This window comes from Pseudomonas sp. DW-iso17, assembly GCF_058725345.1.
The window spans coordinates 1-54,715 of record NZ_JBZXEA010000018.1; the positions used below are offsets into that span (position 1 = coordinate 1).

Genomic DNA, 54,715 nt, shown 5'->3' on the forward strand with positions numbered 1-54,715 from the left:
TTCCGAAACCCCAATTGCGAAAGCAGTTGGGGTTTTGTTTTGGGCGCTCGAAAAGAACGCCAACTTCCAAAGCCTGCACAGCGTTCCATTGACGCCTTTTGTACAGATACCCCAATACCAGTCGAACCTTGCGTGTTATCAAGGTTCACAGGTGGTGCGCCGTGTATTTATCTCCACGGTTATGTACCTCACAGACACCCACGTATCGTCTGAGCTGTGAAACAAAATAATCCCCGGAAACAGACCCTACCGTCTGTCCGGACTCAACCGCCCCGGACTATCATGCTGATAGCCCTACCCCTCACCGCAAGGAGCCGCTCGGAACGCCGATGCGCCAGATCTGGAAATCTTTTCGAGCCCTTTATTTCGCCTCTTTGATGATGCTGATCGGCTCCGGCCTGCTTAGTACTTATCTGGCTTTGCGTCTGGCAGCAGACAACGTCGACAGCCTGTGGGTGGGTGCGCTGATGGCTGCCAACTATTTTGGCTTGGTGCTGGGCGGCAAGCTCGGGCACCGCTTGATTGCCCGGGTCGGGCATATTCGTGCCTACGCTACCTGCGCCGGGATCGTCGGCGCAGCAGTGCTGGGTCACGGTTTGATTGATTGGCTGCCAGCCTGGATTGTGCTGCGGATGATCGTGGGCCTGGGGATGATGTGCCAGTACATGGTCATCGAGAGTTGGCTCAATGAGCAGGCAGACGCCAAGCAGCGCGGCGTAGTGTTCAGCGGTTACATGATTGCGTCCTACCTTGGGTTGGTGCTGGGCCAATTGATCCTGGTCATGCACCCCCATCTCGGGCTTGAACTGTTGATGCTCGTGGCGCTGTGCTTTGCGCTGTGCCTGGTCCCTGTGGCGATGACCCGACGCATTCACCCGGCCCCACTGCACCCGGCTCCGATGGAGCCGCGCTTCTTTATCAAGCGCGTGCCGCAATCGCTCAGCACCGTGTTGGGCGCTGGGTTGATCGTCGGTTCGTTCTACGGCTTGGCGCCGCTCTACGCCTCTCAGCAGGGCCTGACGACTGAGCAAGTCGGCTTGTTCATGGGTAGCTGCATTTTTGCTGGATTGGTCGTGCAGTGGCCACTGGGCTGGTTGTCGGACCGCTATGACCGCGCGCTGCTGATTCGCTGCTTTGCCTTGTGCCTGGCGATAACGGCCTTACCGTTGGCCATCATGACGCAGGTACCGTTGGAGGTGTTGTTCGTGGCGGGCTTCTTCTGTTCGCTGGTGCAGTTCTGCCTTTACCCCTTGGCGGTGGCCTTTTCCAACGACCATGTGGAAGGCGATCGCCGGGTGTCACTGACGGCCATGTTGCTCGTTACTTACGGGATCGGCGCCAGCGTGGGGCCGCTGTTGGCCGGTGTGGTGATGAAGCTATTCGGCAGCCAGATGCTCTACGCGTTTTTCAGCCTGTGTGCGCTGATCCTGGTGTGGCGCATTCGACCCAAGGCGGTAACCAACCTGCATCAGGTCGACGACGCACCACTGCATCACGTGGCGATGCCCGACAGCATGTCCAGTTCGCCTTTGGTGGCTGCCCTTGACCCGCGGGTGGATGAGCAGGTGGTGCAGGAGCAGATGCAAGTCACTGTTCCTGACCCAGAGCCCGTCCCTGATACCGAGGAGCCAACGAGCGAAGAACCGCACGAGCCACCAGACCCGGACGAACATCCCCATGACTTAAGCAGGGCGCGCCCCTGAACGAAAAAACGGGCAGATCCCATCAGGATCTGCCCGTTTTTTTATCTCAGCGTCTAACGCTTAAAGATCGTCGTCTTTATCGAAGCGCCGAGCTTCTCGCTGCAGTTGGTAGACAAAGCGTTCCACTTGTCGCTGCACCAAACCACTCATGTTGTGAAAGCGCACGCCGGCAAAGGTGGTGTTGATCTTGTCTTCGAAGTGCAGGTAGCGCAGTTCCACGGAAGTGGTCATGCTGCCGAAGGGCAGGGCAGCAATAAAGCGATCATAGACCTGGCCCAACTGCAGACGTTCGGAGATATCGCCTTCAAAGCGCAATTTGCAGCCGGTTGCCGAGATGTCCAGCAGCTTACCGCTGATAGGTGCCTTGAGCTTCTCGCCACCCAACTGAATGTCCACCAGCTGCGCAAGCTTGAGTGCGGCGCGGAAGGCATTGCGTCGTTGATGGTAAACCACTTCGCCGGGCAGGCTGCCGCTATAGATGCGGTGGCCGCCTTTTTCGCTGATGGTCAAGGTGCCGTTGCTTTCCCAGGCAACCCGCACGCCCTCATGGAAACCTTCGATACGGAAGGCTTCGCCATTCTCAAGATAGCGTTCACCGTCACGGGGAATCATTTCGTCCAGTACCAGCGTCTTGCTGTCGCGGTCAATGTCCACCAGGTAGCTCTGGAACCGCTGGCTGCGTTCGTGGAAAGTGATGATCAGCGGGTCATGGCTTTCTTGCAGCATCCGCAACGTGCTGGCGATTTCCAGAGGCGTGGTGAGCACCTTGGGTGGCTGCGGTGCATCTTCCGCATTAAGGGCGTTGAACACGGTTCTTCCATCTCCAGGCAAAATACGACTACACGCAAGAACCGGCATTTTGCCAGTATGTAGCGCGCCTTGGATAGGTCGCGCTGTAAACCGGTGTCAGGCTTGGCTGCGGGTGCTTGGCTTGACCAGGCGTGAGGTGGAGCCTTGGGCGTTATACAGGGCCGGAGGCTCTCCGCCGTGCAGTATGCGCAGCTGATTGGCGGTCGTGGCTTGCTGAAGCTGGATCGACTGACCGTTGAGCAGGTTGGCTTCCTGGCACTGTGCGAGCAAATGATTGAGTTCTTTGCTCTGTGCCAGCAGTTGATCGCCGACTGAAGAGTGGCTGGCCAGTTGTGCCAGGCCATCGTGGTCGGCAGGCAGGCCCAGGCTGATCAGAATCTCGCTGCGCTTCTTTCCGTGCTGTTCGAGCAAGACAATCAGCGACTGTTTGCGCGCCAGGATTTCTTCCAGCAAGGGCATATCCCGGCCGTACAAGGCCAGGGATTCTTCCTTGAGCAGCTCGAGCAATTGTTGCGTCGGCGCCAGATCATCAATGATCAGTTGGAGCAAATGTTCGTCGTGGTGCATGGCTGGCCTTGGGTTTTAAGCGTCCAAAAGCCCTGCGCAGGCCTTTGCCTAGCGCTCGGCTTCGAAGTTGAGCAGCTTGCTGGCTACACGGTTGCTGTCGACTTTATAGCTGCCATCGGCGATAGCCTGTTTCAACTCGGCCACGCGGGCTTTATTGACGACGGGTTGATCGCGCAGCGAGTCAGTGACCTTCTGCAACTGTTGAGCCTCATTGCTCAGGTGTACCGATTCCCCACTCTGGCTGGCGGCGGCCTGCTCTGCTTTGGCAGGCAAGGGCTGCGGCTTGGCTTCTACGCTGTCCTTGGCACCGCCGGTGCGCGTATTGCCGGGCAAGGCCGGGGTGTTATTCAAACGACTGAAATCAATGACCATGTTGAAAAACCTCTGGGTATTTGGACGCTTGCCATGTTTTCGGCCATACCCGGGCAAACTTTAGGCTCGATTGACAATAAACCTGTTCGGCTCAATATCCAGCACACAGTGTAGGAAAAGCTGGCATTTGATTCCAGTCATCTATAGCGCCACCTCGACTTGGCCTGGCGCCGTGACCCGCGCCTTGATCACGCGATTGGAGTTGAGGTTCTTGACACGGATCTGTTCGCTCATGCCGCCGTTGGACAACGCCTCGCCCGGCATCCTGACGTTCAGGCCGCCACTGCTGGCGGAAATCACCACTTGGTCACCCTTGCGAATCACCTCCGCCTGTTCCAGATGAACCAGTGTGAGGACTTGGTCAGTGACCACGGGGCGGGTGAGTTTTTGCCCGACGGCCTGGTCCAGTGACGTCAGGTAGCCCTGGTTGATCAAGCTGATGTCCCTCTCGCGCAGCGCCACATCGTCGTAGCCGATGATGCCGGTGCGCTTCAATGGCCGCGCCACTACCACTACGTCGCGAAACAGCTTGACCTGCGCCGGCACAAATACCGTCCAGGGCGAGGCGCCCTCACAGCGCACCTTCACGGTCACACGGCCGATAGGCTGGGCGGGGCTTTCCAGGGTGGCTGTCAATTCCTTGTCGCACATTGGCATGCGCAAACGTGGGTCCAACTGGTTGACCTGAATTTCATAACGCCCCGGCGTCTGGGTGGTCGCCAGATAATCTTCTACAGTGAACTCAAGAAAGCCTTGGGTGACGCCGATAAGTAGATCAGGCAGGGTAACGTTGTCGGCGCGGGCCGTGACGCCCAGGCCCGAGACAAGCAGCGCCATCGCGGCGCAGAGCAGTCTGCGGTAGCGTGAGCGGCCAGGGTGTCGGGAAACTGTCGTTTTAATATCCATACTCAGTAAATAGCAAAGCTCGTGCCGTTTAGTGTTGGGTACGCGTCGTACCCCTAGGATTTAGGAGTCTGGGCATGGCAGGTGTAATGGATTCAGTAAACCAGCGCACACAGCTGGTAGGGCAGAATCGCCTGGAGTTGTTGCTTTTCCGCCTGGATGGCAATCAGTTGTATGGCATCAACGTGTTTAAAGTGCGTGAAGTGCTGCAATGTCCCAAGTTGACGATCATGCCCAAGTCCAGTCCGGTGGTGTGTGGCGTGGCCAACATCCGGGGCGCGACCATTCCGATTCTTGACCTGGCCATGGCCACGGGGGCAGCGGGTTTGCAAGACCGCCAGAACCCTTTCGTGATCATCACCGAGTACAACACCAAGACCCAGGGTTTCCTGGTGCGCTCGGTGGAGCGCATCGTCAATATGAACTGGGAAGAGATCCATCCGCCGCCCAAGGGCACGGGGCGCGATCACTACCTGACGGCGGTGACGCGGGTCGATAACCAGTTGGTGGAAATCATCGACGTGGAGAAGATCCTCGCCGAAGTGGCCCCCACCTCGGAAACCATCTCCGTCGGGGTGGTGGATGCCGAAACGGCACACAAGGCGGTTTCGCTGCGCGTGTTGACCGTGGACGACTCTTCCGTGGCGCGCAAGCAGGTCACGCGTTGCCTGCAAACCGTCGGGGTGGAGGTGGTGGCCCTAAATGACGGGCGCCAAGCCCTGGATTACCTGCGCAAGCTGGCGGACGAAGGCAAGAAGCCCGAAGAAGAATTCTTGATGATGATCTCTGACATCGAGATGCCGGAAATGGATGGCTACACGCTCACGGCCGAGATACGTAACGATCCACGCATGCAAAAATTGCATATCATCCTGCATACTTCGTTGTCGGGGGTATTCAATCAGGCAATGGTCAAGAAGGTCGGTGCGGATGACTTTCTGGCCAAATTCCGTCCTGATGACCTCGCATCCCGGGTAGTCGACCGGATCAAGGCAGCAGATCACGGCTAGGGGATGTCCCCCGGCGGTCACACGATTTAAGAGGCGGCATCATTGTCTACGGGTAATTTGGATTTCGAACAGTTCCGGGTCTTCCTGGAAAAAGCCTGTGGCATATTGCTCGGTGAAAACAAGCAGTACCTGGTATCCAGCCGTCTCAACAAGCTGATGGAACAGCAGGGCATCAAGTCCCTGGGTGAGTTGGTCCAGCGGATCCAGGGGCAGCCGCGCAGTGGGCTCAAGGAAATGGTGGTCGATGCCATGACCACCAACGAAACCTTATGGTTTCGCGATACCTATCCCTTTGAAGTGCTCAAGAACAAAGTGTTGCCCGAAGCCATCAAGGCCAGCCCGGGCCAGCGCCTGCGTATCTGGTCGGCGGCCTGTTCTTCGGGGCAGGAGCCGTACTCGATCTCGATGTCCATCGATGAGTTCGAGCGGACCAACATGGGCCAGTTGAAAGCCGGCGCGCAAATTGTGGCCACGGACCTGTCCGGCACCATGCTCACCAACTGCAAGACCGGTGAGTACGACAGCCTGGCCCTGGGCCGAGGTTTGTCCCAGGAACGCCTGCAACGCTACTTCGACCCCAAAGGGGCGGGGCGTTGGGCGATCAAGGCGCCGATCAAGAACCGCGTCGAATTTCGCTCGTTCAACTTGCTCGACAGCTACGCCAGCCTGGGCAAGTTCGACATGGTGTTCTGCCGCAACGTGCTGATCTATTTCTCGGCTGAAGTGAAGAAGGACATCCTGTTGCGCATCCACGGCACGCTCAAGCGCGGAGGTTATCTGTTCCTCGGTGCTTCCGAGGCGCTCAATGGGCTGCCGGATCACTTCCAGATGGTGCAATGCAGCCCGGGGATCATCTACCAGGCCAAGTAGCCTGGGGTATGCAATAAAACTGTGGGAGCCGGGCTTGCCCGCGATGGCGTTGTGTCAGTCGATGAATTGGTCGGCAGGTACTCCGCCATCGCAGGCAAGCCAGCTCCCACATTTTTTTCTCGGCAAGCTGGCGTAAAGCGGCAACTGCCCATTGCCGCTTTAATGGCGCTACGCGGAAATCGCTTGCCGCTTTTCTGGCATAGCCGCCGTCGACTCCCCTCCAAACCCTTGATATAGGGGCTCCCGCAAGATTGGCATGCACCTTGCTATAACCCTGCTAACGAACAGCAGGTCAGCCTAAAGGTTTCCGCCATGAGCATCAGCTTCGATAAAGCGCTCGGTATCCACGAACAAGCCCTGGGCTTCCGCGCCCAGCGTGCCGAAGTCCTGGCCAACAATATTGCCAACGCCGACACCCCGAACTACAAGGCTCGGGACCTGGGCTTCTCCGCCGTGCTCGCCGCACAGCAGGACAAGACCAAGAACGGCACCTTCGCCTTGAACATGACCAACAGCCGTCATATCGAAGCGCAAGGCCTGAGCAAGGGTGACGAGTCGCTGCTGTATCGCACGCCGATGCAGCCGTCGATCGACCAGAACACCGTCGACGCCCAGCTGGAGCAATCGAACTACGCCGAAAACTCGGTGAACTTCCAGGCCAGCTTCACCCTGCTCAACAGCAAATTCAAAGGGCTGATGTCAGCCCTGCGTGGAGAGTAAGCCATGTCTCTGTCCAGTGTTTTCAATATTGCCGGCAGTGGCATGAGCGCGCAGACCACGCGTTTGAACACCGTCGCCAGTAACATCGCCAACGCCGAGACCGTCTCGTCGAGCATTGACCAGACGTATCGCGCCCGCCATCCGGTGTTTGCCACCATGTTCCAGGGTGGTCAGGCAAACGGCAGCGATTCGTTGTTCCAGAACCAGGACGCCGCCGGCTCAGGCGTGCAGGTGTTGGGCGTGGTCGAAGACCAGAGCAACCTGGAGGCCCGTTACGAGCCCAACCATCCGGCCGCGAACGAAAAGGGTTACGTCTACTACCCCAACGTCAACGTGGTCGAGGAAATGGCTGACATGATCTCCGCCAGTCGCTCGTTCCAGACCAACGCGGAAATGATGAACACCGCCAAAACCATGATGCAGAAGGTTCTGACCCTGGGTCAGTGATAAGGGGCGCCAAATAATGGCCATCGTTGATACGTCTAACAACACGGCGGTTCAGGACCTTTTCAATTCCAAGGTCAAGACCGCGACGAATAACAGCAGCGTCAGTGACGCTTCCAAGACGGCGACGGGCAACCAGTCGCTGGGCAAGGATGCGTTCCTGCAACTGCTCGTCACTCAACTGAAAAACCAGAACCCGCTGTCGCCTCAGGACAACGGCGCGTTCGTCGCGCAGCTTGCCCAGTTCAGCAGCCTGGAAGGCATCAACACCCTGAATGACTCGGTGAACAACATCTCCAGCAACTTCAGCTCCTCGCAGGCGCTGCAGGCTTCGTCGCTGGTGGGGCGCTCAATCATCATCCAGACCGACAAGGCCATGGTGGATACCAGCAAGAGCATGACCGGTTCGGTGGCAGTGACCTCGGCGGTGGGCAATGTCTCCGTCAAGATCACCGACAAAGACGGCAATGTGGTGCGCACCGTTGACATGGGCGCCCAGAGTGCCGGCACCCAAAGCTTTATCTGGGACGGCAAGAACGACAAGGGCGAGGTCGCCCCAGCTGGCACCTACACCTTCAACGCCACCACCAAGAACGACAAAGGCGACGCAGTGGCCTTGGCCACTTCGCTGCCCGCCACGGTCACCAGTGTGACCCTGAGCAAGACTGGCGGCGAAATGCTGCTCAACCTTGCAGGCGGCATGGGCAGCGTCAAGCTGTCGCAAATTCAGACTATCGGTACATAGAGCCGGCTAAATACGGCAGAAGGAGAGAAACATGTCTTTTAATATCGGCCTTAGCGGCCTCTATGCGGCCAACAAACAACTGGACGTGACCGGCAACAATATCGCCAACGTCGCGACCACTGGCTTCAAGTCATCCCGTGCGGAATTCGCCGATATCTACGCGGCTTCCAAGCTGGGCACCGGCCAGAACAGCATCGGCAACGGTGTGAACCTGGCGGCGGTGTCCCAGCAGTTCACCCAGGGCGATGTCAACGGTAGCGGCGGCATCCTCGACATGGCGATCCAGGGCGGTGGCTTCTTCGTGCAGAAGGGCAGCGACGGTTCGCTGGAGTACACCCGTAGTGGTGCGTTCCGTGCGGACAAGGACGGCTACATCACCAACAACACCGGCACTTCGCGCCTGCAAGGATATGCCGCGGACGATAATGGCAAGATCAGCAAGGGCGGCTTGGTCGATCTGCAACTGAACCTGGCGAATCTGCCGCCCAAGGCATCCACCAAGGTCGACTCCACCAGTAACCTGAATTCCTCGGAGCCGGTGATTGACCAGGCGGCCAAGCCGTTTGACCCGACCAAGACCGAGACCTTCACCACCCAATACAGCACCACCTTGTACGACTCTCAGGGGAACGCGCACCCGATGGTGCAGTACCTGGTGAAAACCGACGGCAACAAGTGGAATGCCTATACCCTGATTGACGGTCGCAACCCTGATGGTTCGGCCCCGACTGGCACCCCTTCGACGCCACCCGTGCCGTCGACATTGACCTTCGATGGCGCTGGCAATCTGACTACTGTCGTCACCAATGGTGTGTCCGACAAGACCCTGACCGTTGCCGGGTGGGTTCCAGGCAAGGTGACTGACGGCGTGTGGAAGGCTAACGGTGCGGATGCCAACCCGGGCGGCATCGCCATCAACATGGCCAACATTACCCAGTACAACTCGGCTACCTACCGTAACCCTCCGGTCACCGACGGCTATGCCACCGGCCAGATCACCGGCCTGAAAATCGACGGCAGCGGCGTCCTGTTCGCCACCTTCAGCAACCAGCAGAGCAAGGCCATCGGCCAGATCTCCCTGGCCAGCTTCAACAACGAGCAGGGCCTGCAGCCAGCCGGTGCGACCACCTGGAAAGAGACCTTCGCCTCGGGCCAGCCTGGTTATGACAACCCGCAAGCCGGCACCCTGGGTTCGATCGTGGCCAACTCCCTGGAGAACTCCAACGTCAACCTGACCAACGAACTGGTGGACCTGATCAAGGCCCAGAGCAACTACCAGGCGAACGCCAAGACCATCTCCACCCAAAGCACCATCATGCAGACCATCATTCAGATGACCTGATACCCCTGCTCAAAAAATACCTGCACACAAAAAGGCCCCTCAATCGAGGGGCTTTTTTGTGCGCGCGCGTTGCTAGTTTACCGCCTGTTTCATCTCGCCTTGCTGCTGGAACGCCCAACGCCCCTTGCGCCACGCACGGGACACGGGCGCATGTCGCCCATGGACCATCGGGAGAGCGGCATGGCGATCTACAAGCAGTGGGAAGGGATGCCAGCAGGCAGCCATTGGTTTGTTCTGAATAACTACAGCGCCGGTCTATACAGACGCAAAAGTCAGTCGGATGAACCCGGGGGAGGCAAGTCCTCTGATGCTGAATCAGTGAGGCAACTGCTCAATGAGTTGAGAGATGCCGAGAAAACATCCAAGAGCCAAACCGTCCAGGACCTTCGTGACAAGTTGAACGAGAAGCGCGAAGAACTGGGTGATGAAAAGTTCAAGGAGATCATGCAGGAGTTGATGGAGAAGGCAGACGTCTCCTGGCTGGAGATGCTGCGGCGCCTGATGAAAGACTGGTTTCCGGAAACGGACGATACATCACCCACACCTTCGCCGCCTTCTCCTGGCCCGTCGCCAGGTGGTGGCGGTGGGGGCGGTGGTGGCAGGCCAAGCCCCGGTAATTTTGGGCCCAGCGAGCCCATGAGTAATCTGCCGATTACGGAAGGCTCCAAGCACTTCAACTACAAGCCTGATCAAAGTAACCCAGGAAAAAAACCGGACAACATCTGGAGTGGATTCAGCCAGGGCCCCGATGGCAATTGCGTCACGGTTTCAGCGATAAAGGGCGCAATGATGAAGTTTGGTCAGAAACCCACTGACGTGTTCAAGGAGGTAAAAGAGACGGCAGACGGTTATCACGTGAAGATGCGCGACGGCTTCGAACTTAATCTATCCAAGGATGAATTAAAGCAGGCGGCCAGGTATGCGCAGTTCAAGGGTGACAATCCGGGCATGCTGACCGATGCCAACTTCATGTTTGCAGCGAGCGCCAAGCGGGCACAGATGGAAGGGAATGGCCTGGACGACAACCCTAGCCAATCAAAAAGAAGCTTCGCCCATGCGATGCAAAGTTTGAACAACGGCGAAATGCCCCGCGAAGCATTGGATCGTCTGGGTTTGAAAGGGCTTTACAGGCAGTCCTCAAGCAGTGAGCTGGCGAGCGGCAAGCTCGGCGTCGTGGCCTACGATCGCCATTCGATGGTGGTCATCGACGGGCGCGTGGAGTTGTGGGGGCGCCGAGGTGGCGCGCCAAAGCAGGGTATTGCGTACGCGTTTCTCTAAGGCAGTCAGCAAAAAGCCCGATAAACCCTATGCAGTCGGGGTCTATCGGGCTTTTTCAATCCAGGGGGACAATATCCCCGGACTGGCTCAGCTTATTGGCAAGCTTCGCAATCCGGCTCGTCAATCGCGCAGGCTTTTGGCACCGGTGCTGGGCCGGCGGGTGCTGCGAGTACCGAGTCATCACCGTGGTTGCCGCTGGACACTGCGTTCAGCTTGCCGGTGTTGATGGTCGACTTCTCGGTGCTGGTCGCAGCCAGGGCACGGAGATAGTAAGTGGTTTTCAGGCCACGGTACCACGCCATGCGGTAGGTCACGTCCAGCTTCTTGCCCGAGGCGCCGGCGATGTACAGGTTCAGGGACTGGGCCTGGTCGATCCACTTCTGACGACGGCTGGCGGCGTCAACGATCCACTTGGTGTCCACTTCGAAAGCGGTCGCGTAGAGTTCTTTGAGTTCTTGCGGGATGCGTTCGATCTGCTGCACGGAACCGTCGTAGTACTTCAGGTCGTTGATCATGACCGAGTCCCACAGGCCACGGGCCTTCAGGTCGCGAACCAGGTACGGGTTGATCACGGTGAATTCGCCCGACAGGTTCGATTTCACATACAGGTTCTGGTAGGTCGGTTCGATCGACTGCGACACGCCAGTGATGTTGGCGATGGTGGCGGTCGGTGCGATGGCCATGATGTTGGAGTTACGAATACCTTTCTGCACACGGGCACGTACCGGCGCCCAGTCCAGGGTTTCGTTCAGGTCAACGTCGATGTACTTCTGGCCACGGGCTTCGATCAGGATCTGTTGCGAATCCAGCGGCAGGATGCCCTTGGACCACAGCGAACCCTGGAACGTCTCGTAGGCGCCACGCTCGTCGGCCAGGTCGCAGGAAGCCTGGATCGCGTAGTAGCTGACCGCTTCCATGGACTTGTCGGCGAATTCGACCGCAGCGTCGGAACCGTAAGGGATGTGCTGCAGGTACAAGGCGTCCTGGAAGCCCATGATGCCCAAGCCAACCGGACGGTGCTTGAAGTTGGAGTTCTGCGCCTGTGGCACCGAGTAGTAGTTGATGTCGATCACGTTATCGAGCATGCGTACGGCGGTGTTGACGGTGCGTGCAAGCTTTACGGTGTCCAGCTTGCCGTTGACGATGTGGTTCGGCAGGTTGATCGAGCCCAGGTTGCAAACGGCGATCTCGTCCTTGTTGGTGTTCAAGGTGATCTCGGTGCACAGGTTCGAGCTGTGCACCACGCCCACGTGCTGCTGCGGGCTGCGCAGGTTGCATGGGTCCTTGAAGGTCAACCATGGGTGGCCGGTTTCGAACAGCATGGACAGCATTTTGCGCCACAGGTCTTTGGCCTGGATGGTCTTGAACAGCTTGACCTTGCCTGGGTACTCGGTGAGGGCTTCGTAGTACTCGTAGCGCTCTTCGAAGGCCTTGCCGGTCAGGTCGTGCAGGTCCGGCACTTCGGATGGCGAGAACAGGGTCCACTTGCCGTCATCGAAGACGCGCTTCATGAACAGGTCAGGGATCCAGTTGGCGGTGTTCATGTCGTGGGTACGACGACGGTCATCACCGGTGTTCTTGCGCAGCTCGATGAACTCTTCAATGTCCATGTGCCAGGTTTCCAGGTAGGCACATACAGCGCCTTTGCGCTTGCCACCCTGGTTCACGGCGACGGCGGTGTCGTTCACCACTTTCAGGAACGGTACGACGCCCTGGGACTTGCCGTTGGTGCCCTTGATGTACGAACCCAGTGCGCGCACCGGTGTCCAGTCGTTGCCCAGGCCACCGGCGAATTTGGACAACATGGCGTTGTCGTGGATCGCGTGGTAGATGCCCGACAGGTCATCCGGCACGGTGGTCAGGTAGCAGCTCGACAGCTGGGGACGCAGGGTACCGGCGTTGAACAGGGTCGGAGTCGACGACATGTAGTCGAAGGACGACAGCAGGTTGTAGAACTCGATCGCGCGGTCTTCCTTGTTCTTCTCTTCGATCGCCAGGCCCATGGCCACGCGCATGAAGAACACTTGCGGCAGTTCGAAGCGGATGCCGTCCTTGTGGATGAAGTAACGGTCGTACAGGGTTTGCAGGCCCAGGTAGGTGAACTGCTGATCGCGCTCGTGGTTGATTGCCTTGCCGAGTTTTTCCAGGTCGAAGGTGGCCAGGATCGGGTTCAGCAATTCGAATTCGATACCTTTGGCGATATAGGCCGGCAGGGCCTTGGCGTACAGGTCGGCCATCTCGTGGTGAGTGGCGCTGTCGGCGACTTTCAGGAAGCCCAGGCCTTCGGCACGCAGGGTGTCCATCAACAGGCGGGCGGTCACGAACGAGTAGTTCGGCTCACGCTCGACCAGGGTACGGGCGGTCATCACCAGGGCGGTGTTGACGTCGGTCAGGGCGACGCCGTCGTACAGGTTCTTCAGGGTTTCGCGCTGGATCAGGTCACCGTCGACTTCTTCCAGACCTTCGCAGGCCTCGGTGATGATGGTGTTCAGGCGGCCCAGGTCCAACGGGGCAAAGCTGCCGTCAGCCAGGGTGATGCGGATCGACGGGTGCGCTTGTACGGCGGCTTCTTCGGCCGGGGAACGTACGGCACGTTCCTTGGCGCGCGAATCACGGTAGATCACGTAGTCGCGGGCCACTTTCTGCTCGCCGGCACGCATCAGGGCCAGTTCGACCTGGTCCTGGATTTCTTCGATGTGGATAGTGCCGCCCGATGGCATGCGACGCTTGAAGGTCGCGGTGACCTGTTCGGTCAGACGGGCAACGGTGTCGTGGATGCGCGACGAAGCGGCAGCGGTGCCGCCTTCAACTGCAAGAAACGCTTTGGTGATGGCGACGGTGATTTTGTCATCGGTATAAGGAACGACAGTGCCGTTACGCTTGATCACACGCAGTTGGCCAGGTGCAGTGGCGGACAGATCCAGATTCGAATCAGCGGCCTGCGGCACGGAGCCCTGCGGGTTCTCGCGAGTTGTGTCGGTTTGCATGAGGGGGTGTCTCCACATTCTATATTTATTTGGGCACCATCACGGTGCCCACCGTTCCGTCCTGAAGCACTTACAGCAGGCCTGGGCCTGGCATAACAACTTCGGGACAGGAGGAAGGGAGCTCATCGCGCCGCTTCCATGCCGAAGTCTTTGGTTCGGGGCCGGGGAGCCCTTAGCCGTATTCCTGGTGGGTGACAGTGGCCCCATTCAAGCCCTGCAACACCCGTACCGTTTTCTGCCAATCGGGCTGGAAAACGGTTGCCATCCGCGTGCGCGGTTTGGGCTTTCAAAAAATGCTTTGGTTCAACCAAGCACGAGCAAGAAAGCGCTTGAGTTTCTTGTCTGATCTGTGTTTGGTCTTTTCGCTGAAAACCCTACATGTAGGGTTTTTTTAGCGCCGAGGTACAAGATAATGCGTTTTCGGGGGCTTAGCAACGCACTACCTGTGGATAACGCTGTGGGTAAAATGTGTATGAATCATGGAACACCCGTGTAGGCCGCATTACTACTGGATTACACCGTTTGTCACCGAATATTCCCGGCTAGAAACTGCCGGCGGGAATTTTGAGGGCGCGAACCCTACCACAAAAAATCGCCATGACCGAATGGATTTCGCGGCTTGTGTTCAAGGGCCGTTGCATGGCTACAATCGGCCTTTGTTATGCCTTCAAAACATGACAAACAGGCTATGCCTGCGGAAGATCAATAGGTGGGAGCTGGCTTGTCTGCGATGGCGGTGTATCGGCCACCAACAGGCGCGCTGACCCACCCTCATCGCAGGCAAGCCAGCTCCACACCGACCGTATTTCACATTCGATTGTGTCGGCCAGAAGAACTTCTTATAAAAACGAGGACAATGCATGGAGCAAGAAGCCTGGCAGATACTGATCGTCGAGGACGACGAGCGACTCGCCGAGTTGACCCGTGAGTACCTGGAAAGCAACGGCCTGCGTGTGTCGGTGGAAAGCGATGGTGCCAAGGCCACGGCGCGCATCATCGCCGAACAGCCCGACCTGGTGATCCTCGACCTGATGCTGCCCGGCGAAGACGGCCTGAGCATCTGCCGCAAGGTGCGCGAGCGTTATGACGGCGTGATCCTGATGCTCACCGCGCGCACCGACGACATGGACCAGGTGCAGGGCTTGGACATGGGCGCCGACGACTATGTGTGCAAGCCCGTGCGCCCGCGTTTGTTGCTGGCACGTATCCAGGCGCTGCTGCGCCGCAGCGAACCGGTGTTGCCCGTTGCAGTGGAAAACCAGCGCCGCCTCCAGTTTGGTCCGTTGGTGGTGGACAATGCCTTGCGCGAAGCCTGGTTGCATGAGGGCAGCATCGAACTGACCAGCGCTGAATTCGACCTGTTGTGGCTGCTGGTTGCAAACGCCGGACGCATTCTGTCCCGCGAAGAAATCTTCATAGCTCTGCGCGGTATTGGTTATGACGGCCAGGATCGCTCCATTGATGTGCGTATCTCGCGCATTCGGCCAAAGATCGGCGACGATCCGATCCACCCACGCCTGATCAAGACCATTCGCAGCAAAGGCTACCTGTTCGTCCCCGAAGCTGCTGCCGATATGCCGCTGTGAACTCGATCTTCCTGCGCATCTACGGCGGCATGTGCGCGGCGCTGATCCTGGTGGCGTTGCTCGGCGCCCTGGCACTGCACCTGCTTAATGACGTGCGCAGCGGCCAGTACCGTGAGCGCCTGGCCCACGGCACTTTTGCGTTGATGGGCGATAACCTGCAGCCCATGAGCGCCATTGAACGACAGCGCGCCTTGGCGGTGTGGGAGCGTTTGCTCGGTATTCCGCTGGAACTGCGCACGTTCACCGATGCGCAATTGGACCTTGGCCAGCGCAACCGCCTGCAACGCGGCCAGGTCCTGGTGGAACAGACCGGGCCTCATGCGGCGCGGGTGCTGCGGTTGGTCAGCGAGCAAGAGCAATTGGTGCTTACCGGCGAAGTGCAGCAGATCAGCGAGCAATTGGCCCGCGCAACCATTTACCTGCTGGCCGACGAACTGGTGCGCTTCCCGGTGGCCGAACAGCCCCAGCGCCTGGCCGACATCAAGCACGCCAAGGGTTTTGGTTTTGAAATGCACTTGACGGCCCTTGACCAGGCCGACATGGACGACGACCAGCGTCGTCGCGTGGCGGAGGGCGATACGGTGATGGCGCTGGGCAAGGGCGGCGATTCGATTCGCGTGTTTGCCGGCATGGTCGGCACCCCGTGGGTACTGGAGATCGGCCCGCTGTACCAGATGAACCCATACCCGGCGCAATGGCTGATCCTGATCACCTTGATTGGCCTGACCCTGATCGGCTTGATCGTCTATTTGCTGGTGCGTCAACTTGAGCGCCGGCTCAAAGGCCTGGAGGCGGCGGCTACGCGTATCGCCAAGGGCAACCTGGAAGTGCGCGTACCCGCTCGCGGTGCAGACTCGGTCGGGCGCCTGGCGGCAGCCTTCAATGGTATGGCCGAGCACTTGCAGCAATTGCTGGCGATTCAGCGCGAACTGGTGCGCGCGGTCTCCCACGAGCTGCGCACACCCGTCGCGCGCCTGCGTTTTGGCCTGGAGATGATCGGTGACGCCGCCACGCCCGAAGCGCGGCGCAAGTACCTGGAGGGTATGGATGGCGATATCCAGGACCTTGATGGCCTGGTGGATGAGATGCTCACTTATGCCCGCTTGGAACAGGGTGCGCCGGAACTGAATTTCCAGCGCGTGGACCTTGATGCATTGCTCGACCAGGTGATTGGCGAATTATCGCCATTGCGCCCCCAGGTCACCGTCACCCGGGGTATTTGCCTGTCATCGGCGCATTGGGATGACGCCTGGGTCGACGCTGAACCGCGCTACCTGCACCGCGCCCTGCAAAACCTGGTGAGCAATGCCATGCGCCACGCCAAAGGCCAAGTGTTGATCAGTTATCAGGTGGGGCAGGTACGCTGCCGCATCGATGTGGAAGACGACGGCCCCGGCGTGCCGGAAAGCGCCTGGGAGCGGATCTTCACGCCGTTCCTGCGCCTGGATGACAGCCGTACCCGCGCCTCTGGCGGGCATGGCCTGGGTTTGTCGATCGTGCGGCGGATTATCTATTGGCACGGCGGGCGGGCGTTGATCAGCAAGAGCAACAACCTGGGCGGGGCGTGCTTCAGCCTGAGCTGGCCCAGGGATCAGGATAAGCCCTGACACCGCTGTCGCAGGCAAGCCAGTTCCCACAGGCGAATGCATTCCCAATGTGGGAGCCGGGCGTGCCCGCGATGGTGGTCTACCAGGCGCTGATAGCCACCAGGCTCAACAACTGCTCCCCTTGCACCACAAACTGCCCTTCCAGCTCTTTGCCAGGGCCCCACTCTTGCGAAAGATCGGTCAGCAACCGCAACCGCACCCTCCCAGCCGCTGACCACTCCAGCACCTCGGCATGCTCGAAATAAAAGCGCTTGTGCACGATCGGATAGAGCGCCTTGAACAGGCTTTCCTTGACCGAAAACGTCAGCGTCACCAGCAAGGCGTGTTGCTCACGGGGCAGGGTGGCCATGCGCTGTAATTCATCGGCCGTCAGGATTTCCCCGGCCAGGCGTTCGGCCCGCTCCAGTGACAGCAGATGCTCCAGGTCCATGCCCAGCCCGCGCCATTGCGCCTTGTGCCCGACAATCGCCGCAGCGTGCCCGGTGCTGTGGGTGATGGAGCCACTGATATGCCCTGGCCAGACCGGGGCGCGGTCTTCGCCGATGGCCGGGACGCAGCGCAGATGATCGAGTCGTTGCAGCGCTTCGCGCGCGCACAGGCGCCCGGCGAGAAATTCCGCCTGGCGCTTGGCGACCGAGCGCTGGATGCTCGCCGGCGGCGGTACATCGCAGCGCTGGAAATCGCCCGGGCTCAATAAAGCCGGGTCGAATCGCGTGCTCAAAAACACCGTGCCCGGCAAGGGAACCGGCAACGGCCAATGATCATCGAGTGGGGTGCAGCAAGCGGGTAGGGGCGTCATGCGCGGTATTTTGCCGAGTTGGCGGGCCAGTGGATAGCCCGGTGCGGTTCAGCTGCGGTTCAGAGCCTGTTCAGGGGGAGTTCAGGGGCGCCTGCGTAGTCTGGACCCCACAGCCCAAACGCGTATGAGGTAACCACCATGACTGCGATCAAAAAGCTGATGTTGGCCTTGACCATGCTTGGCGCCACTGCTGGCGTGCAGGCGTCCGATGGCGCCTTTGCGGCCTTTGGCAGCGAGAAAACCAAGAAATCCAGCAACCTGATCCATCGTGTCAGCTTCGAAGACGCTGGCACTCAGGCTGCGCCGTGGGGCCAGGCCCTGGGCGCTACCCCTGCGCAACCCGACTATCGCAGCGGCTACGCGCACCTGACCGGCCACTACAATGGCATAAAACTGCGCCCCCAAGAGCTGCAGGGCCGCTATGATATCCCCCTGTCGGCTAGTTGAATTGCAGTGGAGAACCTTATGAAATTGCTGGTGGTGGAAGATGAGGCGCTGCTGCGTCATCACCTGTTTACCCGCCTGACCGACAGCGGGCATGTGGTCGAAGCCGTGGCCAATGCCGAAGAAGCCCTGTACCAGACCGGCCAATTCAACCATGACCTGGCGATCATCGACCTTGGCCTGCCCGGCATGGGCGGCCTGGACCTGATTCGCCAGTTGCGCACCCAGACCAAGACCTTCCCGATCCTGATCCTCACCGCCCGCGGCAACTGGCAGGACAAGGTTGAAGGCCTGGCGGCCGGGGCCGACGACTACGTGGTCAAACCGTTCCAGTTCGAAGAGCTGGAGGCGCGCATGAACGCCTTGCTGCGCCGCTCCAGCGGTTTTACCCAGTCGACTATCGTTGCCGGGCCGCTGCTGCTGGACCTCAACCGCAAGCAAGCCTCCCTTGACGAGCAACCCCTGGCGCTGACCGCCTACGAGTATCGGATCCTCGAATACTTGATGCGTCATCATCAGCAAGTGGTCGCCAAAGACCGTTTGATGGAGCAACTGTACCCGGATGACGACGAGCGCGATCCAAACGTGATCGAAGTGCTGGTCGGCCGCCTGCGCCGCAAGCTGGAAGGCCCGGCCGGGTTCAAGCCAATCGATACCGTGCGTGGCCTGGGCTACCTGTTCAATGAGCGCTGCCGTTGATTCGTTCGCTACGTGTGCGCCTGATGCTGGCGGCCGCCACCCTGGCCGTGCTGTTTATGCTCGGCTTGTTGCCGGCCATGCAAGGCGCGTTCAGCCTGGCGCTGCAGGATTCCATCGAACAGCGCCTGGCGTCGGATGTGACCACCCTGATTTCCGCGGCGCGGGTCGACAATAACCGCCTGCTGATGCCGGCGCAGTTGCCCGATGAGCGTTTCAACCTCACCGACAGTCGGCTGTTGGGCTATATCTACGACCGTGAAGGCCATCTGGTATGGCGCTCGCGGGCGACCCAGGAAGAAAACATCAACTACAAACCGCGCTACGACGGGCGCGGCAACGAGTTTGCGCGCATTCGCGAGGCCAATGGCCAGGAATTTTTCGTGTATGACGTCGAGGTCCGGCTGCTGGGAGGCAAGAGCGCGGCGTTCAGCATTGTCGCCCTGCAGCCGGTACGCGAATACCAACTGACCCTCGAAGGCCTGCGCGAGAACCTCTACCTCGGGTTCGGCGCGGCCTTGCTGGTGTTGTTGACGCTGTTGTGGCTGGGCCTGACCTGGGGCCTGCAAGCCCTGCGACGCCTGAGCCATGAACTCGACCAGATCGAAGGTGGCACCCGCGAAAGCCTCAGCGAAGAACACCCCCGCGAACTGCTGCGCCTGACCGGCTCCCTGAACCGCTTGCTGCACAGCGAGCGCGAACAGCGTGCGCGCTACCGCGACTCCCTCGATGACTTGGCTCACAGCCTGAAAACGCCACTGGCGGTGTTGCAGGGCGTGAGCGAAGACATGGCCCAGCGCCCCGAAGAACGTAGCCAGGCGTGGGTGCTGCAATCGCAGATCGAACGCATGAGCCAGCAGATCGGATACCAGTTGCAGCGTGCCAGCCTGCGTAAAAGTGGCCTGGTGCGCCACCAGGTCCGCCTGGAACCGGTGGTGCAAAGCCTGTGCGATACATTGGAAAAGGTTTATCGCGACAAGCGGGTCACCGTGACCTTTGATTTGCCGCAGGCCTGCGAGGTACCCATCGAAAAGGGCGCGTTGCTCGAAATGCTCGGCAACCTGCTGGAAAACGCCTACCGCCTGTGCCTCAAGCAAGTGCGTATCAGCCTGGTGGAAAACCTCGATGGCATTGAGCTGTGTATCGAAGACGACGGCCCCGGCGTACCACCGGACCAGCGTGCACGGATCCTGCAGCGCGGCGAACGGCTAGATCGCCAGCACCCGGGGCAGGGGATCGGGCTGGCGGTGGTCAAAGACATCATCGAAAGCTATCACGCGCGGTTGACATTGGGGGATTCAGCGCTGGGTGGGGCGGCGTTCAGGATTCACTTTCCTGCCTTGTGATCTGCACTGGCCTCATCGCAGGCAAGCCAGCTCCCACAGTTGATCGGGTTTACAAATTTTGATGTGTGAATACATTCAAGTGTGGGAGCTGGCTTGCCTGCGATGAGGCCTTCCCAGCCAATACGCCTCTAACTCTCCTGCGCTCTGTAGGCCCCCGGCGTCAGCCCCGTCCACTTCTTGAACGCCCGATGAAACGCCGACGGTTCGGAAAACCCCAACTGCTCGGCGATCTCCTGCAAAGACAAATCCGCCCGCCCCAGGTGGTAAATGGCGATATCCCGGCGTAGCTCATCCTTCAATGCCTGAAAACTCGTGCCTTCTTCGCGCAGGTGGCGGCGCAGGGTCTGTGGGCTGATGTGCAGGTGCTGGGCAACGGCTTCCAGGTCTGGCCAGGGCGTGCGGTCGCGGCTCAGCAAGCGACGCAACTGGCTGCTCAGGCTGTCGCCTTCATCCGGCCGCGACAGCAAGTCGGCAGGGGAGCGCTGCAAGAAGTGCTTGAGGGTGCGTTCGTCCTGCAACAGCGGCAGGCTCAGGTAGCGGCTGGGAAACACCAGGCTGCTGGTCGGCGCGCCGAACACCTGGGGGCAGGGGAACAGCAGGTCGTATTCACCGGCATGGGCCGGCATCGGGTAACTGAAGGTGGCCTGCTGCAGCCGGATACGCTGGCCGATCAACCAACTGCCCAGGCGATGCCAGATCACCAGCAGGCATTCACTGAGGAAGTGGTCCGGGTCCCATAGCTGTGAGTCGTCCAGGCTCAGACGCGCCATGTCGCCTTCTTTGGTCAGTTGCCAGCGTGGGCCTTGGGGGAACAGGCTATAAAACAATAAGCCGCGCTCCAGCGCCTTCTCCAGCGTGCGGCAATGAATCAGCGCATGGCACATCATGGCGAAAGTGCCACGTTTGCTCGGCCCTTCTGCAAACCCCAGGTATTCGTCATCCAACCCCAGCCAGAGCATTTGCAGCAAGCGGGTAAATTGCTCTGGAGCGATGCGTGCGCGGGGTTCGGTCAGCAGTTCCGGGGTGATGCCCACCTGCTGCAACACCCCCGAGTAGTCAAAACCGGCCCGGCGCGCACCGCCGAGGGCCGCTCGGGCGTAATGGCTGGCGATGGTACGTTCACGCATGCAAGGGCCTCATCCATGGAGGGGCGGATGGTAGCCATCACCCGGCGGGGCGACAAGGCGGATATCCGCCAAATTGTAGGACGAGACAGGATGAGTGGGCGGAAATCCGCCACCCTGTTGCATTCTCCGGAGTCGCCCGTGAACCCCAAGCCCTGATGTCTAAAGGCCTTCAGCGCGTTTAAGCAAAGTGGCACGCTGTTTGCGATAAGGATTACAGCGCAGGCTTGCTCCTACAGGCTTCGCAAACAACAAATCCCTCCAGTGCAGGAGGGTTCGCAATTCAAGTGCCGTGGGCAATGGCGGATATTTGCCACACGGGACGATTGAGGAACTTTGCAATGACGACTCGTCAGCCAATCTACAAATCCCTGTATTTCCAGGTGATCGTTGCAATCGTTATCGGTATCTTGCTCGGCCACTTCTACCCACAGACCGGCGTGGCCCTCAAGCCACTGGGTGACGGCTTTATCAAGCTGATCAAAATGGTCATCGCCCCGATCATTTTCTGTACCGTGGTCAGCGGCATCGCCGGCATGCAAAGCATGAAGTCGGTGGGCAAGACCGGCGGCTACGCGCTGCTGTACTTCGAAATTGTTTCCACCATCGCCCTGCTGATTGGCCTGGTCGTGGTCAACGTGGTGCAGCCGGGCGCCGGCATGCACATCGACGTCGCGACCCTGGATGCTTCCAAAGTGGCGGCCTACGTCACCGCTGGTAAAGACCAGAGCATCGTCGGCTTTATCCTCAACGTCATCCCGAACACCATCGTCGGCGCCTTCGCCAACGGCGACATCCTGCAAGTGCTGATGTTCTCGGTGATCTTCGGTTTCGCCCTGCACCGCCTGGGTGCCTACGGCAAGCCGGTGCTGGACTTCATCGATCGCTTCGCCCATGTGATGTTCAACATCATCAACATGATCATGAAGCTCGCGCCAATCGGTGCCCTGGGTGCCATGGCATTCACCATCGGCGCCTACGGTGTTGGTTCCCTGGTGCAGTTGGGCCAGTTGATGATCTGCTTCTACATCACCTGCATCCTGTTCGTGGTGCTGGTGCTGGGCGCTATCTGCCGCGCTCACGGTTTCAGCGTGTTGAAGCTGATCCGCTACATCCGTGAAGAACTGCTGATCGTACTGGGCACCTCGTCGTCGGAATCCGCACTGCCGCGTATGCTGATCAAGATGGAACGCCTGGGCGCGAAGAAGTCCGTGGTCGGCCTGGTGATTCCAACCGGTTACTCCTTCAACCTCGACGGTACTTCGATCTACCTGACCATGGCGGCCGTGTTCATCGCTCAGGCGACCGACACCCACATGGACATCACCCACCAGATCACTCTGCTGCTGGTGTTGCTGCTGTCGTCCAAAGGCGCGGCTGGCGTGACCGGTTCGGGCTTCATCGTACTGGCCGCCACCCTGTCGGCTGTCGGCCACTTGCCGGTTGCCGGCCTGGCGCTGATCCTGGGTATCGACCGCTTCATGTCCGAAGCCCGTGCCCTGACCAACCTGGTGGGTAACGCAGTTGCCACCATCGTTGTGGCCAAGTGGGTCAAGGAACTGGACACCGACAAGCTGCAAAGCGAACTGGCGTCTGGCGGTACCGGTATTTCCGAAACCCGCGAGCTCGATGACCTGGGCGTGGCAGAAGGCCCGGCGCCTGTCGTCAAGTAAGTGGCTGCTGGCGTGAACTGACGCCAACGCTATCCGCAAACGCCCCGACTGGTTCGGGGCGTTTGCATTTCTGGGGGGATGCAACGGATATTTTTGGTTTACAGTGAGCGCGACAGTACTTACCGGAGGCCTGATGGACAGTGTGGATCTGAACGTCCTGCGCAGCGTGCTGCAATGGCGCCGCGCCGGGCAGCGCGTGATGTTGTACAGCGTGGTGCAAACCTGGGGCAGCGCGCCGCGCCCGCCAGGCGCAATGCTGGCCCTGCGCGGTGATGGTGTGGTGATTGGCTCGGTGTCGGGCGGTTGCATCGAGGATGACTTGATCGCGCGCCTGCAAGACGGCCGCTTGCCTGCTGACGGCCCGCCCGTGCAGTTGGTGACCTACGGCGTCACTCGCGACGAGGCGGCGCGTTTTGGCCTGCCCTGCGGCGGCACCCTGAGGCTCACCGAGGAGCGCGTGGAGGAGTGGGGTTGGGTCCAAGCGCTGCTGGCGCGTTGTGAAGATCACCAGATTGTCGCTCGCGAGCTGAACCTGGCCACCGGCGAAGTGATCTTGAGCGCCGCCAGCAAGACCGACGTGGTGAGCTTCGACGGCGAACGCTTGCGCGCCATCTATGGCCCGCGCTGGCGCCTGCTGTTGATCGGCGCCGGGCAGCTGTCGCGCTACGTAGCGGAAATGGCGCGCCTGCTGGATTTCGAAGTGCTGATCTGCGACCCCCGCGAAGAGTTCGTCTACGGCTGGGAAGACCAGCATGGCCGCTTTGTGCCGGGCATGCCCGACGAGGCGGTGTTGAATATTCATACCGATGAACGCACGGCTATTGTCTGCCTGACCCACGATCCACGTCTGGATGACATGGCGTTACTGACGGCGCTGAACTCCACGGCGTTCTATATTGGCGCCCTGGGTTCGCGGGTCAATACCCAGAAGCGTCGGGAGAACCTGGCCGCGCTAGGCCTGTCGGCGGAGGCCATTGCGCGCTTGCACGGGCCGATCGGCCTGCACATCGGCAGCCATACGCCGGCGGAAATTGCGCTATCGCTGATGGCGGAAATTGTTGCGATCAAAAACGGTGTGGCACCGATGCAGAAAAAACCGATGGCAGTGGTGGCCGAGTGACGGTGACGGCGATTGTGCTGGCGGCGGGGCAGGGCAGTCGTTTTCGTGCCGAAGCTGGAGCTGATCAAGACAAATTGCTCGCCGCGTGTGTGGGGCTGGATGGCGTTCGTCGGCCGGTCATCGAGCAGGTGCTGCGCAACTTGCCTGAGCGTGTTGTAACACGCTGGCTAGTGACGTCGCCGGAGCGCGGGGAGGTTATCCGCCTGGCAGAGGCTTATGGCTGTCAGGTGGTACTGCTGGATTCGAGCGGTATGGGCGACAGCATTGCGGCGGCGGTCAAGGCCAGCGGTGCAGCGGATGGGTGGCTGGTGGTGTTGGGGGATATGCCGTTTATTCAGTCATCGAGTATCGAACGGGTGATCGCCAGCGTGGAGGGCGTCACTGTGCCGGTATCTGCCGGGCAGTACGGGCACCCGGTGGCTTTCCATCACAGGTTTGGGCCGGCGCTGATGGCTCTGAGTGGGGATCGTGGGGCCAGGCCGTTGTTTGCACAAACTCAGGTGCGAGAGGTGCAGGTAGATGATCCTGGTGTGCTTTGGGATGTGGATGTGCCGCAACGGTTGAGTTTTACTGCAGGTTAAGTGTGGCAGCTGGCTTGCCTGCGATAGCCATAGGTATCTACTTAGAGCCGACGTTGGACCTGTGGCGAGGGAGCTTGCTCCCGTAACGGCCTGATAGCCGGCGCATATCTACCTGACGCACCACCGTCCAATGTGGGAGCTGGCTTGCCTGCGATAGCGGCCTGACAGTCAACACAGTTGGATTGTGTACATATCCATTCCTGCGGTAACGGCCACTTAGGGTTCCGCCCTGACGGCGGCTAAACCGGCATCCCTGCCGGTTTACCCCCCAAATCCCTGTCGAATTCCGGCCAGCGTGGTTTGACGGGGCGCCTAAGATCAAAAGCAGTTCAAGAGCGACTCGCTTCGCATCGTGGTTACCGTCTGCCGTTACAGCCCACAAAGTTGTGTAGATACCTATGCTGCGATAGCGGTGTGTCAGTCACCGCCACGCTGGCTGAATCGACGCTATCGCAGGCAAGCCAGCTCCCACAGTGATCGCATTCCAGGTCGAGATAATCAGCCATGAAAAAGCCCCGCCTGATCACTCAGGCGGGGCTTTTTAGTGGCTTATGGAATCAGACGAGGGGTTTAGGCTCGTGCTCTGCTTCCTGGGCCTCGTGCTCTACCGCCTGGGCAGCGGCAGCGGCAGCAGCAGCTTCGGCTTCCTTGCGGCGGCGACGCACTTCACGTGGGTCATTCGGCGCACGGCCGTTTTCGGTGAGGGCGCTTGCAGGCGCAGCTTCAACCACAGGGGCGGCCACTTCGGCAACCACCGGGGCTTCAACTTCAACCACGGCCGCAGGCTCCACAACCGGCGTCGGCTCAACCACTGGGGCTGGCTCGGCGACGACTTCAGCAACCGGTGCCGGTGCTTCTTCTACCACTGGGGCAGGCGTTGGCGCTTCAACCGGTGCAGCCGGTTCGGCAGTCCACTGGAAGGCGGTCTGTTCTTCGCGAACTTCACGCACAGCCGGGGCAGCTTCTTCGACCGCCGGAGCTTCTACAGCCGCTTCGACTACTGGCTGAGGCTCAACCACTGGAGCCGGTTCAACGGCAACCGCTTCAGTTTCTGGCTGTGCGTCGCGAACCGGGGCAACTTCCACTTCCGGAACCACTGGGGCTTCGACAGGGGTTGTGGCTTCAACGACTGGCGCTTCAACAACCGGCGCTTCAACCGCTGGGGTTTCGGCGGCTGGCGCTTCTACGGCAACAGTGTCTTCGACGGCAGCGGTAGCACGTTCGGCTTGCTCGTGAGCCTGGGCTTCAGCAGGGGCGCTGATGACCGAACTGGCAACGGCAGCGGTAACGGCCAAGCCGGCAGCCAGTTCGGCGCCTGTTGGCTCGTTGTTGGCAGCTTCTGCGTTCTCGCCGGTTTCTTCCGAACCTTCGATTACGTTGCCGTTGGCATCACGCTGACGCTCACGACGGTTGCTGCGACGACGCTGGCCGCGGGAGCGGCGGCGTGGACGATCGCCTTCGGCGTTGTCCTGGCCGTCTTCCTGCAACTGCTCTTCGCCGGTCAGTACTTCTTCTTCGGTGGCAGCAGCGGCTTGCTCGGCGCGTGGTTGACGCTCTTCACGTGGCGGGCGCGGTTGGCGCTCTTCGCGTGGCGCGCGTTCTTCACGCGGCTGGCGGGCTGGGCGCTCTTCGGTGCTAACGGCTGCGGCAGCGGCAGGTGCCGCGTCCAGAGGCTCGCGCAGTTCACGCACGCGTTCTTCACGCTCGCCACGTGGCTTGCGGTCTTCACGTGGAGCGCGTGGGGTACGTGGGGCGCGCTCTTCACGCGGTGCACGTTCTTCACGGGCGACGGTCGGGGTGTCTTCACGGGCTTCGCGAGGCGCACGCTCTTCACGTGGTGCGCGTTCTTCACGCGGGGCACGTTCTTCGCGAGGCTTGCGCTCTTCGTCACGGCGGCCGTTGCGGTTACGGCTCTGCTGGCGACCGTTGCGACGTTCTTCGTTGCGCGCCGGGCGCTCGGTGGCAGGTTTTTCAACCACAACCGGGGCAGCAGGCTCTTCCTTGGTGGCGAACAGGCTGACCAGCGACTTCACCAGGCCCTTGAACAGGCTTGGCTCAGGCAGGGCGGCCGGCGCGGCAACCGGGGCGGCAGCTTCGGTCGGTACCGGTGCGTTGGCACGGGCCGGTGCAGTCTTCACCGCGGCTTCCTGGCGAACCAGGGTGCGGGTCGCAGCGGCTGGCTGGACTTCTTCGACTTCGGCGGCAGCCGCGGCGATTTCATAGCTGGACTGCCCGCTATGGGCTTCCGGGCTGTCGTCACGCAGGCGCTGGACTTCGAAGTGCGGCGTTTCGAGGTGATCGTTCGGCAGGATGACGATACGGGCACGGGTGCGCAGTTCGATCTTGGTGATCGAGTTGCGTTTTTCATTGAGCAGGAAGGCGGCAACCGGAATCGGCACTTGGGCGCGAACTTCGGCGGTACGGTCTTTCAGGGCTTCTTCTTCGATCAGGCGCAGGATCGCCAGGGACAGCGATTCAACGTCACGGATGATGCCGGTGCCGTTGCAACGCGGGCAGACGATGCCGCTGCTCTCGCCCAGGGATGGACGCAGGCGCTGACGGGACATTTCCAGCAGGCCGAAGCGCGAGATGCGGCCGACTTGCACGCGAGCGCGGTCAGCTTCCAGGCACTCGCGGACTTTCTCTTCCACGGCGCGCTGGTTCTTGGCAGGGGTCATGTCGATGAAGTCGATCACGATCAGGCCGCCGATGTCACGCAGGCGCAGCTGGCGGGCGATTTCTTCAGCCGCTTCCAGGTTGGTCTGCAGGGCGGTTTCTTCGATGTCGCTGCCTTTGGTCGCACGTGCCGAGTTGATGTCGATGGACACCAGGGCTTCGGTCGGGTCGATCACGATGGAGCCGCCGGAAGGCAGTTCGACCACGCGCTGGAAGGCGGTCTCGATCTGGCTTTCGATCTGGAAACGGTTGAACAGCGGCACGCTGTCTTCGTACAGCTTGATCTTGCTGGCGTACTGCGGCATCACCTGGCGGATGAAGGTCAGGGCTTCGTCCTGGGCTTCAACGCTGTCGATCAGCACTTCGCCGATGTCCTGGCGCAGGTAATCGCGGATGGCACGGATGATCACGTTGCTTTCCTGGTAGATCAGGAACGGCGCGGAACGATCCAGGGACGCTTCTTTGATAGCGGTCCACAGTTGCAGCAGGTAGTCGAGGTCCCACTGCATTTCTTCGCTGCTGCGGCCAAGGCCGGCAGTGCGCACGATCAGGCCCATGTCGGCCGGTGCGATCAGGCCGTTCAGCGCTTCACGCAGTTCGTTACGCTCTTCGCCTTCGATGCGACGGGAAATACCGCCGGCACGTGGGTTGTTCGGCATCAGTACAAGGTAACGACCGGCGAGGCTGATGAAGGTGGTCAGGGCCGCGCCCTTGTTGCCACGTTCTTCTTTTTCGACCTGGACGATGACTTCCTGGCCTTCGCTCAGGACGTCCTTGATGTTCACGCGGCCTTCAGGGGCTTTCTTGAAGTATTCGCGGGAGATTTCTTTGAGGGGCAGGAAGCCGTGGCGCTCGGAGCCGAAATCGACAAAGGCAGCCTCAAGGCTTGGTTCGATGCGAGTGATACGGCCTTTATAGATGTTGGCCTTTTTCTGCTCGCGTGCACCGGATTCGATGTCCAGGTCGTAGAGGCGTTGGCCATCTACCAGTGCAACACGCAACTCTTCGGGTTGAGTTGCGTTAATCAGCATTCTTTTCATGTTGTACCGTCGGTTTCCGGGCTGCCGGAAACGGCGTTCGGCACACACGACTTCTCACGGTCGGTGTCAGGTGCGTCAAGAGTGGTTGGCCACTCCAGTGTCCAGCAAAATCGGCCAATTGGGCCGGTATCGCGACGGACGCGTCCTGCTCGTTAGCGGTGGTGACAAAGGCACCACTTCAACAAAAGCTAAGGTCAGGAGGAGGAATCAACCGGCGACTGTGGACGAGATGAAGCGTCTAAAACAAGCCTAGTGCTACACAGTCCGACGGTTGTGCATCTCCACCCTACACGTATCCCTGATAATTCGGGTGCTGCCGCGCGCAGAATCCGCAGCGGGTTGGCATTTACCGTGTTCTCCAATGGGGAGTCCACGCTCATGGCTAAACAAGACTAGGTGTGGGCGGTTGCGCTCTCACTCAGCTCTTAACAGGCGTTGTTTCCGAAGCATTCGCCATGGTCTGGCTCAAAACTGACTGCACTTTGTGAACTGGCCGTAAATATCGGCGCAAAAGGCGAGTATTCACTCTGCTTTCTGCACTCGCTTCAGGCCTCATGTCACCTGCGCTTGTTACAATCTTGAGCCTTCCTGGGTGGCGAAAGCCCCGTAGGACGGCCTCGCGTCCTGATGAATTGCGATGGTCAGGGCCGGCAGTTTGCCGCATGTCCTCTGTCCAGGCCGCTTTTGGCGGCGTTCGCGACTATAGCAGTAATGATTAAGTGCTTCAATTCCATAAAAAATTGTTATCATCGCCGCCATGACGACTACCACCCCCCCGACCCCCAGCGTCCAGCTGCTTGAGGTCTCGCCGGAATATGCCGGCCAACGCATCGACAATTTTCTCCTGGCCAGGCTCAAAGGCGTGCCCAAGACCTTGATTTACCGCATCTTGCGTAAAGGCGAAGTGCGCGTGAACAAGGGGCGCATCAAGCCTGAGTACAAGCTGCAGGCGGGCGATATCGTCCGTGTGCCGCCGGTGCGCGTGCCTGAGCGCGACGAGCCGGTGCCGCTGGCCCAAGGCTTGTTGCAGCGCCTGGAAGCGTCGATCGTGTTCGAAGACAACAAGCTGATCGTGATCAACAAGCCCTGTGGCATTGCGGTTCACGGCGGCAGTGGCTTGAACTTCGGCGTGATCGAAGCCTTTCGTCAGTTGCGCCCCGATTGCAAGGAGCTGGAGTTGGTTCATCGCCTGGACCGCGACACGTCTGGCCTGTTGATGATCGCCAAGAAGCGCAGCATGTTGCGCCACTTGCACACCGCCCTGCGTGGCGATGGCGTGGATAAGCGCTACATGGCGCTGGTGCGCGGCAACTGGGCCAGCTCGATCAAAAGCGTGCGTGCGCCGTTGCAGAAGAGCAACCTGCGCTCCGGCGAGCGTATGGTCGAAGTGGACGAGGAGGGCAAAGAGGCCCTGACCCTGTTCAAGGTGCTGCGTCGCTTCGGTGACTTCGCCACCATGGTCGAGGCCAAGCCGGTCACTGGTCGCACTCACCAGATTCGTGTGCACACCCTGCATGCGGGCCACTGCATTGCGGGTGACACCAAGTACGGCGACGAGGATTTCTCCAAGGAAATTCGCGATCTGGGCGGCAAGCGCCTGTTCCTGCACGCCTACATGCTCACCGTGCCGCTGCCCGATGGCGGCGAGCTGAAGTTGCAGGCGCCGGTCGATGAGATGTGGGCCAAGACCGTGGAGCGTTTGAGTGTCGCACCTTGACTACAAGCTGCTGATCTTCGATTGGGACGGGACGCTGGCCAATTCCATTGGCCGCATCGTCGAGTCCATGCACATGGCGTCGACCCGCTCGGGCTTTGAATTGTGCACGGACCTGGCGGTGAAGGGCATTATCGGCCTGGGTTTGCCTGAAGCCATTCGCACCCTGTACCCCGACATCAGCGACGCCGAGCTGGTGGCGTTTCGCGAGCACTATGCCGACCACTACATTGCGCTGGAAGCTACGCCTTCGCCGCTGTTTGAAGGCGTGGTGCAATCGCTGGAAGCGTTTCGTGCCCAGGGTTATCACCTGGCGGTCGCCACCGGCAAGGCTCGTCGCGGCCTGGACCGTGTACTCAAGGCCCATGGCTGGGAGGATTACTTTGATATCACCCGCGCTGCGGATGAAACCGCCAGCAAGCCTCATCCCTTGATGCTGGAGCAGATCCTTGCGCACTGTGGCGTAACGCCACGCGAGGCATTGATGGTGGGTGATGCGTCTTTCGACCTGATGATGGCACGCAATGCGGGCATGGACAGCGTCGCTGTCAGCTATGGCGCCCAGTCTGCCGAGGCGTTGCAGCAATACGAGCCGAGGCTGACGATTGATCATTTTTCTGAACTGCAGGCCTGGCTCAGCCGGGCGCTGTAAGTCTTTGCTGGGGTTAATGGCATGAGTGACGAGTGGAAGGCGCCTGAAAAGGCACAGAGCAGTGATGATAAAAGCTGGAAGCTTTTGGAGAAGACCCTCCTGGCCAGCGTCCAGGAGCAGCGACGTTCGCGGCGCTGGGGGATTTTCTTCAAGCTGCTGACCTTTGTATACCTGCTTGGGATGCTGGCGCTGTTCAGTCCGCTGATGGACATGGAAAAGAGCGCCGCCCGTGGCAGTCATTACACTGCCTTGATCGAGGTGCGCGGCGTGATTGCCGACAAGGAGCCCGCCAGTGCCGACAATATCGTCACCAGCCTGCGCGCGGCGTTTGAGGACCCCAAGGTCAAAGGCGTGGTCCTGCGCATCAATAGCCCAGGCGGTAGCCCGGTGCAGTCGGGCTATGTGTATGACGAAATTCGTCGTCTGCGCACCTTGCATCCGGATACCAAGCTCTATGCCGTGATCTCCGACCTGGGTGCCTCGGGCGCCTATTACATTGCCAGCGCCGCAGACCAGATCTATGCCGACAAGGCCAGCCTGGTGGGCTCTATTGGTGTCACAGCGGCCGGTTACGGTTTTGTGGGTGCCATGGAGAAGCTGGGGGTGGAGCGTCGCACCTACACCTCGGGCGAGCATAAGTCGTTCCTCGATCCTTTCCAGCCGCAGAAGGCGGATGAAACCGCGTTCTGGCAAGGCGTGCTCGACACTACCCATCGTCAGTTCATTGCCAGCGTCAAGCAGGGGCGTGGGGATCGTTTGAAAGATAAAGAGCATCCGGAGCTGTTCTCCGGCCTGGTCTGGTCGGGCGAGCAGGCATTGCCGCTGGGCCTGATTGACGGCTTGGGCAGTGCCAGCTCGGTGGCACGGGATGTGATTGGCGAGAAGGAGTTGGTGGATTTTACGGTCGAGGAATCGCCCTTTGATCGCTTCTCCAAGAAACTCGGTGCCAGTGTGGCGGAGAAATTGGCGCTGTACATGGGCTTCCAGGGGCCGTCCCTGCGCTGAAATTCCAAGCTAGGTGTAGATCAACTGTGGGAGCGGGCTTGCCCGCGATAGCGATGGATCAGTCGATATTAGTGTCGCCTGGTACATCGCTATCGCAGGCAAGCCAGCTCCCACATTGCTTTACGAAGGTTTCAAGGGATCTGTACGCCTTCGGTCAGCAGCATGTCCACCAGTCGAATCAGTGGCAGCCCAACCAGGCTGGTCGCATCCGGTCCCTCGGTGCTCCGGAACAAGCTCACACCGAGCCCTTCTGCTTTGAAGCTGCCCGCACAGTCATAAGGCTGCTCGATCCGCAGATAGCGCTCGATACGTTCTGCATCCAATTCGCGCATGTGTACGGTAAACGTCACGCAGTCGACCTGGCAGTGCCCGGTTTCGCTGTTGAGCAGTGCCAGGCCCGTGAGGAAGCTCACACGCTTGCCGCTGGCAGCCAGTAGTTGCTCGCGAGCATTTTCGAAGGTGTGCGGCTTGCCGATGATCCGGCCTTCCAGTGCGGCGACCTGATCCGAGCCAATAATTAAATGGCCAGGATGGCTGGCGGCGAGGGCGCGGGCCTTTTGTTCGGCCAGGCGCTTGACCAGTTCGATGGCGGGTTCATCCGGGCGGTGGCTTTCGTCGATATCCGGCGAGCTGCAGGTGAACGGCAGGTGCAGGCGACTCAGTAATTCCCGGCGATAAACCGAGCTGGACGCGAGTAATAAAGGCAGCATATACGTCTCCTCAAGGCAGTCGCCGATTCTATCGACGTGACCGGCTGACGCACAGGGCTGAATTTCCTTTGACATGGCCGGGTGCATCCCTATAATGCTGCGCCTATGTTGAATGACCCGATTCCACCTCACGTTGACCCGCGCAAATTGGCTGATCGTGGCACCACCCTTCAAGGTGAAGTGCTGCTGGCCGATTTGGAGAGACTCTGCGACCCGCTTTCCGACACTGTCGGTACGGTGCAGGCGAAATTCGTTTTTGAACGAGATGAACGTAAATCTGTGGTAATCCACAGCGTTATCGACACCGAAGTCAAAATGGTTTGCCAGCGTTGTCTTGAGCTGGTCACCCTGCCGATCCACAGCGAATGCAGTTATGCTGTGGTGAAAGAGGGTGCGAATACCCAGTCGTTGCCGAAAGGTTATGACGTGCTGGAACTGGGCGAAGATCCATTGGATCTGCATGCACTGATCGAGGAGGAGCTTTTGCTCGCCTTGCCCATTGTGCCTGCTCATCATCCGGAAGAATGCCAGCAGCCGGAGGGTCTCGATGACGAGGCCGAGCCGAGCGAGGACGAGGTAACGCGGTCCAACCCGTTCAGTGTATTGGCGCAGTTAAAGCGTGACCCAAACGTTTAGGAGTTAATCAATTATGGCTGTTCAGCAGAACAAAAAATCCCGCTCCGCCCGTGACATGCGCCGTTCGCACGACGCTCTCGAGGCTAGCACCCTGTCCGTGGAAAAGACCACTGGTGAAGTTCACCTGCGTCACCACGTATCGCCAGAAGGCGTATACCGTGGCCGTAAAGTGATCGACAAGGGCGCTGACGAGTAATCACTTGTCTGCTCAAGTCATCGCGATTGACGCAATGGGCGGGGACTTCGGTCCCCGCAGCATTGTTCAGGCTTGCATTGCCAGCCTGTCTGCAACGCCCTCGCTGCACCTGACCCTCGTCGGTCAACCCTCCCTACTTGAAGAACTGATTGCCAGCCATCCGGCGGTGGATCGCGCGCGCCTGACGATTACGCCAGCCAGCGAAACCATCAGCATGGATGAAAAGCCGGCGGTTGCCCTGCGTGGCAAACCCGATTCTTCTATGCGGGTGGCCCTTGAGTTGTTGCGTGATGGCAAGGTGCAAGCCTGTGTCAGCGCCGGCAACACGGGCGCGTTGATGGCCTTGTCACGGCATGTGCTCAAAACCTTGCCAGGTATTGATCGGCCGGCGATGGTGGCGGCGATCCCGACGCAGAAGGGCTATTGCCAGTTGCTGGACCTGGGCGCCAATGTCGATTGCAGTGCCGAGCACCTGTTGCAATTTGCCGTAATGGGCTCGGTGGCCGCCGAGGCGCTGGGCGTGCCCCGACCCCGGGTTGCCCTGCTGAATATCGGCACTGAGGACATCAAGGGCAACCAGCAAGTCAAGCTTGCCGCTACCTTGCTACAAAGCGCGCGGGGTTTGAACTACATCGGCTTTGTTGAAGGTGATGGTTTGTACCGTGGCGAAGCTGACGTGGTGGTGTGCGACGGCTTTGTCGGCAATATTCTGCTCAAGTCCAGCGAAGGCCTGGCGACCATGATCGCCACGCGTATCGAAGCTTTGTTCAAGCGCAACCTGGCGTCACGTATAGTGGGGGCCTTGGCGCTGCCCCTGATGCGACGCTTGCAGGCCGACCTGGCGCCCGCACGGCACAACGGTGCAAGCTTTCTTGGCTTGCAGGGTATTGTGGTGAAAAGCCACGGTTCGGCCGGGGTGCTGGGCTTTCAAAGTGCAATTGCACGGGCCTTGATCGAGATTCAAGAGAACCTGCCGCAACGCTTGCACGGCCGTCTCGAGGATCTGTTGCCTTAGGCGAATTGGCCCGGGAGTGCTTAAATGTGACCGGCCAGTTCAATTGACCATCCAATCTGTCAGTTTCGTTCGCTCCCACCGTAGGCGCGAGCATTTTTGACGACCAGATCATTAGGGGCTTGTTACATGTCTACATCCCTCGCATTCGTCTTTCCAGGGCAGGGTTCGCAGTCCCTCGGCATGTTGGCCGAGCTGGGCGCGCAATACCCGCTGATCCTGGACACCTTCAAGGAAGCTTCTGACGCCCTGGGTTACGACCTGTGGGCACTGACCCAGCAAGGGCCGGAAGCGCTGCTCAACCAAACCGATAAAACCCAGCCGGCCATCCTGACCGCCTCGATCGCCCTGTGGCGCTTGTGGTTGGCAGAAGGCGGCGCGCGCCCTGCATTCGTCGCGGGTCACAGCCTGGGCGAATACAGCGCCCTGGTGGCCGCGGGCAGCCTGACCTTGGCTGAAGCGGTCAAGCTGGTCGAGCGTCGTGGTCAACTGATGCAAGAAGCCGTTCCGGCCGGGCAGGGCGGCATGGCCGCTATCCTGGGCCTGGACGACGCGGTGGTGATCGAGGCCTGCGCCGAAGCGGCGCAAGGCGAAGTGGTCAGTGCGGTGAACTTCAACTCCCCAGGCCAGGTGGTGATCGCCGGCGCCAAGGCAGCTGTCGAGCGTGCCATCGAGGGTTGCAAGGCCCGTGGCGCCAAGCGTGCCCTGCCATTGCCGGTGAGCGTACCATCCCATTGTGAGCTGATGCGCCCGGCGGCAGAGCGGTTTGCCGAGTCTATCGCTGCCATCAACTGGCAAGCGCCGCAGATCCCGCTGGTGCAGAACGTCAGTGCGGCCGTGGCCGCCGACCTCGACACCCTCAAGCGCGACCTGCTGGAGCAACTGTACAAGCCAGTGCGCTGGGTTGAATCGGTCCAGACCCTGGCCGCCAACGGTGCCACCGAGCTGGTCGAGTGCGGCCCGGGCAAAGTCCTGGCCGGCTTGAACAAGCGCTGCGCCGACGGTGTGTCGACCGCCAACCTCAATACCCCAGAAGCCTTCGCTGCCGCTCGCGCGGCACTGGCCTGAATCCCGTACTTAGGAGAAGCCTGCATGAGTCTGCAAGGTAAAGTTGCACTGGTTACCGGCGCAAGCCGTGGCATTGGCCAAGCGATCGCCCTGGAGCTGGGCCGTCAGGGCGCCGTTGTGATTGGCACCGCCACCTCTGCCTCGGGCGCCGAGCGTATCGCCGCGACCTTGAAGGAAAACGGCGTGCAGGGCACCGGCCTGGAACTGAATGTAACCAGCGATGAGTCCGTAGCTGCCGTATTGGCCGAGATCACTGCACAGTTCGGCGCGCCGGCAATTCTGGTGAACAACGCCGGGATCACCCGTGACAACCTGATGATGCGCATGAAAGACGACGAGTGGTACGACGTGGTCGATACCAACCTGAACAGTCTGTTTCGCCTGTCCAAGGGCGTTTTGCGCGGCATGACCAAGGCGCGTTGGGGCCGAATTATCAATATTGGCTCCGTAGTGGGTGCCATGGGCAACGCAGGCCAAGTAAACTACGCTTCCGCCAAGGCCGGTCTGGAAGGTTTCAGCCGTGCACTGGCACGTGAAGTCGGTTCGCGGTCGATTACGGTCAACTCGGTGGCCCCAGGGTTCATCGACACCGATATGACCCGTGAACTGCCGGAAGCACAGCGTGAAGCGTTGCTGACGCAGATTCCGCTGGGCCGTCTGGGCCAGGCTCAAGAGATTGCGAATGTGGTCACTTTCCTGGCATCCGACGGTGCGGCATACGTGACTGGGGCTACAATCCCGGTTAACGGCGGGATGTACATGAGTTAAATTGTGACGGATCGCTTCAAAAAAATGTCATACGAGCTGTCTAAAATCCGTTATAAAGCTGCAACTTAATTTATAGGCAGGTGGCCGACCGGGTACAGGGTGAAGCTTTCAGTTGAAAAGCTGAAATGGCTTTCTATACACTTACCCACTGGCCAGCTGCCTGAATTTGTCCATTAGGAGTTAAACAAGGTATGAGCACCATCGAAGAGCGCGTCAAGAAAATCGTCGCCGAGCAACTGGGCGTTAAGGAAGAAGAAGTGGTCAACACTGCTTCCTTCGTAGAAGACCTGGGTGCCGATTCCCTTGACACCGTTGAGCTGGTGATGGCTCTGGAAGAGGAATTCGAGACCGAAATCCCGGACGAAGAAGCTGAAAAAATCACTACTGTTCAAGCTGCCATCGACTACGTTACTAGCCACCAGGCGTAATAGTTTGTAGTCGTCGCTTGCTGTCAGGGAAAAACCGCACTGCTGTAAAGGCGTGCGGTTTTTTCTTTAGCGGCGATGAAAAGTGTCGTCATTAGAAAAAGGAGAGTGCTGTGTCGCGTAGACGCGTCGTAGTCACCGGTATGGGTATGTTGTCGCCACTGGGCACGGATGTGCCAAGCAGTTGGCAGGGCATTCTGGCTGGCCGCAGTGGTATTGGTCTGATCGAACATACGGACCTTTCTGCCTATTCCACCCGTTTTGGCGGCTCGGTAAAGGGCTTCAATGTCGAGGAATATCTCTCGATCAAAGAGTCCCGCAAGCTCGACCTGTTCATTCAGTACGGCCTGGCTGCCGGTTTTCAGGCAGTGCGTAACGCCGGCCTGGAAGTCACCGACGCCAACCGTGACCGCATCGGTGTGGCCATGGGTTCGGGTATTGGCGGTCTGACCAATATCGAAGAAACCAGCCGCACGCTGCATGAGACTGGCCCACGTCGAATTTCACCGTTCTTCGTACCGGGCTCGATCATCAATATGATTTCCGGCTTCCTGTCCATCCATCTGGGGGCACAGGGGCCTAACTACGCGATTTCAACGGCGTGCACTACGGGCACCCACTGCATCGGTATGGCGGCGCGCAACATTGCCTACGACGAAGCCGATGTGATGATCGCCGGCGGCGCCGAAATGGCCGCGTGCGGCCTGGGCATGGGCGGCTTCGGCGCGTCCCGTGCGCTGTCGACCCGCAATGACGAGCCGACCCGTGCCAGCCGTCCGTGGGACAAAGGCCGTGACGGCTTCGTGCTGTCCGACGGTGCCGGTGCGCTGGTGCTTGAAGAGTTGGAGCACGCCAAGGCGCGTGGCGCCACCATCTACGCCGAGCTGATCGGGTTCGGCATGAGCGGTGACGCGTACCACATGACTTCACCGCCGTCCGACGGAGCGGGTGCTGCGCGTTGCATCACCAATGCCCTGCGCGATGCGAAGGTCAACCCCAACCAGGTGCAGTACATCAACGCCCATGGCACTTCGACCCCGACCGGCGACTTGGCGGAAGCCGAGGCCATCAAGTCGGTGTTCGGCGAGCACGCCTATAAGCTGGCGGTCAGCTCCACCAAGTCCATGACCGGCCACCTGTTGGGTGCGGCGGGCGCGGTCGAGGCGATCTTCAGTGTGATGGCAATCAGGGATCAGGTCGCTCCGCCGACTATCAACCTTGATGAGCCGGACGAAGGCTGCGACCTGAACTTCGTGCCCCACGAAGCGCAGCCCATGCCGATCGACGTGGCGATTTCCAACTCGTTCGGTTTCGGTGGCACCAACGGTTCCCTGGTGTTCCGCCGGTTCGCCGAGTGATGCACAGCTGGGTCGACGGTCAGCCAGCGGACAGCGTGCCCCTGAAAGATCGCGGCCTGGCCTATGGCGATGGGGTGTTCGAGACCATCGCCGTCAAGGCCGGGCAGCCGTTGCTGCTCGACCGTCACCTGCAACGCCTGGAAGAGGGTTGCAGGCGTTTGGCATTGGTAGTGGATCACGGGTTGATTCGCCACGAAGTGCTGAGCTTCGCCGCCGCCCTTGGCGACGGTATTCTCAAATTGATCCTCACCCGTGGCGACAGCTTGCGCGGTTACGGCATCAACCCTGGCGCCCCGGTGCGCCGCATCTTGCAGGGCAGTGCGCCCGCTGTTTACCCACCCATCCATGAAGTCGAAGGCGTGCGCCTGTTCGCGTGTGCCACGCGCTTGGCGCAGCAGCCGTTGCTGGCCGGTATCAAGCACCTCAATCGCCTGGAGCAGGTGATCGCGCGTGCCGAATGGCAAGATACCGAACATGCCGAAGGCCTGATGCTGGACATGTCTGGTCGGGTGATCGAAGGCATATTCAGCAACCTTTTCCTGGTACGCAACGGCTTGTTACTAACCGCTGATCTGAGCCGTTGTGGCGTTGCCGGCGTAATGCGCGCCGAAGTGCTGGCCCAGGCACAAGCGCTGGGCGTCCCGGTGGCCGTGGCCGACATCAGTGTTGAGCAGTTGCAACAGGCCGATGAAGTCTTCGTCTGCAACAGCGTATATGGCATTTGGCCGGTGCGTGGTTGCGCTGCGATGAGCTGGCCGGTTGGGCCGCTCACCCGTAAACTGCAAGGCATTGTTCGCGCGCTATTGGATATTTGAGTTGATACGAAAACTGGTGTTACTGCTGCAGATCAGCCTGGTCTCGGCGGCTTTGCTCGTGGGCTTTTCGGCCTGGAAACTCGACTCTGCCCTCAAGCAGCCCCTGAAGCTGCCTCAGGAGCAGTTGCTCGACGTACCTGCTGGCGCTACGCCGACGGGCACCTTCAACCGTCTGGAAGCCGACGGCGTGCTCGACGATGCATTCTGGTTGCGTCTGTACTGGCGCTTCAACCTCGAAGGCCAGCCATTGCACAGCGGCGAGTACCGCATGAGCCCGGGCCTTACCGCCGAGGGTTTGATCGGCCTGTGGCAGCGCGGCGAAGTGGTGCAGTACAGCCTGACCTTGGTGGAGGGCTGGAATTTCCGTCAGGTGCGCACCGCCCTGGCCAAGCATGAAAAGATCGTGCAGACCCTCGCGGGCCTGACTGACAGCGAAGTGATGGATAAGCTCGGCCACCCAGGTGTGTTTGCTGAAGGGCGGTTCTTCCCCGACACTTACCGTTTTGTCCGCGGCATGACCGATGTCGAATTCCTGAAAAAAGCCTACAACCGCCTGGACGATGTACTCGCCCAGGAGTGGAGCAAGCGTGCTGCCGACGCGCCCTATACCGACCCTTACCAAGCGCTGATCATGGCGTCGCTGGTAGAAAAGGAGACCGGTGTGCCCCAGGAGCGCGGGCAGATTGCCGGTGTGTTTGTGCGTCGCCTGAAGATCGGTATGCTGCTGCAGACCGACCCCACCGTGATCTACGGCCTGGGTGAGCGCTACAACGGTAAATTGACCCGTGCCCATCTCAAGGAAGCCAACCCCTACAACACCTATATGGTCGCCGGCCTGCCGCCCACGCCCATCGCAATGGTCGGTCGCGAGGCGATCCATGCAGCGCTGAACCCGGTACCGGGCAGCAGCCTGTATTTCGTCGCCCGTGGTGATGGCAGCCATATATTCTCGGATGACCTGGATGCGCATAATGCCGCCGTGCGTGAGTTCCAGCTCAAGCGCCGTGCCGATTACCGTTCCAGTCCGACGCCTGTGGTGAAACCGCTGGAAGATTCGGCACCTGCCAGTGATGCACCCACCCCCGACGCACCGATCGAGCCCGCGCCGGACACTACCGCGCCGCAAAGCCCGCAATGACTCTGACTAAGGACTGCCTGTGACTGGCTTGTTTATTACCCTGGAAGGCCCGGAAGGCGCCGGCAAAAGCACTAACCGTGACTACTTGGCCGAGCGCCTGCGTGCGCAGGGCATCGAGGTGGTGCTGACCCGTGAGCCGGGCGGTACGCCTTTGGCTGAGCGCATCCGTGAAGTCCTGCTGGCCCCGGGTGACGAGCCGATGAACCCGGACACCGAGTTGCTCCTGGTGTTTGCTGCCCGTGCCCAGCACCTGGCCGAAGTGATTCGCCCGGCCCTGGCGCGGGGTGCGGTGGTGATCTGCGACCGGTTTACCGACTCCACCTACGCCTACCAGGGTGGCGGGCGGGGTTTGTCCCTGGAGCGCATCGCCACCCTGGAAACCTTCGTGCAAGGCGATCTGCGCCCCGACCTGACCCTGTTGTTCGACCTGCCGGTGGAAGTGGGCATGGCCCGCGCCAGTGCGCGAGGTCGTCTGGATCGTTTCGAGTTGGAAGGCCAAGCCTTCTTTGATGCGGTGCGCAGTGCTTTCCTGCAGCGCGCCAAGGCTGAGCCCACACGTTATTACCTATTGGACGCCGCCCAGCCGCTGAGTCAGGTGCAACAGGCTATCGACGCGCTGCTGCCCACTCTGCTGGAGCGTAGCCGTGGCTGAGTCCTACCCGTGGCAGGACGGCCTCTGGCAGCAACTGGCAGGGCGCGCCCAGCACGCCCACGCCTATCTGCTGCATGGGCCGGTGGGCATCGGTAAACGCCACCTCGCCGAACGCCTGATGGGCAGCCTGTTGTGCCAACGCCCAGTCAACTTGGAGGCGTGTGGCGAGTGCAAGTCCTGCCTGTTGCTCAAGGCTGGCAGTCACCCGGACAATTATGTGCTGGAACCCGAGGAAGCGGACAAGGCCATCAAGGTCGACCAGGTGCGCGACCTGGTGAGCTTCGTGGTGCAGACCGCGCAAATGGGCGGGCGCAAAGTGGTGCTGATCGAGCCGGTCGAGGCGATGAACATCAACGCGGCCAACGCCTTGCTCAAAAGCCTTGAAGAGCCGTCCGGCGATACCGTGCTGTTGCTGGTGAGCCACCAGTCCAGCCGCTTGTTGCCGACCATTCGCAGCCGTTGCGTGCAGCAGGCTTGCCCGTTGCCCAGCGAGGACATGAGCCTGCAATGGCTGGCGCAGGCGTTGCCGGAATGCAGCGCAGAAGAACGAGGCGAGTTGCTGACCTTGGCGGCCGGTTCGCCTTTGGCGGCAGTGAAGCTGCAGGCTCAGGGCGTGCGCGAACAGCGTGCACTGGTCGTGGATGGTGTGAAGAAGCTGCTCAAGCAGGAACTGTCGGCCACGCAACTGGCCGAAAGCGCCTGGAAGGACATTCCGCTATTGCTGCTGTTCGACTGGTTTTGCGACTGGTCCAGCCTGATCCTGCGCTACCAGCTTACCCAGGATGAGCAAGGCCTGGGCCTGGCGGATATGCGCAAGGTCGTGCAATACCTGGCGCAAAAAAGTGCCCAGGACAAAGTGCTGAACATCCAGGACTGGATCCTCGCCCAGCGCCAGAAAGTCCTCGGCAAGGCCAACCTCAACCGCGTGCTGTTGCTCGAGGCATTGTTGGTGCAGTGGGTCGGCCTGCTCGGGCGCCGTTAAATTCCGTGGCTGACGGGTGTATCGTTGGCCCTACCTCTTGTGTGACTTAAGCTCAGATTCCTATGCTCGTAGATTCCCATTGCCACCTTGATCGCCTCGACCTTGCCCAGCACGGCGGCTCCCTCGACGCCGCCCTTGAAGCTGCCCGCCAGCGTGGGGTAGGGCACTTCCTGTGCATTGGCGTCAGCGCCGACAACGCCGCCGACGTCAAAGCCCTGGCTGATCGCTACGCCGACGTCGATTGCTCGGTGGGCATTCACCCGCTGGACCTCAAGCCAGGCGAAGCGCCGGCTCTGGACTGGCTACTGGGCGAACTCAACCATCCGCGAGTGGTGGCCATTGGCGAAACCGGCCTGGACTATCACTACGAGCCTGAAGCTGCCGAGTTGCAGCAGGCCTCGTTCCGCTTGCACCTGCAAGCCGCCCAGCAGACGGGCAAGCCGGTGATCGTCCACACCCGAGGTGCCCGTGCCGATACCCTGGCCTTGCTACGTGAAGCCGCGTTGCCGCAGGCTGGCGTGTTGCATTGCTTTACCGAAGACTGGGACATGGCCAAGGCGGCCCTGGACCTGGGGTTCTATATTTCCCTGTCGGGTATCGTCACCTTCCGCAATGCCGACGCGCTGCGCGATGTGGCCCGCCAGGTGCCTGCCGACCGCCTGCTGGTGGAAACCGACTCGCCGTACCTGGCGCCCATCCCCCATCGCGGCAAACCGAACTTGCCCGAATATGTACGTGATGTGGCTGATTACCTGGCGATGCTGCGCGGCGAGTCGTACGAACGCTTTGCCGAGCAGACTACCGAGAACTTCAAGCGCCTGTTCCCGCTGGCCCACCTAGCCGGTTAGAGCGGCCGAATTCCAGGCAAAAAAAACCCGGGTTCTGGGGGGTGAATCCGGGCTAAGACCATTAGGAGTAAAACAAGGGCACGCAGTCCGTCGGTACCCAGGTCGACGCGTCACTTGGGGGAGATGTCGCGCCGACAGTTGAAGTATTGACCACTATCCTATTCAGTCCAGTCGTGATTGATCGTTTTTTAAACAGATTTGGAATACGCGGCCTTCGCTTGAGTTCTCATTGCGCTGATGGGCAGGTTCAGGTGTTGCGTATTATTTCTGACTGATAACGGCGAAATCGTTGGCGCATTGAAAGTTATGTGCCTGGCGGGTTCACATAGACATTGCCCAACGACCGTTCAGTCGGGATAATCCCTCGCACCGGGTAAATCGTATCGCCACGTATCCATGGCCCTGCGCAACCCTCCCTATTTCCGACCTTTGCAGACTCTTCCTCATGCACAAAGAACCCCGTAAGGTCCGTGAATTTCGCCGCCGTGAGCAGGAAATTCTCGACACCGCGCTCAAGCTGTTCCTCGAACAAGGTGAAGACAGCGTCACCGTCGAGATGATTGCGGATGCCGTGGGTATCGGCAAAGGCACGATCTACAAACACTTCAAATCCAAGGCCGAAATCTACCTGCGCCTGATGCTCGACTACGAGCGTGATTTGAACGAGTTGCTGCACTCGGCGGATGTCGACAAAGACAAGGAAGCCCTGTCCCGCGCTTACTTCGAGTTCCGCATGCGTGACCCGCAGCGTTACCGCCTGTTCGACCGCCTGGAAGAGAAGGTGGTCAAAGGTCACCAGGTGCCGGAGATGGTCGAGGAGCTGCACAAGATCCGCGCCTCGAACTTCGAACGCCTGACCCTGCTGATCAAGGGGCGTATCAGCGAAGGCAAGCTTGAAGACGTGCCACCGTATTTCCACTACTGCGCCGCCTGGGCCTTGGTGCATGGCGCTGTGGCGCTGTACCACTCGCCGTTCTGGAGCAATGTGCTGGAAGACCAGGAAGGTTTCTTCCAGTTCCTGATGGACATCGGCGTGCGCATGGGCAACAAGCGCAAGCACAGCCCTGAACTGCCGGGCGCCGAAAAGAGCGGCGAAACCCCTGCCACCTAAGTCATTCGCCACAGTGATGGCGCAATGATTTACTGCCAGGCGCAGTAACCCAGGAATATACTCAGGCAAGGACCTTGCTAAAAGCTGAGTTATGAGTCAGCTTTTAGCGCGCCCGAATTATCCTCTGCCGGAGTGATCCATGATCGTTGATCGTCAAGGCAGGCGTTTTCGCAATTTGCGGATCAGCCTGACTTCAGCCTGCAATTATGCGTGTACCTATTGCGTGCCTGACGGCAAGCGGCTGGTGGCTGCCCAGGATGAACTGTCGGCCGAGGCCATGGCCCGAGGCGTGGCTTACCTGATAGAAGCGGCGGGTATCGAGCGCTTGCGCATTACCGGCGGTGAGCCGTTGGTCAGCCCCAAGTTGGAAGCCTTCATGGGGGCGGTAGGGCAGATGGGCCTGAGCGACATCAGTCTGACCACCAATGGCCAACTGCTGGCGCGTAAACTGCCGTTGCTGGTGGCCGCTGGTATCCGACGCATCAATGTCTCCCTCGACACGCTGGATGCCGACGCTTTCCGCAGCATCGCCCGTGGCGGCGACCTGGCCACCGTGCTCGATGGCATGGACCAGGCCAGTGCTGCCGGGATCAAGATCAAGGTCAATATGGTGCCGTTGCGCGGCCAGAACCTGGACCAGGTGATGCCGCTGCTCGATTACTGCCTGGCGCGAGGCTACGAGCTGCGCTTTATCGAACTGATGCGCATGGGGCACCTGGCCAAAGACTCCAACGCGTTCCTGCAACAGTTTGTCAGCTTGCAACAGCTGCTCAGCTTGATCGGCGAGCAACACGAATACCTGCAAGCCAACGCACCCGTCGATGCGACGGCGGTACGCTACGAAGTGCCGGGCAAGGGCTTCTTCGGTGTGATCGCCAACGAGAGCGTACCGTTCTGCCGCACCTGTTCGCGGTTGCGGTTGTCCTCTACTGGTTGGCTGCATGGCTGCCTGTCGTCCAGCAATCGCCATTATGTCGGTGACTTGCTCGATCAGCCGCGCCATCAAGCGTTGCCAGCGTTGCAGGGCTTGTTGATGAAAGCCTTGGCCGACAAGCAGGAAGTGGCGTTCTCCGGCGGTGCCACGATCATGAAGATCATTGGTGGCTAAGGTAGATATTGCGGGTTCACACATTTGATTTGTAGCGCAGCTGACTGGCGCGGATTCTGCATCCCACGCCCCATTCGCCGGTTTCCTGTCACCGGCCTCTGGAGGATTAGGATGCGTAGTCTGGTTTTGCTGCTGGCGTCATTGGCCCTGGGTGGTTGCATGACCGTCAGTGATATGGCCGAAGGCACCCGCTATCAGATGAGCGATGCCGGACTGCTCGATCACAGCGATACGCGCCGTACTGCCTCGGTGCGCATACAGCCGGACTCCTTTGTGTTTATCGCCCAAGGCGCCTTCGTGCCGCCGGGCAGCGCCTACCCGCGGCCCAATGTGGTGGCCGAGGAAGCCTTCAATGGCTTCGTCGAATATTTCCCCATGGTGCGTCGCGCCCGCCAGCCGGAAGGTCTTGAACAGGCCATGACCGAAGCCCGTGCCGCCGGTGCTCATTACCTGCTGTATTGCCGCTTTGCGGCAGCCGATGACCGTATCGGCAACGCCGACGAGTGGACCGACCAACAAGCCCTGGACCGTCTTGGCTTGGACACCGGGGTGATCCAAGTCATGTTGATCGAGACCAGCACCCAGTATTTGATTGATACTGCACGTATTCGCAGTCGTGGCGGTTTACTGACGTTCCACGACACATCGCCACAAGATTTGATCGCCCGCCCCCTGGCGCAATACGCCCGCGGTTTGCTGGGTATGAGTGATCAGTAAGACAGAGGAGCCCGCCATGACCGATTCCGCCAAGGCCAATGATTTATTGGCCCAACTGCCCAAGGGCAAGGGGCCGGCACCGGTGCATCTGTGGAACCCGGATTTCTGCGGCAATATCGACATGCGCATCGCCCGCGATGGCACCTGGTTCTACCAGGGCACACCCATCGGGCGAAAGCCGATGGTCAAGCTGTTCTCCAACATCATCCGCCGCGATGGCGATGATTATTTCCTGGTGACGCCCGTGGAGAAGGTCGGCATCCGTGTGGATGATGCGCCGTTTGTCGCAGTGACCCTGGATGTGCAAGGGCAGGGCGAAAGCCAGGTATTGCGCTTTACCACCAACGTCGACGAACAGCTCGAGGCAGGCCTCGAACACCCGCTGCGGGTGGTGACCGACCCCATCACCCAGGAACCCGCCCCCTATGTGCGCGTTCGCACCAACCTCGAAGCCCTCGTGCATCGCAACGTTTTTTACCAGTTGGTGGAGCTGGCGGTGAGCCGTCCGATCAACGGTCAGAACTGGCTTGGTGTCTGGAGCGGCGGGGAGTTTTTCCCCATCGGCCTGGAGCCCTGAGGCGGTTTTTGTCTTCAGCCTGAAATAATCCTCTTGCGGTAAACGTGCGCTTTCGGTTATCAATTTGTACATGATTAGACATGTTCGATTTGATAAGAAAAAACGCGTCGTCGATGAGCTCATCCGCCGTATCGAAGGTGGCGTCATGGCCGACGGTTTCCTATTGCCGGGCGAGCACCAACTGGCCGAGGAGTTTGCGGTCAGCCGGGGCACGCTGCGCGAGGCGCTGGCCGAGCTCAAGCGTCGCAACTACATCGCCACCCAAAGCGGCGTCGGTTCGATTGTCACCTTTGACGGCATGGTGTTGGACCAACGCAGCGGTTGGGCCCAGGCCCTGGCCGATACGGGGGCCCAAGTAAGCACCGATACCCTGCGTTTCGAGACCGTGACGCGCCCGGATCTGTTCAGCCGTTTCGGCACCGACCAGTTCATTACCCTCGACCGCCTCCGGCGCACGGCTGACGGTATAGCGGTGTCGCTGGAACGCTCGTTGATGCCGGCCGTTGGCGACCTGGAAAACCTGCCCCACATTGGGCTGATCGATAATTCCCTGACCATCACACTGGCCGCCTACGGCTACGTCGGGGCCGACGGCGACCAGTGGATCGGTGCCGAACCCCTGAGTGATGAAGACGCCGAATTACTCGGGCGCCCCAGCGGTACGGTATTTCTCAAGGCGTCGCGCACCACCTATGATCGTCGCGAGCGTTTCATGGAGCATGTCGAAAGCCTGCTTGACCCGCTGCACTTTCGCCTGCATCTGCAGTTTGGAGCGTCGAAATGACCCGAAAAAATCGCGCACTTGGCGCCTTTTATGGCCTGGCCCTGGGCGATGCCTTGGGCATGCCCACCCAATCCTTGAGCCGCGAGCAGGTTCAACAGCGCTTCGGTGCTATCACCGCCTTGGAAGACGCCGACGCGGACCAGCCCATTGCGCCCAACATGCCTGCCGGTTCCATCACCGATGACACCGAACAAGCCATCCTGGTTGCCGAGTTACTGGTGCAAGGCCAGGGCCAGATCGAGCCCGCCGTGCTTGCCCAGCGCCTGATCGACTGGGAAGCGGGGATGCGCGCCAAGGGTTCCCAGGACTTGCTCGGGCCGTCCACCAAGCGCGCGATCGACATGATCCTCGCCGGCCATACCCCGGAAGAATCCGGGCGCTACGGCACTACCAATGGCGCGGCCATGCGCATCACCCCGGTGGGCATCGCCGCCGATGTTGGCGACCCGGGGCGGTTTGTCCAGGCGGTGATCCAGGCGTGCCAGGTCACGCATAACACCAGCCTGGGTATTTCCAGCGCTGCGGCCGTGGCGGCGGTGGTCTCGGCAGGCATCAATGGCGTGGACCTGGGGGAAGCCCTGAATATCGGCACCCAGATTGCCCGACAGGCTGAAAGCCATGGTCACTGGATCGCGGGCGGACGCATTTCTACCCGCATCAGTTGGGCTCGCACCTTGAGCGTCGGCAGCGGCGACAAAGCGTTGTTTGCCGACCTGCTTTACGAGTTGATCGGTACTTCGGTGGCTTCCCAGGAATCGGTGGTGGTCTCGTTTGCCTTGGCCCAGCAAGTGGCGTCAGGTGATATGAATGCCTTCGAAGCCCTGTGCCTGGCGGCCAGCCTGGGCGGCGACACCGACACCATTGCCGCGATCCTCGGCGCCATGCTGGGGGCGTGCCTGGGCATGCAGTGCTGGCCTGAGGCGTTGGTTGAACAGGTCAAGCGGATCAATGGATTGGATGTGCAACCCTTGGTCCAAGGGTTGTTGGCCTTGCGATAAACACAAATCTGATGTGGGAGCTGGCTTGCCTGCGATAGCGGTTTTCCAGTGGCCGCTGGGCGGGTTGCCCCACCGCAATCGCAGGCAAGCCAGCTCCCACATTCAAAAGCGTTGAGTCAGGAAGACTGGATAAAGATTCGACTCGCTGCCACAACCACAACAATACAGGCACCAGGAGCACCCTTTCATGAGCAGTCCCTCTTCCGGCCAAAGCGCCGGGCAACTGGAAACACGCGGCATCGAGCCGGTCCCGGAAGGTGAGTGCAACGGCCATCCGCTGCAACTGTTCTGGGTGTGGTTCGCGGCCAATATCAGCATCCTCGGTTTGCCCCTTGGTGCAACGCTGGTGGCGTTTCGTGGCTTGGCCATCTGGCAGGCGATCATCGTCGCGATTCTTGGCGCCGCTGGTTCCTTTGCCGTGGTTGGCATTATCTCCATTGCCGGTCGCCGTGGTCGCGCGCCCAGCCTGACCTTGTCCCGCGCCATCTTCGGCGTGCGCGGCAATATCGGCCCGACCTTGGTGTCGCTGATGTCGCGCCTGGGTTGGGAAACCGTCAACACCACCACCGCAGCCTTCGTGTTGTTGTCGTTGAGCTCTATCCTGTTCGGCTCGGCAGTGGAGGCCAAGAGCGCGCCGCTGCTCACCCTTATCTTCATTGCCATCTTCGTGCTGCTGACCCTGGCCGTATCGGGCCTCGGCCACGCCACGTTGTTGGTGATCCAGAAGTGGGCGACCTACGTATTCGGCGGCCTGAACATTCTGGTGGGCGGCTTTCTGTGCGCCACCATCGACTGGAGTGCGGTGTTCAACGCCACCCCGGCGCCGTTGAGCGCGATGATCATTGGCGTAGGCACCATGGCCGCCGGCACCGGCATTGGTTGGGCCAACGCCGGTGCCGATATGTCGCGCTACCAGCACCGCAGCGTCAAGGCTGTACGCCTGGTGGCCAGCGCCGCTTTTGGCGCGGGTATTCCGCTGGTGTTGCTGATTACCCTGGGCGGCCTGCTGTCGGTGGGTAACAACGACCTGGCGTCGGCCACCGATCCGATCATCGCAATCCGCGACATGCTGCCGACCTGGATGGCGGTGCCTTACCTGATCACCGCGTTCGGCGGGCTGTTGCTGTCAAACAACCTGTCGGTGTATTCGGCCGGTCTGACGACGTTGACCTTGGGTTTGAAGGTCAAGCGCGTGCACGCGGTGATTGTCGATATCGTCGCGATCTTTGCTGGCTCCATCTATTTCATGCTGATCGCCGACAGCTTCTATGGCCCGTTCATCACCTTCATTTCGCTGCTGGCGGTGCCGATTACGGCGTGGGTCGGGATCTTCGTGGTCGACTTGATTCACCGTCATTACTACAGCCCCACCGACCTGCTGGACGTCAGCCCCAGCAGTGCCTACTGGTATCGCGGCGGTGTGGAGTGGCGTGCATTTGGCGCCTGGGCCGTGGCCATTGTGCTGGGGTTCAGCTTCACCACCATCGGCACCACCGCCGAAAACATCTGGTTTGCCGGGCCGTTGTCCGACTCCTGGCTGGGCCATAACGGCCTGGGCTGGATCGTGACCTTCCTGGTAGCCGGCGGACTATATGCAGTACTGGGCGGCGCGGCTGACCGTCGTCCTGCTTTAGCAGAGAGCGCCAATGTCTAGATTGCTGCATACCGGCCAGGTCATTGTCGACCTGGTCATGGGCCTCGACACCCTGCCGGCAAGCGGCGGTGACGTGCTGGCCAACTCCGCCAGTTTCCAGGTCGGTGGCGGTTTCAACGTAATGGCTGCGGCGCGGCGCAATGGGTTGCCGGTGGTTTACCTGGGTCGCCATGGCGATGGGCGCTTTGGCGAGCTGGCGCGCGCCGCGATGCAGGCCGAAGGTATTGAAATGACCTTGGCGGCCAGCGCTGGCAAAGATACCGGGTTGTGCGTGTCGCTGACTGAAGCGAGCACCGAACGCACCTTCATTTCCCATCTCGGCGCCGAGGGTGAGCTGAGCGCCGACGACTTGGCCCAGATCGTCCCGCGTGTTGATGATTACGTGTACGTCAGTGGCTACAGCTTGCTGCTTGAAGGTAAGGCACAGCCGTTGCTTGACTGGCTGCTGGCGCTGCCGCGAGAGATCGTGGTGGTGTTCGACCCAGGCCCGCTGGTCAAGGCGCCGGACTCGGCGTTGATGCGCGCGTTGTTGCCGCGTATCGACATCTGGACCAGCAATGGCCCTGAAGCCCTCGCGTTTACCGGGGCGGCGGATATGAGTCAGGCGCTGCCCATGCTGAGTCAGCACGTGCAGGCACTGCTGGTTGTGCGTGATGGGCCAAATGGTTGCTGGGTAGGGCGTGGGGCACAGACTGAGCATGTACCTGGCTTCAAGGTTAAGGCGGTGGACAGCAATGGTGCGGGGGATGCGCATGCAGGGGTATTTATTGCCGGGTTGGCGAAGGGCTTGAAACCCGTTGAGGCGGCGCGTCGAGCGAACGCAGCGGCGGCATTGGCGGTAACCCGCTGGGGGCCGGCCACCTCACCTGGCGTCACCGAAGTCGACGCATTGCTGGCTGAATAAATACGCACAACCCTGTGGGAGCGAGCAAGCCCGCTCCCACAAGGGGTCCTGCGTTTAACCGGCTTTTTTCAGGGCCTGGATCAACTCATCTTTACGCATGGTCGAGCGTCCCGGAATATTCTTTTCCCGCGCTTCTTTCATCAAACTTTCCTTGGTCTGCGTACCCAGCGAAGCCCCACTGCTGCGTGGGTGGCCTTCACGGCTGGCAGCGGCACGCTTGGCCGATTCCTGCCGGTCCTGGGCCTTCTTGGCCGGCGCCTTGCCTCGACCTGATCCGCCGGCTCTTTCACCACCGCCAGACTGTTTGTTCACGGTGGCCCAGGCGCGGGCTTCGGCCTCGTCCTTGGGCAGTCCCTTGTGCTCATAACTGTCTTCGATATGAGCGGCCTTGCGTTTCTGTTCGTCGGTGTATTTGGCTTTGCTTCCACGAGGCATCGCTAAAACTCCTTCTGGCCCCGGTCGCGGGGCCAGGCCAGAAATGGATTACTCAGTGCTTTGAGCGTCGAGCTTGCGCGCCTCATCCACACCCGAAGCGGTGAGCTTGATCGGCAGGTTCAACGCGTATTCGCCGGCGTCGTCGGTGGTCACATGCCCATCCTTGATCAGCCCGCGGTCCTGCAGGAACGCCAAGACACTGGCGACCTCTTTTTCACCGCGGTAATTGTCCAGCACCTCCTTGCCCAAGCCTTGCGGGTGGGCGTGCAGCAGGCGGGTGAGGACTTCTTTTTCAAGGTTTCTATCGACGTTCATGCGTACCTCTTCACTGGGAAATGGTCGGGCGTTGGTCGTACCAAGGGGGCATCAAGGCGCTGGTTGTTTCTGCGCGCCGGGGATGTTCGAGTCGTCGCCCTTGTTGATCTTCGGCTCATTGTTGCTCGTGCCAGGGCCCATCTTGCCGTTGCCCACGGCCGCCGGTGCCTGGCGCTGGGTGTCGTTGCCTTTGGTGCGCGGGTCAGCGCTGTTGTCGATGATCGCGCCGCCGTTGGTGTCCATGCCGGTGCCCATGGATTTTTGCGATTCGGTAGTGGCGTCCGGCGTTGGATCGGTGGGGCCAGTGGTCGAGCTAGCCGCGAAGGCGCTCAAGGACGCGGCAGACAACAAGCCGGTGAGGGCGAGGGCAGCAAATTTGGAATGTTTCATCAGGGTGTCTCCATATAATTAATGTCCTTACCCTGTATTGGTCTGCCCGCGATTGCTGATCGTGCCGGGATGGCGACGAACGGTATCAGCTCACCTGTATCACTTTGTGTGCCGATACCCGACGCGCTATCAAGCGCGCCACCGTGATCGCCCAATTGAGTGCGGCGATCACCAGTACGCTCAGCATCATTGTCGCAAGGCCGAAGTCGACGATGATCTTGCCTGCGAGCCAGGGAAACCCGAAGACGCCGATAAAGTACGCCAGGCTGAACAGCAACAACGCCTGAGAAGTGGTGCCGCTGGGCGCTTCGTTGGCCACCAGGCCGTTGATCACCGAATACGTCAGGCCATACCCGATCCCTAGCGTGGCGGCGGCGAGCACATAACTGAGGTTGCCGCTGACACCAAACGCGAACAGCGCGATCGCGCCGAACATTACCCCGGATAACACGCAGGCAGCCTGGTACGCATCGCGCTTGACCACGAAACCGGCGATCAGCAGGCGGCTGGTAATAGCCGCTGTCAGGAAGCCCGCGAAGAACAGTGAATAGTCCAGCTTATGGGCCACGGCATAGCTGGTCTGGAACGAAGACAGCCCCCCGAATACGCAGCCGCCCAGTCCGACCATCAGGATCGCGAACGCCGCCTTGGAAGACAGGACGCGGCGGCTTGCGCGCCAGGAAATCCTGGCGGTTGGCACATTCGCGTGCTGTCGCAACCGAGTGCCCATGCGCCAGAACATCACCACCCCGGCGAGGCTGGCGAGCCCGGCGATATAGAACGCGGTTGTCAGGGGCAGGTCCAGCGCAGTGGCGGCGCGTCCCAGCAAAGGGCCGGAACCTATGCCGCTCAACATACTGCCCGAGAGCAAGGCGAAATATTTGGCCCGCTGGCGCGGTTCCACCAGCAGCGTCACGATGATCGGGCCCAGGGTATAAAACACGCCCCAGCCCAAACCAAGAGACAATCCAAACAGCATCAAGCCTTGGCCAAACCCTGGCGTCAGGGCAAACCCCAGGCAGGCCACCACCAACAATACGCCGGTGCTTGCAATGGCCCGCGCCGCGCCCAGCGCGTCAGCCAGATGCCCGGAAAGCACGACCGCTACAAAGGTGCTGAGCATCGCCGTGGCAATGACACTGCCCGCGTCGTGTTCATTACCGCCACGGGCATGGATCAGCAGTGACAACAAAAAGGTCGAGCCGTAAGACAGCGACAACAGAAAACTGGCGAGGCAGAACAGCGCGAATGTCTTCGTGCCCACGGGTGGCGTAGCGTGCATGAGCAGGTCTCTGATCGTTGGATTTATGCTCATTGTTTACCATGGGCGTGCGCAGGCTTTGTTCTGTGGTTGCTGATGCTTGCATCACCCCGCGCCGGAGTGAAACGCGCTCGTCGGCATCAATTGCACTGCAAACGGCCATCAAACCGTCTTAGTATGTGGCCTTTGAATTTGCCCAAGGCTCGCCCATGACCATCGAGATTCGCCCCGCCGTGCCCAGCGATGCTGCGCAGATCCTGACCTTTATCACTGAACTTGCCGAGTACGAGAAAGCTCGGCATGAAGTGATCGCCAGCGTGGTGGACATCGAGCGCAGCCTCTTCAGCGAAGGCGCCACGGCCCATGGCCTGATCTGCTTGCGCGACGGCTTGCCGATTGGCTTTGCGGTGTTCTTTTTCAGTTACTCGACGTGGCTGGGCAGTAACTGCCTGTACCTCGAAGACCTGTACATCAACCCGGAGCAACGCGGCGGCGGGGCGGGCAAGAAGTTGTTGCGCCACTTGGCCAAGATCGCCTTTGACAATGGTTGCGGGCGCTTTGAATGGAGCGTGCTGGACTGGAACGAGCCAGCGATTGCCTTCTACAAATCCATCGGCGCCCAGCCTCAGGAAGAATGGGTACGTTATCGCATGGAAGGCGATGCCCTGCGCGACTTCGCCCTGGGCTGAAACCTCTTTCGTATAGTCACTAAAGATCGAATGTGGGAGCGGGCTTGCTCGCGAATGCGGTGTATCAGTCAGCACATGCTTTAACTGACAGACCGCCTTCGCGAGCAAGCCCGCTCCCACATTTTTTCAAGCGCCGCCCATTATATGGGACGATAATTTATATATTGAGATATTTCAGACGATGGGTTTATAGTCGCCAGCATCAGCACTCACTACAAAAAATAAAAAGGTGAAGCGATGCAGGCGCAACCGTTGTCCCTACCCGCCGTGCCCGAGCCGACTTACGGCGAGCGGCTGAAGAACAAGGTGGTGATCGTCACTGGCGCCGCCCAAGGCATTGGCGAAGCCATCGTTGCCTGTTTCCAGGCCCAGCAGGCGCGGTTGATCATTGCCGATATCCAGGGCGACAAAGTCGAGAAGATCGCCGCTCATTGGCGCGAACACGGTGCGCAGGTTTACGCCCACGCGGTTGATATCACTTCCAAGGATCAGTGGCAGGCATTGGTCAACCTGGCCATCGAGCGCTTTGGCCGTGTGGATGTGCTGGTCAACTGTGCCGGCGTCAACGTGTTCGGTGACCCGCTGGAGATGAGCGACGAGGACTGGCGCCGCTGTTTCGCCATCGACCTCGACGGTGCCTGGTACGGCTGCCGCTCGGTGTTGCCGCACATGATCGAGCAAGGTATCGGCAACATCATCAATATCGCGTCCACCCATTCCAGCCACATCATTCCCGGTTGCTTTCCTTACCCTGTCGCCAAGCACGGCCTGCTCGGCCTAACCCGTGCCCTGGGTATCGAGTACGCGCCCAAAGGCATCCGCGTGAATGCCATCGCCCCCGGCTATATCGAAACCCAGCTCAACGTCGACTACTGGAACGGTTTCCCTGACCCCCACGCCGAACGCCAGCGTGCGTTCGACCTGCACCCGCCCAAACGCATTGGCCAGCCCATCGAAGTGGCCATGACAGCACTGTTCCTGGCGACCGACGAGGCGCCCTTTATCAACGCCACTTGCCTGATGATCGATGGCGGGCGGTCTGTGATGTACCACGACTAAAGCGTTTTTCAATAACAAGAAGGAGGTGGTCCATGTTCAAGCAAACACTCGGTGCCGTGGCACTGGCGATGGCGTTCTGCGGCTGGGTATCGGCTGAAGAAGTGAAGATCGGTTTTCTGGTCAAGCAGGCCGAGGAACCCTGGTTTCAAACGGAGTGGGCATTCGCGGAAAAAGCCGGCAAGGAGCATGGTTTCACCGTGATCAAGATCGCCGTGCCCGATGGCGAAAAGACCTTGTCGGCCATCGACAGCCTGGCCGCCAACGGCGCCAAAGGCTTCGTGATCTGCCCGC

55 protein-coding genes and 1 pseudogene are annotated in these 54,715 nt (G+C 60.2%); 43 read left to right on the forward strand and 13 right to left on the reverse strand.

Annotated features, from left to right (window positions below; genetic code table 11):
* Together AC4PS6_RS13925 and AC4PS6_RS13930 are read left to right on the forward strand one after the other, a co-directional pair.
* A partial coding sequence (locus AC4PS6_RS13925) for a hypothetical protein (protein WP_288857010.1) occupies positions 1-220 on the forward strand: 220 nt, incomplete at its 5' end.
* A 109-nt stretch (positions 221-329) separates the two neighbouring features.
* Positions 330-1,703 carry an MFS transporter gene (locus AC4PS6_RS13930; protein WP_014719586.1) on the forward strand — a complete coding sequence of 458 codons (1,374 nt, stop codon included), beginning with the start codon at positions 330-332 and terminating at the stop codon, positions 1,701-1,703.
* A 60-nt stretch (positions 1,704-1,763) separates the two neighbouring features.
* Here the strand turns inward: AC4PS6_RS13930 and AC4PS6_RS13935 are convergent, their stop codons facing one another.
* The 4 genes from AC4PS6_RS13935 to flgA form a co-directional block, all read right to left on the reverse strand.
* Positions 1,764-2,513, reverse strand: coding sequence for a flagellar brake protein (locus tag AC4PS6_RS13935; RefSeq protein WP_014719585.1), 750 nt, complete (start codon positions 2,511-2,513; stop codon positions 1,764-1,766).
* A gap of 96 nt (positions 2,514-2,609) precedes the next feature.
* Complete coding sequence (locus tag AC4PS6_RS13940) at positions 2,610-3,080, reverse strand: flagella synthesis protein FlgN (RefSeq protein ID WP_014719584.1); 471 nt, start codon at positions 3,078-3,080, stop codon at positions 2,610-2,612.
* 48 nt (positions 3,081-3,128) lie between these two features.
* Positions 3,129-3,452 (reverse strand): flagellar biosynthesis anti-sigma factor FlgM, encoded by a 324-nt coding sequence (flgM, locus tag AC4PS6_RS13945; protein WP_019817214.1) that lies wholly within the window; start codon positions 3,450-3,452, stop codon positions 3,129-3,131.
* 141 nt (positions 3,453-3,593) lie between these two features.
* Positions 3,594-4,358 carry a flagellar basal body P-ring formation chaperone FlgA gene (gene flgA / locus AC4PS6_RS13950; RefSeq protein WP_014719582.1) on the reverse strand — a complete coding sequence of 255 codons (765 nt, stop codon included), beginning with the start codon at positions 4,356-4,358 and terminating at the stop codon, positions 3,594-3,596.
* Positions 4,359-4,432: 74 nt separating this feature from the next.
* On the opposite strand from flgA, the gene AC4PS6_RS13955 reads away from it, so the two are divergent.
* The 7 genes from AC4PS6_RS13955 (at position 4,433) to AC4PS6_RS13985 (ending at position 10,764) form a co-directional block, all read left to right on the forward strand.
* The gene (locus AC4PS6_RS13955; protein ID WP_003193578.1) at positions 4,433-5,365 is read left to right on the forward strand and encodes a chemotaxis protein CheV; all 933 of its coding nucleotides are present in this window, start codon (positions 4,433-4,435) and stop codon (positions 5,363-5,365) included.
* A gap of 42 nt (positions 5,366-5,407) precedes the next feature.
* Positions 5,408-6,235 carry a protein-glutamate O-methyltransferase CheR gene (cheR, locus tag AC4PS6_RS13960; protein WP_014719581.1) on the forward strand — a complete coding sequence of 276 codons (828 nt, stop codon included), beginning with the start codon at positions 5,408-5,410 and terminating at the stop codon, positions 6,233-6,235.
* Positions 6,236-6,547: 312 nt separating this feature from the next.
* Positions 6,548-6,955 (forward strand): flagellar basal body rod protein FlgB, encoded by a 408-nt coding sequence (gene flgB / locus AC4PS6_RS13965; protein WP_492180862.1) that lies wholly within the window; start codon positions 6,548-6,550, stop codon positions 6,953-6,955.
* Between the two features lie 3 nt (positions 6,956-6,958).
* Positions 6,959-7,402 (forward strand): flagellar basal body rod protein FlgC, encoded by a 444-nt coding sequence (flgC, locus tag AC4PS6_RS13970; RefSeq protein ID WP_014719580.1) that lies wholly within the window; start codon positions 6,959-6,961, stop codon positions 7,400-7,402.
* 16 nt (positions 7,403-7,418) lie between these two features.
* Positions 7,419-8,144 (forward strand): flagellar hook assembly protein FlgD, encoded by a 726-nt coding sequence (flgD, locus tag AC4PS6_RS13975; RefSeq protein WP_014719579.1) that lies wholly within the window; start codon positions 7,419-7,421, stop codon positions 8,142-8,144.
* Positions 8,145-8,175: 31 nt separating this feature from the next.
* Positions 8,176-9,486, forward strand: a complete 1,311-nt coding sequence (gene flgE / locus AC4PS6_RS13980) for a flagellar hook protein FlgE (protein WP_032901920.1) — start codon at positions 8,176-8,178, stop codon at positions 9,484-9,486.
* Positions 9,487-9,666: 180 nt separating this feature from the next.
* On the forward strand, positions 9,667-10,764 hold the full coding sequence (locus AC4PS6_RS13985) for a hypothetical protein (protein ID WP_336827423.1): 1,098 nt from the start codon (positions 9,667-9,669) through the stop codon (positions 10,762-10,764).
* 92 nt (positions 10,765-10,856) lie between these two features.
* On the opposite strand, the gene AC4PS6_RS13990 is transcribed toward AC4PS6_RS13985, so the two are convergent.
* Complete coding sequence (locus AC4PS6_RS13990) at positions 10,857-13,751, reverse strand: ribonucleoside-diphosphate reductase subunit alpha (RefSeq protein ID WP_003193565.1); 2,895 nt, start codon at positions 13,749-13,751, stop codon at positions 10,857-10,859.
* 860 nt (positions 13,752-14,611) lie between these two features.
* On the opposite strand from AC4PS6_RS13990, the gene AC4PS6_RS13995 reads away from it, so the two are divergent.
* On the forward strand, positions 14,612-15,337 hold the full coding sequence (locus AC4PS6_RS13995; RefSeq protein WP_060766977.1) for a response regulator: 726 nt from the start codon (positions 14,612-14,614) through the stop codon (positions 15,335-15,337).
* A complete protein-coding gene (locus AC4PS6_RS14000; protein WP_336827424.1) occupies positions 15,334-16,944 on the forward strand; it encodes an ATP-binding protein in 1,611 nt (536 codons plus the stop codon). The genes AC4PS6_RS13995 and AC4PS6_RS14000 overlap by 4 nt, the downstream gene beginning before the upstream one ends.
* Positions 16,945-17,023: 79 nt before the next feature.
* Here AC4PS6_RS14000 and AC4PS6_RS14005 read toward each other — a convergent pair whose 3' ends face one another.
* Complete coding sequence (locus tag AC4PS6_RS14005) at positions 17,024-17,743, reverse strand: 4'-phosphopantetheinyl transferase family protein (RefSeq protein ID WP_336827425.1); 720 nt, start codon at positions 17,741-17,743, stop codon at positions 17,024-17,026.
* 138 nt (positions 17,744-17,881) lie between these two features.
* On the opposite strand from AC4PS6_RS14005, the gene AC4PS6_RS14010 reads away from it, so the two are divergent.
* Genes AC4PS6_RS14010 through AC4PS6_RS14020 form a run of 3 tightly spaced genes read left to right on the forward strand, consistent with a single transcriptional unit; the run spans position 17,882 to position 20,229 of the window.
* Positions 17,882-18,190, forward strand: coding sequence for a hypothetical protein (locus tag AC4PS6_RS14010; RefSeq protein ID WP_003193560.1), 309 nt, complete (start codon positions 17,882-17,884; stop codon positions 18,188-18,190).
* 18 nt (positions 18,191-18,208) lie between these two features.
* The gene (locus tag AC4PS6_RS14015; protein ID WP_003193559.1) at positions 18,209-18,886 is read left to right on the forward strand and encodes a response regulator; all 678 of its coding nucleotides are present in this window, start codon (positions 18,209-18,211) and stop codon (positions 18,884-18,886) included.
* Positions 18,883-20,229, forward strand: a complete 1,347-nt coding sequence (locus AC4PS6_RS14020) for an ATP-binding protein (RefSeq protein ID WP_019817208.1) — start codon at positions 18,883-18,885, stop codon at positions 20,227-20,229. The genes AC4PS6_RS14015 and AC4PS6_RS14020 overlap by 4 nt, the downstream gene beginning before the upstream one ends.
* A gap of 128 nt (positions 20,230-20,357) precedes the next feature.
* Here the strand turns inward: AC4PS6_RS14020 and AC4PS6_RS14025 are convergent, their stop codons facing one another.
* Complete coding sequence (locus tag AC4PS6_RS14025; RefSeq protein WP_014719572.1) at positions 20,358-21,356, reverse strand: AraC family transcriptional regulator; 999 nt, start codon at positions 21,354-21,356, stop codon at positions 20,358-20,360.
* A gap of 338 nt (positions 21,357-21,694) precedes the next feature.
* Between AC4PS6_RS14025 and AC4PS6_RS14030 the strand changes: the two genes are divergently transcribed.
* The 3 genes from AC4PS6_RS14030 (at position 21,695) to AC4PS6_RS14040 (ending at position 24,727) form a co-directional block, all read left to right on the forward strand.
* Entirely contained in the window at positions 21,695-23,026 is a 1,332-nt protein-coding gene (locus tag AC4PS6_RS14030) for a dicarboxylate/amino acid:cation symporter (protein WP_003189258.1), read from the forward strand.
* 133 nt (positions 23,027-23,159) lie between these two features.
* Positions 23,160-24,146: an XdhC family protein gene (locus AC4PS6_RS14035; protein ID WP_014719571.1), complete on the forward strand. Its 987-nt coding sequence runs from the start codon at positions 23,160-23,162 to the stop codon at positions 24,144-24,146.
* Positions 24,143-24,727 (forward strand): nucleotidyltransferase family protein, encoded by a 585-nt coding sequence (locus AC4PS6_RS14040; RefSeq protein WP_020301724.1) that lies wholly within the window; start codon positions 24,143-24,145, stop codon positions 24,725-24,727. The genes AC4PS6_RS14035 and AC4PS6_RS14040 overlap by 4 nt, the downstream gene beginning before the upstream one ends.
* Positions 24,728-25,284: 557 nt before the next feature.
* On the opposite strand, the gene rne is transcribed toward AC4PS6_RS14040, so the two are convergent.
* Positions 25,285-28,434 carry a ribonuclease E gene (gene rne, locus AC4PS6_RS14045; protein WP_336827426.1) on the reverse strand — a complete coding sequence of 1,050 codons (3,150 nt, stop codon included), beginning with the start codon at positions 28,432-28,434 and terminating at the stop codon, positions 25,285-25,287.
* Between the two features lie 766 nt (positions 28,435-29,200).
* Between rne and rluC the strand changes: the two genes are divergently transcribed.
* From rluC to AC4PS6_RS14060, 3 genes are read left to right on the forward strand one after another with little or no spacing between them, the layout of a single operon-like run.
* A complete protein-coding gene (gene rluC / locus AC4PS6_RS14050) occupies positions 29,201-30,160 on the forward strand; it encodes a 23S rRNA pseudouridine(955/2504/2580) synthase RluC (RefSeq protein WP_014719568.1) in 960 nt (319 codons plus the stop codon).
* Positions 30,147-30,809 (forward strand): HAD-IA family hydrolase, encoded by a 663-nt coding sequence (locus tag AC4PS6_RS14055; protein WP_014719567.1) that lies wholly within the window; start codon positions 30,147-30,149, stop codon positions 30,807-30,809. The genes rluC and AC4PS6_RS14055 overlap by 14 nt, the downstream gene beginning before the upstream one ends.
* Before the next feature lie 21 nt (positions 30,810-30,830).
* A complete protein-coding gene (locus tag AC4PS6_RS14060; protein WP_014719566.1) occupies positions 30,831-31,814 on the forward strand; it encodes a S49 family peptidase in 984 nt (327 codons plus the stop codon).
* A gap of 131 nt (positions 31,815-31,945) precedes the next feature.
* Here the strand turns inward: AC4PS6_RS14060 and AC4PS6_RS14065 are convergent, their stop codons facing one another.
* Entirely contained in the window at positions 31,946-32,524 is a 579-nt protein-coding gene (locus AC4PS6_RS14065; protein WP_073845388.1) for a Maf family protein, read from the reverse strand.
* 105 nt (positions 32,525-32,629) lie between these two features.
* On the opposite strand from AC4PS6_RS14065, the gene AC4PS6_RS14070 reads away from it, so the two are divergent.
* From AC4PS6_RS14070 to AC4PS6_RS14165, 20 genes are all read left to right on the forward strand, one after another.
* On the forward strand, positions 32,630-33,160 hold the full coding sequence (locus AC4PS6_RS14070) for a YceD family protein (protein ID WP_003175611.1): 531 nt from the start codon (positions 32,630-32,632) through the stop codon (positions 33,158-33,160).
* Positions 33,161-33,173: 13 nt separating this feature from the next.
* Positions 33,174-33,356 (forward strand): 50S ribosomal protein L32, encoded by a 183-nt coding sequence (gene rpmF, locus AC4PS6_RS14075; RefSeq protein WP_003179396.1) that lies wholly within the window; start codon positions 33,174-33,176, stop codon positions 33,354-33,356.
* A gap of 4 nt (positions 33,357-33,360) precedes the next feature.
* Positions 33,361-34,371, forward strand: a complete 1,011-nt coding sequence (gene plsX / locus AC4PS6_RS14080) for a phosphate acyltransferase PlsX (RefSeq protein WP_073454171.1) — start codon at positions 33,361-33,363, stop codon at positions 34,369-34,371.
* A 126-nt stretch (positions 34,372-34,497) separates the two neighbouring features.
* Positions 34,498-35,436 carry an ACP S-malonyltransferase gene (gene fabD / locus AC4PS6_RS14085; RefSeq protein ID WP_014719563.1) on the forward strand — a complete coding sequence of 313 codons (939 nt, stop codon included), beginning with the start codon at positions 34,498-34,500 and terminating at the stop codon, positions 35,434-35,436.
* A gap of 24 nt (positions 35,437-35,460) precedes the next feature.
* Positions 35,461-36,204 carry a 3-oxoacyl-ACP reductase FabG gene (gene fabG / locus AC4PS6_RS14090; protein ID WP_005790544.1) on the forward strand — a complete coding sequence of 248 codons (744 nt, stop codon included), beginning with the start codon at positions 35,461-35,463 and terminating at the stop codon, positions 36,202-36,204.
* A gap of 191 nt (positions 36,205-36,395) precedes the next feature.
* Complete coding sequence (gene acpP, locus AC4PS6_RS14095; RefSeq protein WP_003175607.1) at positions 36,396-36,632, forward strand: acyl carrier protein; 237 nt, start codon at positions 36,396-36,398, stop codon at positions 36,630-36,632.
* 110 nt (positions 36,633-36,742) lie between these two features.
* Positions 36,743-37,987 (forward strand): beta-ketoacyl-ACP synthase II, encoded by a 1,245-nt coding sequence (fabF, locus tag AC4PS6_RS14100; RefSeq protein WP_038451239.1) that lies wholly within the window; start codon positions 36,743-36,745, stop codon positions 37,985-37,987.
* Positions 37,987-38,802: an aminodeoxychorismate lyase gene (gene pabC, locus AC4PS6_RS14105; RefSeq protein WP_336827427.1), complete on the forward strand. Its 816-nt coding sequence runs from the start codon at positions 37,987-37,989 to the stop codon at positions 38,800-38,802. Before fabF ends, pabC begins: the two co-directional genes overlap by 1 nt.
* 1 nt (position 38,803) lies before the next feature.
* A complete protein-coding gene (gene mltG / locus AC4PS6_RS14110; RefSeq protein WP_020301719.1) occupies positions 38,804-39,940 on the forward strand; it encodes an endolytic transglycosylase MltG in 1,137 nt (378 codons plus the stop codon).
* Positions 39,941-39,959: 19 nt separating this feature from the next.
* Positions 39,960-40,592, forward strand: coding sequence for a dTMP kinase (gene tmk / locus AC4PS6_RS14115; RefSeq protein ID WP_014719559.1), 633 nt, complete (start codon positions 39,960-39,962; stop codon positions 40,590-40,592).
* Positions 40,585-41,574 (forward strand): DNA polymerase III subunit delta', encoded by a 990-nt coding sequence (locus AC4PS6_RS14120; RefSeq protein WP_014719558.1) that lies wholly within the window; start codon positions 40,585-40,587, stop codon positions 41,572-41,574. Before tmk ends, AC4PS6_RS14120 begins: the two co-directional genes overlap by 8 nt.
* A gap of 62 nt (positions 41,575-41,636) precedes the next feature.
* Positions 41,637-42,422, forward strand: a complete 786-nt coding sequence (locus AC4PS6_RS14125; RefSeq protein ID WP_014719557.1) for a TatD family hydrolase — start codon at positions 41,637-41,639, stop codon at positions 42,420-42,422.
* Positions 42,423-42,867: 445 nt separating this feature from the next.
* Positions 42,868-43,533, forward strand: a complete 666-nt coding sequence (locus AC4PS6_RS14130; protein WP_003189287.1) for a TetR/AcrR family transcriptional regulator — start codon at positions 42,868-42,870, stop codon at positions 43,531-43,533.
* A gap of 139 nt (positions 43,534-43,672) precedes the next feature.
* Entirely contained in the window at positions 43,673-44,641 is a 969-nt protein-coding gene (locus AC4PS6_RS14135) for a GTP 3',8-cyclase MoaA (RefSeq protein WP_019817203.1), read from the forward strand.
* Between the two features lie 111 nt (positions 44,642-44,752).
* Positions 44,753-45,358, forward strand: coding sequence for a DUF4823 domain-containing protein (locus AC4PS6_RS14140; protein ID WP_020301718.1), 606 nt, complete (start codon positions 44,753-44,755; stop codon positions 45,356-45,358).
* Positions 45,359-45,374: 16 nt separating this feature from the next.
* On the forward strand, positions 45,375-45,935 hold the full coding sequence (locus AC4PS6_RS14145; protein ID WP_014719554.1) for a DUF1285 domain-containing protein: 561 nt from the start codon (positions 45,375-45,377) through the stop codon (positions 45,933-45,935).
* A gap of 70 nt (positions 45,936-46,005) precedes the next feature.
* Positions 46,006-46,719 (forward strand): GntR family transcriptional regulator, encoded by a 714-nt coding sequence (locus AC4PS6_RS14150; protein ID WP_014719553.1) that lies wholly within the window; start codon positions 46,006-46,008, stop codon positions 46,717-46,719.
* Entirely contained in the window at positions 46,716-47,717 is a 1,002-nt protein-coding gene (locus AC4PS6_RS14155; protein ID WP_336827428.1) for an ADP-ribosylglycohydrolase family protein, read from the forward strand. The genes AC4PS6_RS14150 and AC4PS6_RS14155 overlap by 4 nt, the downstream gene beginning before the upstream one ends.
* Positions 47,718-47,904: 187 nt before the next feature.
* Positions 47,905-49,371 (forward strand): purine-cytosine permease family protein, encoded by a 1,467-nt coding sequence (locus AC4PS6_RS14160; protein WP_014719551.1) that lies wholly within the window; start codon positions 47,905-47,907, stop codon positions 49,369-49,371.
* The gene (locus tag AC4PS6_RS14165) at positions 49,364-50,275 is read left to right on the forward strand and encodes a PfkB family carbohydrate kinase (protein WP_072435755.1); all 912 of its coding nucleotides are present in this window, start codon (positions 49,364-49,366) and stop codon (positions 50,273-50,275) included. Before AC4PS6_RS14160 ends, AC4PS6_RS14165 begins: the two co-directional genes overlap by 8 nt.
* A 54-nt stretch (positions 50,276-50,329) precedes the next feature.
* Here the strand turns inward: AC4PS6_RS14165 and AC4PS6_RS14170 are convergent, their stop codons facing one another.
* From AC4PS6_RS14170 to AC4PS6_RS14185, 4 genes are all read right to left on the reverse strand, one after another.
* On the reverse strand, positions 50,330-50,710 hold the full coding sequence (locus AC4PS6_RS14170; RefSeq protein ID WP_073845374.1) for a Rho termination factor N-terminal domain-containing protein: 381 nt from the start codon (positions 50,708-50,710) through the stop codon (positions 50,330-50,332).
* A gap of 48 nt (positions 50,711-50,758) precedes the next feature.
* Entirely contained in the window at positions 50,759-51,025 is a 267-nt protein-coding gene (locus AC4PS6_RS14175) for a hypothetical protein (RefSeq protein WP_014719548.1), read from the reverse strand.
* Between the two features lie 51 nt (positions 51,026-51,076).
* Positions 51,077-51,415: a hypothetical protein gene (locus AC4PS6_RS14180; RefSeq protein WP_020301899.1), complete on the reverse strand. Its 339-nt coding sequence runs from the start codon at positions 51,413-51,415 to the stop codon at positions 51,077-51,079.
* Positions 51,416-51,500: 85 nt separating this feature from the next.
* The gene (locus AC4PS6_RS14185; protein WP_020301898.1) at positions 51,501-52,697 is read right to left on the reverse strand and encodes an MFS transporter; all 1,197 of its coding nucleotides are present in this window, start codon (positions 52,695-52,697) and stop codon (positions 51,501-51,503) included.
* A 188-nt stretch (positions 52,698-52,885) separates the two neighbouring features.
* Here AC4PS6_RS14185 and AC4PS6_RS14190 point away from each other — a divergent pair, with 188 nt between their 5' ends.
* From AC4PS6_RS14190 to AC4PS6_RS14200, 3 genes and pseudogenes are all read left to right on the forward strand, one after another.
* The gene (locus AC4PS6_RS14190) at positions 52,886-53,365 is read left to right on the forward strand and encodes a GNAT family N-acetyltransferase (protein WP_010208407.1); all 480 of its coding nucleotides are present in this window, start codon (positions 52,886-52,888) and stop codon (positions 53,363-53,365) included.
* 237 nt (positions 53,366-53,602) lie between these two features.
* Positions 53,603-54,424 (forward strand): SDR family oxidoreductase, encoded by an 822-nt coding sequence (locus AC4PS6_RS14195; RefSeq protein ID WP_020301897.1) that lies wholly within the window; start codon positions 53,603-53,605, stop codon positions 54,422-54,424.
* Between the two features lie 32 nt (positions 54,425-54,456).
* A pseudogene (locus AC4PS6_RS14200) lies at positions 54,457-54,715 on the forward strand (arabinose ABC transporter substrate-binding protein); the annotation flags it as partial.

Coding starts and splice junctions, on each gene's coding strand:
- AC4PS6_RS14010 (WP_003193560.1), top strand. CDS start 17,882: ATGACTGCGATCAAAAAGCTGATGTTGGCCTTGACCATGCTTGGCGCC.
- flgB (WP_492180862.1), top strand. CDS start 6,548: ATGAGCATCAGCTTCGATAAAGCGCTCGGTATCCACGAACAAGCCCTG.
- flgD (WP_014719579.1), top strand. CDS start 7,419: ATGGCCATCGTTGATACGTCTAACAACACGGCGGTTCAGGACCTTTTC.
- pabC (WP_336827427.1), top strand. CDS start 37,987: ATGCACAGCTGGGTCGACGGTCAGCCAGCGGACAGCGTGCCCCTGAAA.
- flgM (WP_019817214.1), bottom strand. CDS start 3,452: ATGGTCATTGATTTCAGTCGTTTGAATAACACCCCGGCCTTGCCCGGC.
- AC4PS6_RS13985 (WP_336827423.1), top strand. CDS start 9,667: ATGGCGATCTACAAGCAGTGGGAAGGGATGCCAGCAGGCAGCCATTGG.
- fabG (WP_005790544.1), top strand. CDS start 35,461: ATGAGTCTGCAAGGTAAAGTTGCACTGGTTACCGGCGCAAGCCGTGGC.
- AC4PS6_RS14165 (WP_072435755.1), top strand. CDS start 49,364: ATGTCTAGATTGCTGCATACCGGCCAGGTCATTGTCGACCTGGTCATG.
- rne (WP_336827426.1), bottom strand. CDS start 28,434: ATGCTGATTAACGCAACTCAACCCGAAGAGTTGCGTGTTGCACTGGTA.
- flgE (WP_032901920.1), top strand. CDS start 8,176: ATGTCTTTTAATATCGGCCTTAGCGGCCTCTATGCGGCCAACAAACAA.
- AC4PS6_RS14140 (WP_020301718.1), top strand. CDS start 44,753: ATGCGTAGTCTGGTTTTGCTGCTGGCGTCATTGGCCCTGGGTGGTTGC.
- AC4PS6_RS14035 (WP_014719571.1), top strand. CDS start 23,160: ATGGACAGTGTGGATCTGAACGTCCTGCGCAGCGTGCTGCAATGGCGC.
- AC4PS6_RS13995 (WP_060766977.1), top strand. CDS start 14,612: ATGGAGCAAGAAGCCTGGCAGATACTGATCGTCGAGGACGACGAGCGA.
- AC4PS6_RS13940 (WP_014719584.1), bottom strand. CDS start 3,080: ATGCACCACGACGAACATTTGCTCCAACTGATCATTGATGATCTGGCG.
- AC4PS6_RS14160 (WP_014719551.1), top strand. CDS start 47,905: ATGAGCAGTCCCTCTTCCGGCCAAAGCGCCGGGCAACTGGAAACACGC.
- AC4PS6_RS14190 (WP_010208407.1), top strand. CDS start 52,886: ATGACCATCGAGATTCGCCCCGCCGTGCCCAGCGATGCTGCGCAGATC.
- AC4PS6_RS13990 (WP_003193565.1), bottom strand. CDS start 13,751: ATGCAAACCGACACAACTCGCGAGAACCCGCAGGGCTCCGTGCCGCAG.
- fabD (WP_014719563.1), top strand. CDS start 34,498: ATGTCTACATCCCTCGCATTCGTCTTTCCAGGGCAGGGTTCGCAGTCC.
- rpmF (WP_003179396.1), top strand. CDS start 33,174: ATGGCTGTTCAGCAGAACAAAAAATCCCGCTCCGCCCGTGACATGCGC.
- flgA (WP_014719582.1), bottom strand. CDS start 4,358: ATGGATATTAAAACGACAGTTTCCCGACACCCTGGCCGCTCACGCTAC.
- AC4PS6_RS14125 (WP_014719557.1), top strand. CDS start 41,637: ATGCTCGTAGATTCCCATTGCCACCTTGATCGCCTCGACCTTGCCCAG.
- rluC (WP_014719568.1), top strand. CDS start 29,201: ATGACGACTACCACCCCCCCGACCCCCAGCGTCCAGCTGCTTGAGGTC.
- AC4PS6_RS14145 (WP_014719554.1), top strand. CDS start 45,375: ATGACCGATTCCGCCAAGGCCAATGATTTATTGGCCCAACTGCCCAAG.
- AC4PS6_RS14155 (WP_336827428.1), top strand. CDS start 46,716: ATGACCCGAAAAAATCGCGCACTTGGCGCCTTTTATGGCCTGGCCCTG.
- AC4PS6_RS13930 (WP_014719586.1), top strand. CDS start 330: ATGCGCCAGATCTGGAAATCTTTTCGAGCCCTTTATTTCGCCTCTTTG.
- AC4PS6_RS14180 (WP_020301899.1), bottom strand. CDS start 51,415: ATGAAACATTCCAAATTTGCTGCCCTCGCCCTCACCGGCTTGTTGTCT.
- AC4PS6_RS14130 (WP_003189287.1), top strand. CDS start 42,868: ATGCACAAAGAACCCCGTAAGGTCCGTGAATTTCGCCGCCGTGAGCAG.
- AC4PS6_RS14170 (WP_073845374.1), bottom strand. CDS start 50,710: ATGCCTCGTGGAAGCAAAGCCAAATACACCGACGAACAGAAACGCAAG.
- AC4PS6_RS14195 (WP_020301897.1), top strand. CDS start 53,603: ATGCAGGCGCAACCGTTGTCCCTACCCGCCGTGCCCGAGCCGACTTAC.
- acpP (WP_003175607.1), top strand. CDS start 36,396: ATGAGCACCATCGAAGAGCGCGTCAAGAAAATCGTCGCCGAGCAACTG.
- AC4PS6_RS14135 (WP_019817203.1), top strand. CDS start 43,673: ATGATCGTTGATCGTCAAGGCAGGCGTTTTCGCAATTTGCGGATCAGC.
- AC4PS6_RS14175 (WP_014719548.1), bottom strand. CDS start 51,025: ATGAACGTCGATAGAAACCTTGAAAAAGAAGTCCTCACCCGCCTGCTG.
- flgC (WP_014719580.1), top strand. CDS start 6,959: ATGTCTCTGTCCAGTGTTTTCAATATTGCCGGCAGTGGCATGAGCGCG.
- AC4PS6_RS13955 (WP_003193578.1), top strand. CDS start 4,433: ATGGCAGGTGTAATGGATTCAGTAAACCAGCGCACACAGCTGGTAGGG.
- AC4PS6_RS14060 (WP_014719566.1), top strand. CDS start 30,831: ATGAGTGACGAGTGGAAGGCGCCTGAAAAGGCACAGAGCAGTGATGAT.
- AC4PS6_RS14005 (WP_336827425.1), bottom strand. CDS start 17,743: ATGACGCCCCTACCCGCTTGCTGCACCCCACTCGATGATCATTGGCCG.
- AC4PS6_RS14185 (WP_020301898.1), bottom strand. CDS start 52,697: ATGCACGCTACGCCACCCGTGGGCACGAAGACATTCGCGCTGTTCTGC.
- AC4PS6_RS14065 (WP_073845388.1), bottom strand. CDS start 32,524: ATGCTGCCTTTATTACTCGCGTCCAGCTCGGTTTATCGCCGGGAATTA.
- AC4PS6_RS14070 (WP_003175611.1), top strand. CDS start 32,630: ATGTTGAATGACCCGATTCCACCTCACGTTGACCCGCGCAAATTGGCT.
- AC4PS6_RS14025 (WP_014719572.1), bottom strand. CDS start 21,356: ATGCGTGAACGTACCATCGCCAGCCATTACGCCCGAGCGGCCCTCGGC.
- AC4PS6_RS14150 (WP_014719553.1), top strand. CDS start 46,006: ATGATTAGACATGTTCGATTTGATAAGAAAAAACGCGTCGTCGATGAG.
- AC4PS6_RS14015 (WP_003193559.1), top strand. CDS start 18,209: ATGAAATTGCTGGTGGTGGAAGATGAGGCGCTGCTGCGTCATCACCTG.
- AC4PS6_RS14030 (WP_003189258.1), top strand. CDS start 21,695: ATGACGACTCGTCAGCCAATCTACAAATCCCTGTATTTCCAGGTGATC.